Raw genomic sequence first — 56783 nt, forward strand, 5'->3', positions numbered from 1 at the left:
AGAACAGCAGGAATCCGGAGAACAGGCGGATCGCCACGTTGGCCCACACCGCCTCGGCCACCGCCGGGCCGACCTGCAGCAGGGTCCGCCACCGGGACGCGCGCCCCTCCTCGCCGTCCTCCTCCAGGTCGGGCGCGTCGACATGCCGGGGCAGCCGTACCGCGAACACCCCGACGAGCAGGAACACCACCATCGCGATGCGCAGCACCGGGGCGCTGCCGAGCCAGGCCGCCAGGCCCGCGCCCACCGGCACCACGACGCCCGCCGACACCAGCGAGAACAGCGCGACGCGGGCGTTGGCCGACACCAGCGTGATGTCGGCGGGCAGCACACTCGGCATGATCGCCGCGCGCGACACGTTGTACGCCTTCGACAGCACCAGCACGCCCAGCGCCCCGCCGAACAGCGTCACCAGGTCGCCCGGCCCCACGGCGGCCGCCATCGCGAAGCACAGCAGCCCGCGGCCGAACAGCGTGCCCGCCATCACGTAGCGGCGGCCCGACCTGAACCGGTCGAGGATCGGCCCGACGAACGGCGCCAGCAGCGCGAACGGCAGCATGGTGATGACCAGGTAGAGCGCCACCGGCCCGCGCGCCTCGCCGACGGGCACCCCGAAGAACACCGTGCTGGCGAGCGCCACCGTGACCAGCGTGTCGCCCACGCTGTGCCCGGCGGTCAGCTCGATCAGGCGGCCCAGCCCGGTGCGGCCGGCCCCGCCCGCGTGGGTGAGGCGACGGGTGGCCCGGCCCACGGAGCGGGCGCCCCTGGCCGTCGCCGCCCCGGCCCGCCGGGCGCCCCGCGCCGTGGCCAGGCCGGCGCGCCTGCCGCCGACGGCGGTGGCCCGGCCGGCCCGCGCGGTGGCGCGGGAGGCGTCGGCGACGCCTCGTCCGACCCGCCGCGAGACCTCGCGCGCCCTGTCCCAGCCACCGTCCACGCCTACCAGTCTTACCCGATCTCTCCTCGCGGATGGCGCGACCCCGGCGCCGCCGTGTCGGCGGGGGCCCGGGCCGGAGGGCCTTCACCCGGGGGCCGGCTCATGATCGTGTCGGGGTTCCATCCGATTTCAGATGGGGTGGATCCGCCGCTGTCGGCACCTTCGGGTCCGGTCATGGGTGAGAATGAAGTGTGAGCGAACAGCACCTTTCGCCGGAGGCGGGCCGATGAGCCGGACCAGGACCCGCGTCTCCGCCCCCGACCAGGCCTGTGTCGCCGCGGTCGATCTGGCGCGCGCCGCCGCAGAGGAGCTGGCCCGGCCCGGCGAGCCCGGCGAGCACCTCGGCCACGAGTCCGAGGGCGACCGGATCGTCACCCACTTCTTCGCCTGCCTCGACCGCGCCTATCGCGGCTGGCGGTGGGCGATCACCGTGACCCGCGCCTCCCGCGCGAAGAAGGTCACGGTCAGCGAGGCGGTCCTGCTGCCCGGCCCCGGGGCGCTGCTGGCGCCCGAGTGGCTGCCGTGGAGCGAGCGGCTGCGTCCGGGCGACCTCGGCGTCGGCGACCTGCTGCCGACCCCCGAGGACGACGACCGGCTCGTGCCCGGGTTCACCGACACCGGCGACGACGCGGACCACCAGATGGTTTTCGAGTACGGCCTGGGCCGGGCACGTGTGCTCTCGGCCATCGGCAGGGACCGAGCTGCCAGGCGCTGGCACTCGGGCGAGCACGGGCCGCACACTCCGATCGCACACGCCGCTCCCGCGCAGTGCTCCACCTGCGGCTTCTACTGGCCGCTGTCGGGTGAGCTGAAGCTGACCTTCGGGGTCTGCGCCAACGAGTACGCGCCCGACGACGGCAAGGTGGTCGCCGCCGACCACGGCTGCGGCGCGCACTCCGAGGCCGCGGTCATGCCGCCCCCGGTCGAGCAGGCCACGCCGATCCTCGACGACCTGGGGTTCGACCTGATGGAGGAGGAGGCGGGCTCGGTGGACGAGCGGGCCAGCGAGGAGCTCGGCCACTCCTGATCCGCCGACGGGTCGGGGAGTGTCGGCGCGGGCCGCTAACCTACGGTGGCCCCCCTACCCTCAACCAGGATCGTGATCGATGACCGACACCTTTGGCACCGACCGGATGCGGGCCGCCGTGCTCGCCGCATGGACGGCCTCGCCCGCCCGCTTCCGCGAGGACGCCAACGCCGAGGAGGACTTCGCCCTCGGCGGCTACCGCGACCGGCTGATCGTCGAGCTCGCCCAGAACGCCGCCGACGCGGCCCTGCGCGCCGGCGTCCCCGGAGTGCTGCGGCTGACGCTCCGCGGCGACGTCCTGACGGCCGCCAACACGGGCGCGCCGCTCGACGCCACCGGCGTGGAGAGCCTGGCGACGCTCCGCGTCTCCGGCAAACGCGGCGAGGCCGGCGCGGCCGGCCGGTTCGGGGTCGGCTTCGCCGCGGTCGTGTCGGTCTGCGACGCGCCGTCGATCGGCTCGCGCGGCGCGCCCGCGGTGCGCTGGTCGCGCGAGGAGACGGCCGCGGCGGTGGCCGGGGTCGCGGAGCTGGCCGGCGAGCTGGCCTCCCGGTCCGGTCACGTGCCGCTGCTGCGCCTGCCGTTCGCGGCCGAGCCGATGGACGTGCCCGACGGGTTCGACACGCTGGTGCGGCTCCCGCTGCGCGACGAGGCCGCGGTCGCGGCCGTGCGCGGGATGCTGGCGGAGACCGGTCCGGCGCTGCCGCTCGGCCTGCCCGCGCTGACGGCCATCGAGATCGACCTCGACGGCGAGGTCCGCACGGTGCTCGCCGACGGCTGGCACGTGGTGTCGGAGTCGGGCGAGTTCACGCCCGAGGAGGTGGCGGAGCTCTTCGCCGACCGGCCGACGGAGGAGCGCACCCGGCCCTACTGGTCGGTCCGCTGGGCCGTCCCGCACACCGGCACGGGCGAGCCGGGGCCGCTGCCCGCGACCGTGCCGCCGGTGGTGCACGCGCCCACGCCCAGCGACGAGCCGCTCGACCTGCCCGCCCTGCTCATCGCCTCCTTCCCGATGGCCACCGACCGCCGGCACGTGGCCAAGGGCCCGCTGACCGACTTCCTCGTCGACAAGGTCGCCGACGCCTACGTCAGGCTGCTGCGCGAGCTGCCGCGCACGCCCAGGCTGCTCGACCTGGTGCCCGCGCTCATGGGGAAGGGCGAGCTCGACGCGCGCATCCGCCGCGCCGTCCTGCTGCGGCTGCCCGACACGCCGCTGCTGCCCGCGCTGTCGGCGCCCGCGCCCGCCGTGCAGACGCCGTCGTTCGCCGACGCCGAGGTCTACGAGCCGGACGCCGAGTGGCGCGTCGAGCACCCGGCCAGGGAGCCGCAGGGCGACGGCTGGGTGGTCGCGGGCCGCGAGGCGGCCGTGGTCGCCGGGTCCGCCGACCTGCTGGCCGCCGTCGCCCATTTCGTGCCCGGCCTGCTGCCCGCCGGCTGGCCCGCCCGGCACCCGGCGATGGTCTCGCTGGGCGTGCGCCGGGTGGAGCTGGCCGAGGTGGTCGACCTGCTGTCGGGGGAGGCGGTCGAGGGCCGCGAGCCGTCGTGGTGGCGTTCGCTGTACGAGGTGCTGCCCGCCGACGACCCCGAGTCGCTCGGCGCGCTCCCGGTGCCGCTGGCCGACGGCCGGCTGGTCCGCGGCCCGCGCGGCACCCTCATCCTGCGGCTCGACGGTCACGGCGGGCTCGACCTCACCCCGCTCGGGCTGCGCATCGTGCACCCCGACGCCGCCCACCCGGCCCTGCTGCGGCTGGGCGCGGCCGAGGCGACCCCGCGCACCGTCCTCGACGACCCGCTCACCAGGGAGGCGGTCGCCCAGTCGCTCGACAGCCCCGACCCGGAGCCCGTCGCGCGGGCGGTGCTGTCGCTGGTCGAAGCCGCCGGCCTGGCCCCCGGCGAGGCGCCCGGGCTGGCGGCGCTGGCGCTGCGCGGCGCCGACGGCGAGCTCTACCCGGCGGGCGAGCTCATGCTGGCCGAGGGCGCGCTGGCCAGGCTGGTCGGGCCCGACAGCCACCTCGGCGTGGTGGCGGCCGACCTGGTGGAGACCTACGGCTCGCGGGTGCTGGCCGCGGCGGGCGTGCTCGACGGGTTCGCCGTGGCGCACGACTCCGACGTGCTGCTCGACCACGACGACTGCGACCACGACCTCGACGGCGAGGACGAGTGGCTCGACCACGTCGTCGACCTGCTGCCCGACCTCGACGTGCCGCCCGTCGCTGCCGACTTCGCGGCCGTGCGCGACCTGGAGCTGGTCGCCGACTGGCCGGCCGCGCTGGAGCTGCTGACCAGGCCGCCGTTGCGGGCGGCGCTGCATCCGCTGCGCGTCGGCGGCGTCGAGGTGCCGTCCTACACCGCGTGGTGGCTGGGCGAGCACCCCGTGCTGGACGGCCGCCGGCCGCGCGAGCTGCGGCTGCCCGGCGCCGACCCGCTGCTGCAGGGCCTCTACGCCGACGCGCCCGCCGGGCTCGACGAGGGCGCGCTGGCCACGCTCGGCGTCCGCACGACGCTGGCCGAGCTGCTGGCCTCGCACGGCGGTCCGGAGGAGCTGCTCGACCTGATGGCCGACGAGTCGGTCGAGGTCGACCGGGCGCAGCTCCGGGCCCTGTGGATGGCGCTGGCGGGCGTGGAGCCCGAGCGGGTGGCGCCGCCCTCCCGGGTGCGCGCGGTGCTGCACGGCGACATCGTGGTGGCCGCGGCCGACGACGCCGTGGTGGTGGAGGCGCCCGACCTGCTGCAGCTCGTCGCCGACCGGCCGCTGGTGCTCGCCCCCTACGACCTGGCCGAGGCGCTGTCGGAGCTGCTCGACCTGCCGCTCGCCGGCGAGCTGGCCAGCGGCGAGGTCACGTCCGAGGGCGTCGTCCGGCCGGTGCCGCCCGAGGTGCGCTCCCTGCTCCCGATGGCCCCCGAGACCTACGTCGAGCACGAGAAGCTGCTGGTGGACGGGGTGGCCTGCGCGTGGCGGTTCTTCGAGGGCGCCGTGCACTGCACCGGGGTGGAGGGGCTGGCGCGCGGGCTGGCCTGGGCGACCGGCCAGTGGAACGACCGGTTGGCCGTGGCGGCCCTGCTGCGCGACCCGGCCGCGGTCCCCCTCCTGCTCGCCGAGGCCGACCTGTCCTGACCGGCCGTGCGGTCCGCCGGTTCCGCGCTGCCCGACCGGCACCGCCGGGGCGGCGGCCGGACGGGTGAGCGCGCGGGCCCGGGTGGGGCGCGGCGGGGCGGGGCCCAATGCGGCGAGGCGGTGGGGTCAGGCGGCGGGGCAGGAGGTGTTCGCCGCCGGGACCTTGCCGCTCAGCACGTACGTGTCGACCAGGCGCATGACGCACGAGCTGCCGCTGAGGTAGGCGCCGTGGCCCTCACCCTCGTAGGTGACCAGGACACCGGTCTTGAGCTGCTTGTTCAGGCTGACGGCCCACTGGTACGGCGTGGCGGGGTCGCCCTTGCCGCCGATGACGACGATCGGGGCCGAGCCGGTGGCGTCGATCTTGCTGGCCGCGTCGTCGCCTCGCGCCGGCCAGTGGGAGCAGGTGATGACCGGGCTGTCGGTGGCCAGGATGGGGAACGCCTTCTCGACCTTGTCGTTGATCGCGGCGGCCTCGGCGCGGCTGGGACGCTCGGCGCTGTCCACGCAGGTGATCGCCTGCAGGCTGGTCATCATGGTGGAGTACGTGCCGTCGGGCTTGCGGCCGGTGTAGGAGTCGGCCAGCATCAGCAGCGTGGAGCCGTCGCCCTTGATCGCCGATGCGGCGGCCTGCTCCAGCGCCGGCCAGGAGGCCTTGGCGTACAGCGGGGTGATGACGGCGAGCTGGCCGAGGCCGTGGGTGAGGGTGCGGGAGCCCACCTTGAGCGGCTTGGTCTTCAGCCCCTCCACCAGCTCCTCGACGTTCTCCTTCACCTCGGCGGGGGTCTTGCCGAGGTCGCAGCCCTGCTTCACGCAGTCCGCGGCGAACGCCTCGAAGGACGTGGCGAACCCGGTCGCCTGGGTGACGGCCCGCTCCTCGAACGTCACGGTCGGGTCGTAGGCGCTGTCGAGGACGAACCTGCCGACGTTCGTCGGGAAGTGGGTGGCGTAGACGGCGCCGAGGTGCGTGCCGTACGAGAGGCCGAAGTAGTTGAGCTTGTCGTCGCCGAGCGCGACGCGCAGCCGTTCGAGGTCCTTGGCGGCGTTGACGGTGCCGACGTGCGGCAGGACCTTGCCGGAGTCCTTCGCGCAGGCGGCGGTGAACTGCTTGGTCAGCTTCTCGCCGTCGGCGGTGGAGGTGGCGTTGAGCAGCCGTTCGACCTGGCCGCCGCACTTGACGCCGGCGCTGCGGTCGACGCCGCGCGGGTCGAAGCTGACGAGGTCGTAGCGGGTGCCGAGGCCGGCGAACGCCTTGGCGGCGATGACGAGGGTGTCGACCCCGGAGCCGCCCGGGCCGCCGAAGTTGAACACGAGGGAGCCGAGCCTGTCGTCGGTGGTGGCCTTGATGCGGATCAGCGCCAGGTCGATCTGGTCGCCGTCGGGTTTGGCGTAGTCGAGCGGGACCTTGATCGTGCCGCACTGGACGGACGGGTCGGGGGCGGCGGGTTTGCCGTCGGGGCCGGTCAGGCCCTCGCAGGTGCTCCAGGCGACCGTGCCCGCGTCCTTGGCGGGCCGGTCGGCCGGCCGGTCGGCGCCTTTCGCCGAAGGCTCGGCGGCGGGCTTGGCGGGGTCTTCCGCGCTGCCGCATCCGGCGAGGGCGGTCGCGCACAGGACGAAGGTGAGCAGGGTCTTCTTCATGCCCACCAGCATGCCGGGACCGGATTTGTGCAGGTAGTGGCGTGTAACAGCTCTTGTCGCTGACTTCCGGGATGAGGAGGTGATGACGAATGTCACCTGTCGCCGGAAAGCTTCTGCTGGGACTCGCGCCTGCGCACGTACGCCAGGCCCATCAGGCCGAGGACCACGCCGGCGACGCACGTCCAGGTCCACCACGAGTGCTCCGGCGCGGGACGGACGACGAGGAGGACGACCAGCGCGACCGCCCACAGGCCGGTGCCCACGGCGACGGTGAGCGTGTCGTTGGTCTCGATCGGCTCCGGGTCGGGGTGCCACTCCTGCTTCACGGGTCCACCCTAGCTTCCAATCGGGTCTCGATACGGTCACCAGCACTTTTGGCGTACAGTGAGGTCCCGTCTACGCTTCGCGCGTGAGTGACTTGAAGAGCAGACTCGATCATTTCTTCGGCATCAGCGCACGTGAGTCCACGTTCTCCCGTGAGATCCGGGGCGGGCTGGCCACCTTCTTCACGATGGCCTACATCGTGGTGCTGAATCCGATCATCATCGCCACGGCCCAGGACGTTCAGAAGCAGTACATCGGTGACGGCACGGCGGCGCCGAACGTGGCGCTCGTGGCGGCGGGCACGGCGTTCGTGGCCGGCGTCATGACCATCCTCATGGGCACGATCGCCCGGGTGCCCTTCGCGATGGCGGCCGGGCTCGGCATCAACGCGTTCGTGGCCTTCAGCATCGCCCCGGTGATGACCTGGGAGGCCGCCATGGGGCTGGTGTTCCTCGAAGGCGTCATCATCGGCGTCCTGGTGCTGACCGGCTTCCGGGTGGCGGTCTTCCACGCGATCCCCACGGAGTTGAAGACCGCGATCAGCGTCGGCATCGGCCTGTTCATCGCGCTGATCGGCTTCGTCGACGCGGGTTTCGTCCGCCGTTCGGCCGGCGGCCCGGCCCTGGAGATGGGGATCGGCGGCAGCCTCACCTCCTGGCCGATCTTCGTTTTCCTGGTGGGCCTGCTCCTCACGGCCGGGCTGGTCGCGCGCCGGGTCAAGGGCGCCATCCTCATCGGCATCGTGAGCACGACCGTGCTGGCGGTGATCGTCGAACTCTTCGCGCGGGCCGGCACGTTCTCTCCCGACAACCCCGGCGGCTGGCAGCTCAACCAGCCCACCGTGCCCGCGCCCAACGAGATCATCGGCTTCCACAACCCCCTGACGCTGTTCCGGGAGTTCGACCCGTTCGGCGCGTTCAGCCAGGTGTCGGTGCTGCTCGCCGTGCTCTTCGTGTTCACTCTGCTGATCACCGACTTCTTCGACACCATGGGCACCATGGTCGGCGTCGGACGCCAGGCCGGACTGGTCCGGGAGGACGGGACGCTGCCGCGCACCAAGGAGATCCTGCTCGTCGACTCGCTCGGCGCGGCCGTCGGCGGCGCGGGCTCGGTGTCGTCCAACACCACCTACATCGAGTCGGCGGCCGGCGTCGGGGAGGGCGCGCGCACCGGCCTGGCCAGCGTGGTGACCGGCCTGCTGTTCCTGGTCGCCATCTTCTTCGCGCCGCTGGTCGTGATCGTGCCGCACGAGGCCGCGGCTCCGGCTCTGGTCGTGGTGGGCTTCCTCATGATGACCTCGGTTCGCGAGATCGACTTCACCGACTACGAGATCGCCATCCCGGCGTTCCTCACCATCGTGGTCATGCCGTTCACGTACTCGATCTCGAACGGCGTCGGCGCGGGCTTCATCAGTTACGTCTTCATCAAGCTCGTGCGGGGCAAGGCCCGGGAGATCCACCCCCTGCTGTGGGTGGTCACGCTGCTCTTCGTGCTCTACTTCGCGCTGGGCCCGATCAAGGCGCTGCTCGGGTTCTGACGCTGGTCGAGGCCGCCCTCTCGCGCGGGGGGCGGCCTCGGTGTATCACAAGGTGAGACGACGAGGATTTGGGGAAATATCTTGCTCTGCCGTATAGTTAGCAAAGGTAATGACCCATGCTAACCAACACCCCACAGACAAGTCTGCGCAGCGACGCAGGCCTGGCATCCGCCCTGCGCGTGTCGCTGGCGCGGCTGACCAGGCGCCTACGACGACAGGCGGCGGCGCATCCGCTGACCCCCACGCAGTTCGCGACGCTCGCCGCGGTGGAACGGCATTCCGGGATAACCCCCGGCGAGTTGGCCGAGCTCGAGAAGGTGCAGCCGCCCTCGATGACGCGCGTGATCGCCGCCCTAGAGGAGCGCGGCCTGGTGTCACGCACCCCGCACCCGACCGACCGGCGCCAGGTGAGCGTGACCGTGACCGAGGCCGCCCAGAAGCTGCTGAAGGAGGAGCGACGCCGCAAGGAGGCGTGGCTGACCCAGCGGCTGAAGGAGTTGACCCCCGAGGAGCGGGCGATCCTCAGGCAGGCGGCGCCCATCCTGGAGAAGCTCAGCCGGATCTAGAAGAACCCGAACAACCCAGGACCGGGATGTTCCGGTCGCTCAGGATTCGCAACTATCGCATGTTCGCCGCCGGTGGTGCCGTCTCCAACGTCGGCACCTGGCTTCAGCGCACCGCCCAGGACTGGCTGGTGCTGGAGCTGACCGGAGGCAGCGCGGCGGCGCTCGGCACGGCGACCGCGCTCCAGTTCCTCCCCATGCTGTTCTTCGGGATGTTCGGCGGCGTGCTCGCCGACCGCTACCCCAAGCGCCCCATCCTCATCGCCGCCCAGTCGCTGATGGCCGGGCTCGCGCTGACGATCGGCGTGCTGACGATGACGGGTGCCGCGCAGGTCTGGCACGTGTACGTGATGGCGTTCACGCTCGGCCTGATCTCCTGCGTCGAGGTGCCGACCCGGCAGGCGTTCGTGGTCGAGATGGTCGGCCGGCAGGACCTGTCGAACGCGATCGCGCTCAACAGCTCGATCTTCAACCTGGCCCGCGTGGTCGGCCCGGCCATCGCCGGTGTGCTGATCTACGTGCTCGGGGGCACCGGGCCGCTGTTCCTGATCAACGCGCTCACGTTCGCCGGCGTCATCTCCAGCCTGGTCTTCATGCGCAAGTCGGAGCTCCACCTGTCCGACCCGGTGCCGCGCGCCAAGGGGCAGCTCCGCGAGGGGCTGCGCTACGTGCTGGAGCGCGAGGAACTGCTCATGCCGGTGCTGCTGATCGCGTTCGTGTCGATGTTCGCGCAGTCGTTCTCGATGTCGATCGCGCTCATGGCCCGCGAGGTCTTCCACGCGGGGGCGTCCTCGTTCGGCCTGGCGTCCAGCATGTTCGCCGTCGGCGCGCTCGGCGGGGCGCTGCTCGCCGCCCGCCGCGCCCGGCCGTCACGCAGGCTGCTCATGACCGGCGCGATCGGGTTCGGGCTGTTCCAGGTGGCGACGGGGCTGGCCCCGTTCTACCCGGCCTACCTGCTGCTGCTGATCCCCACCGGGGTCGCGCTCATCACGGTCAACACGGCCGCGAACGCCGGCGTCCAGCTCGCCACCTCGCCCGAGATGCGGGGCCGGGTGATGGGCATCTACATGCTGGTGTTCACCGGTGGCGCCCCGATCGGCGCGCCGCTGGTCGGCTGGCTGTCCGAGCTGGGCGGGCCGCGGGCCGGGGTGATGCTGTCCGGCGTGCTCGTGCTGGCGGGCACCGGGCTGGCCGTGCTGCTGACCCGGCTGATCGGCGCGCGCGTCCACCGGCCCGTGCCGCTCGCCGCCTGACCCCGCCGCGCGGATCGGCCGCCCGGATCGGCTGCCCGGATCGGCTGCCCGGATCGGCTGCCCGGATCGGCTGCCCGGATCGGCTGTCCGGATCGGCTGTCCGGATCGGCTGTCCGAGCCGGTCGCGCGGCCGGGCGGCGCGGGTTGCAGAATCGGATGACATGAGGCTCTTCGCGGCCGTCGTGCCGCCCGCACGCGTGCTGGACGAGCTGGAGCACGCGATCGCGCCGCACGTCGGGCAGGTGCCGGGCCTGCGCTGGCCCGAACGCGCCACCTGGCACATCACGCTGGGCTTCTTCGGCGAGGTGCCCGAGAGCGTCCTGCCCGAGCTGGAGACGCGCCTGGCCCGGGCCGTACGTCGGCACGAGGCCCTGGACCTGGCGTTCACCGGGTTCGGGGCGTTCTCGTCGACGCGGCGGGCCCGCGTCTTCTGGGCGGGGTTGTCCGGCGACCCGATGGCCCGGCTGGCCGACTCCGTCCGGGCGGGCGCCCGCCGGGCCGGGGCCGCGCAGACCGACGGCAAGCGCTTCCACCCGCATCTCACCCTGGCCAGAGCCAGGGCGGAGACGGACCTCCGCCCGCTGGTCGAGTCGCTGGAGTGGTTCAGCGGCTCGCCGTGGCGGGCGGAGTCCGTCCGGCTCGTCCGCAGCCACCAGGGCGCCCACGTGAGGTACGAGTCACTGGCCGAATGGGCGCTCGCACCCTCCCGGCCCGATTAGGCTCCAGGGCGTGGACCGTCCTCGCTCCTGGCTGCTGCCCGTCGTGCTCGGCCTCCTCCTCCTCATCGTGGTCGTCGGCGCGCTGCTGACCTGACCCGGGCTCCTACCAGGCGTAGTCCTCGGGCGCCGTCCGGTGCCCCGGGAAGATCTCGTCGAGCCGGGCCAGCGCCTGCTCGTCCAGTGTGATCTCCAGGGTCCGCAGGGTGCCGTCGAGCTGCTCGATCGTGCGCGGGCCGATGATCGGCGCGGTGACGGCCGGCCGGGTGAGCAGCCACGCCAGCGCCACGTACGCCGGCTCCTCGCCCAGCTCGTCGCAGAACTTCTCGTACTGCTCGATCTTGTCGCGGTGCTTGTCGAGCTCCTTGACCATGTTCTCGCTGGCCGAGCGACCCTTGTCGGTCTTGCGCAGCACACCGCCGAGCAGCCCGCCGGCCAGCGGGCTCCACGGGATCACGCCGAGGCCGTAGTCGGCGCAGGCGGGCAGCACCTCCAGCTCGACGGCGCGGGTCAGCAGGTTGTAGTGCGACTGCTCACTGACCAGGCCGAACGTGCCGCGCCGGGCCGCCGTCTCCTGGGCCTTGGCGATGTGCCAGCCCGCGAAGTTGGACGAGCCGACGTAGAGGATCTTGCCCTGCTGGCGCAGCACCTCCATGGCCTCCCAGAACTCGTCGAACGGGGTGCCCCGGTCGACGTGGTGGGCCTGGTAGATGTCGATGTAGTCGGTCTGCATGCGCTTGAGCGAGGCGTCGCAGGCGCGGCGGATGTTCAGCGCGGACAGCAGGTTGTCGTTGGGCCAGTCGCCCATCGAGCCGTAGAGCTTCGTGGCGACGACGGTCTTCTCCCTGCGACCGCCGCCCTTGGCGAACCAGTTGCCGAGGATCTTCTCGGTGATCCCCTCGCCCTGCTTCCACCCGTACACGTTGGCCGTGTCGAAGAAGTTGATGCCCAGCTCGTGAGCCCGGTCCATGATCGCGAAGGAGTCTTCCTCGCTGGTCACGGGGCCGAAGTTCATGGTGCCGAGGCAGAGCGGGCTCACCTTGAGCCCGCTGCGTCCGAGGTTCACGTAATCCATGCTTTTCAGGCTAAGCGCCTGGAGTGCACTCCAGGCTAGTAGGGTGAACCGGGTGATCACCGGCATCCTGCGCGCGGCGGTGCCCCTGTTCCTCTCCATGGTCACCGGCATGATCGGGACCCTCGTGGTGACCGCGGTCCTCGGCCGGCACGACACCGTCACCCTGGCCGCCTTCGCCGTCATGGCCGCCGTGCTCACCCCCGCCTCGGCCGCGGTGGTGGGCGCCCTGCGCGGGCTCTCGCCGTTCGTGGCGCCGCACCGCGACGACCCGGCCGCCGCCGTGCCCGTGCTGCGTGACGCGCGCTGGCTGACCTTCACCGTCGGTACGGCCGGCGCCCTCGCGGTGCTCGCCGTGCCCGTGCTGGCGGGCGCGGCGGGCGTGCCCGGCGAGGTCGTGGCCGAACTGGGCCCGCTGCCCTGGCTGCTGGCCCTGTCCCTGCTCGTGCACGCGTCCGGGGGCGGCGCCACGACGGTGCTCGTCGCGTTCGGGCGCGGCCGGCCGGTGCTCTGGTCCAGCCTGGCGGGCACGGCGGTGATGATCGGCTGCGCGATCGCGCTGGTGCCGCCGCTGGGCCTGACCGGGGTGGGGATCGCCTGGCTGCTGTCGGGCCTCGCGGCCGTGACCGTGTCCAACCTGGCCCTGCGCCGCGTGCTCGGCGTCCCGGTGGGACACGGCCGGCCGCGGACGGCCGAGATCGTCCGGCTGGCCCGGGTGAGCCTCCCGCTGGCGGCCACGGTGCTGATCAAGTTCGGCGGGCTGGGCGTCGTCACGTTCGCCGCCGGCACGACGGGCGCCCGCGACGCCGCCGCCCACGCCGTCCTCGGCACGCTCACCGGCCTCATGCTCGTGGCCTCCGTCGCCGTGGCGCAGGCGGCGCTGCCCGAGGTGGCGCGCGCCGCCACGCCGGCCGCGGCGCGGCGGACGAACCTGGCCGCCGCGCTGCTCGCCCTGGCCGGCACCGGTGTCGCCGCGGCGGTGCTGCTGATCTCCGGCGACGCCGTGCCGTCGCTGTTCACCGACGACTCCGGGGTGCGGGAGCGGGTCGTCGCGCTGCTGCCGCTGATGCTGCTCGCCTCGGCCGCCGACGGGGCGCAGGCCGTCCAGGGCATCGGGCTGACCGGTCTGAAACGGTCGGCGGCGAGCCTGCGCTACTTCGTCGCAGGCTACGGGCTGCTCGTGCTCGCCGCGGTGCCCGTGGCCGCCACGTGGGGGATCACGGGGCTGTGGACGGCCGTGGCCGTGGCGAACGCGTGCCTGGTCGTGCTCCAGGGCACGGGCTTCCACCGGCACAGCGCGAGGGTCGGCCGGGCGCCGGTTGGGGCATGATGGCGGCGTGGGGGATCTTCTGCTGCGAACGCTCGCCGTGGCCTGCGTGACGTGCGCCGTCACGGCCGTCACGGCCGTCCCGGCCGCCCGGGCCCTTGCGGCCGCCGCCGACGATGACACGGGGGAGAAGCTCTTCACCTTCCGCGACCGGGGGATCACCGAGTCCAGCGGCCTCGCGGTGTCGCCCGGCCACCCGGGCGTCTACTACACCCACAACGACTCCGCGGCCGAGCCGGTGTTCTACGCGGTCGGCCAGGACGGCCGGACCAGGGCCACCTTCCGCGTGCGAGGCGCCGAGGCCCGCGACTGGGAGGGCATGGCGGCCGGCAAGGACCCGGCGACCGGACGCGGCGTGCTCTGGTTCGCCGACATCGGCGACAACCTCGACGGGGCCTGGCCCGACATCTCGATCTACAAGGTGCCGGAGCCGTCCACGCTGCGCGACGCCACGGTCACGGCGGTGCGCTACCGGTTCCGCTACGAGGACGGCGGGCGCAACGCCGAGGGCGTCATGGTGCACCCCCGGACCGGCCGGCTCTACGTGGTCTCCAAGGAGTTCGCGGGCTCGGTGTACGCCGCCCCGAAGACGCTGCGGACCGACCGGGTCAACGTGCTGCGCAAGGTCGCCCACGCGCCGCTCATGGCCACCGACGCCGCCTACGCCCCCGACGGCTCGTCGTACGTCATCCGCACCTACTTCTCCGCCACCCTCTACAAGTCCTCCGGCGAGATCATCACCCGGGTGTCGATGCCCGAGTTGAAGCAGGCCGAGTCGATCGCGTTCACCCCGGACGGCCGGGCGCTGCTGGCGGGCAGCGAGGGACCGGCCAGCCCGGTCTACCGCGTGCCCCTGCCCGACCGGGCGCTCCAGGGCGACCGGCCCACCGACCGAATCACCGGCCGGCCCACCGACCGGGCCACCGACCGGCCCACCGACCGGCCCACCGACCGGCCCACCGACCGGGCCACCGACCGGCCGGTCGCGCGGGAGAGCCCGCGCGGGCGGGCCGACGACGCGAAGAAGGCCGCCGACCAGCGGGACATGGGGGAGAAGGGTGGTCTGTCCGCCCGTGACGTCGTCATCCTGGTGCTGGCCGGCCTGCTGGCCACCGCCGTGATCGGGCTGGTCGCCAGGCGCACCCGCTGAGGCGTCACGGGCGGCGCATGGTCGCGGTGAACAGGTCGCCGCGCAGGGCGCGCTCCACCACCTCGATCGAACGTGACAGGCGCACCAGGCGTGGCCCCTCCTGCCGGTAGGTGTCGAGCACGGCCTCGACGGCGTGCGGCGGCAGGTGCCCCTTGAGCTCGACGGCCGCGCCCCGGTAGCCGGCGCGGGCGGCCTCGACGGCCGACTGGACGTGGTGGCGGGCCATCCGGGCCAGCGCGATCGGATGCCGCCTGAGCACCTCGTACGCGCGGTAGTCGGGCGGCACGGCGTCGAGCAGCCAGGCCACGGCCGAGGTCTCCCAGTCGGGAACGCTGGGCGGCCGTACCTCGGCGGGCCACTCCGGCGGGACGTACATGAGTCCATCGTACTCACGTTCGATTCGGTGGTGCCCGGCCAGGTCCGGGAGCTGTCCGACCCGCTCGGTCAAGGACACGGTTTCGGATACATTGCGGCGGCTCCGCTCCGAAAACCGTCGTGAAGTGGGCAGACTGGCGCCGTGACGGAGAAGATCGGAGTCGTCGGGGCGGGGATCGTCGGTCTCGCCGTGGCCCGCGAGCTGGCCATGGCCAGGGGCGCCGAGGTGACCGTGCTCGACAAGGAGCAGCAGGTCGCCGCGCACCAGACCGGGCACAACAGCGGCGTCGTGCACGCGGGCCTGTACTACCCGCCGGGCTCGTTGAAGGCCCGGCTGTGCCGCGAGGGCGTGGCGCTGCTCAAGGACTACTGCGCGCGACACGCCCTGCCGTACGACGAGGTCGGCAAGCTCGTCGTGGCGAGCACCCGCGCCGAGTGGCCGCTGCTGCGCGCGCTGGCCGAGCGGGCCCGCGCCAACGGCGTGCCCGGCGTCGCCGAGCTGGACGCGCTCGGGCTCCGCGAGGTCGAGCCGCACGCCGTCGGCGTCGCGGCCGTCCACTCGCCGCACACCGCGATCACCGACTTCGCCGCGGTCGCCCGCCGGCTCGCGCTCGACGTGACCGAGCTGGGCGGGTCGGTACGGCTGGCGCACCCGGTGCGCGCCGTCCGGGAGACCGCGAGCGGCGTGGAGGTGCTGGCGGCCGGGCGGCGCCTCGCCTTCGACCGGCTGGTGGTGTGCGCCGGGCTCGGCACGGACGCGGTCGCCGCCATGGCCGGGCGGCGGGGAGACGTCCGGATCGTGCCGTTCCGGGGGGAGTACTACGCGCTGACTGGAGCCGCCCGCGAGCTGGTGCGCGGCCTGATCTACCCGGTGCCCGACCCGCGCTACCCGTTCCTCGGCGTCCACCTGACCCGGCACATCGACGGCGAGGTCCTCGTCGGGCCGAACGCCGTGCTGGCGCTCGCCTACGAGGGCTACGGCCGGCGCGACGTCGCGAACGCCCGGCAGATCCTCGGCTGGCCCGGCACGCTGCGGATGGCCCGCCGGCACTGGCGCACCGGCCTGCGTGAGGTGCACGGGTCGCTGTCCAAGGGCGCCTTCCTGCGCGCCGCCCGGCGCTACGTCCCCGAGCTGACCGCCGCCGACCTGCGCCGGACCGGGGGCGGGGTGCGCGCGCAGGCGGTCGGCAGGGACGGCCGGCTGCTCGACGACTTCGCCGTGGACGTGCACGGCAGGGTCGTGCTCGTGCGCAACGCCCCCTCTCCGGCCGCCACCTCCAGCCTGGCCATCGCGCGGCATATCGCCGGTCTTGTTCCGGCATTCGTCCGATGAGGGCATCCTTGAGGGAATGGAAGCGCGCCTGTTGATCGTCGAGGACGACCCGAACATCCTCGAACTCCTCGCCGCGAGCCTCAGGTTCGCGGGGTTCGACGTGACCACGGCCAAGAGCGGCCTGGACGCCGTGGCGGCCGTGCAGCGGCACCGGCCCGACCTCATCGTGCTCGACGTGATGCTGCCCGACCTCGACGGCTTCGAGATCGTCCGGCGGCTGCGCGGCGGCGGGACGCACACGCCCGTGGTCTTCCTGACCGCCCGCGACGAGACCGAGGACAAGATCCGCGGGCTCACGATCGGCGGCGACGACTACGTGACCAAGCCGTTCAGTCTCGAGGAGGTGGTGGCCCGCATCCACGCGGTGCTCCGCCGCACCAGCGGGGAGGCGGCCGCCCCGCCGCCCCGGCTGACCTTCGCCGACATCGAGCTGGACGAGGAGAGCCACGAGGTGTGGCGCGGCGGCCGGGCGGTGTCACTGTCGCCGACCGAGTTCAAGCTGCTGCGCTACTTCATGACCAACGCGGGCCGGGTGCTGTCCAAGCCGCAGATCCTCCACCACGTCTGGGACTACGACTTCCGCGGCGAGGTCGGCATCGTCGAGTCGTACGTGTCGGTGCTCCGCCGCAAGATCGACAACCGCAGCCCGCGCCTCATCCACACCCTGCGCGGGGTGGGATACGTGCTCCGCCTGCCGCCGGGTGCCTGATGCCCCGGTTGCCGCTCAGGATCAAGCTGATCGCCGCCATGCTGGCGCTGCTCGCGCTGGGGCTGACCTTCATCGGCCTGGTCAGCGTCTCGGTCCTGCACGGCTACCTCATGGACCGGGTGGACACCCAGGTCAAGCTGGTCGCCGTACGGATGCACAAGAAGCTGGAGTACGACTTCCAGCGCCGCCAGAAGGGCCGCAGGATCAGCGACAAGCAGATCCTCATCGAGTCCGACACGATCGTGCTGGTCCAGGACCGGCCGGGCGGGCGGCTCACCCCGCTGCAGGTGGACCGCGACGTCGACCTCAAGTCCAAGCCGGTGCTGGACAGCACGCCGGGCCCCGACATCTACACCGCGCCGGCGTCCGACGGCACCGGCGAGTGGCGGGTGCTGCACGCCGCCAGCCCGCACGCCACGTACGTCGTCGCCGCCGACCTCACCGAGGTCAACGAGATCACCCGCCGGCTCGCCCTCATCGAGATGCTCGGCGGCAGCGGCATCCTGCTCATCCTGGCCGTGGTGGGCGTCACCAGCGTCCGGCGCAGCCTGCGCCCCCTCGCCCAGATCGAGCGGACCGCCGAGGCCATCGCCCGCGGCGAGCTGAGCCGCCGGGTGCCCGACGGCGACCCCCGCACCGAGGTGGGGCGGCTGGCCAGGTCCCTCAACGGGATGCTGGCGCAGATCGAGGCCGCGTTCGTGGCCCGCTCGGCGTCCGAGGCGGCGGCCCGCCGGTCGGAGGACCGGATGCGGCAGTTCGTCGGCGACGCCTCCCACGAGCTGCGCACGCCGCTGACCTCCATCCGCGGCTTCGCCGAGTACGCCAGGCAGAATCCCGGCGCCGACCCGGCCGAGCTGATGCAGCGCGTGGAGAAGGCGGCCGGCCGGATGAGCCTGCTCGTGGACGACCTGCTGCTGCTCGCCCGGGTCGACCAGCAACGCCCGCTGAAGATGCGGCCGGTGGACATGCTCGCGCTGGCCGCGGAGGCCGTGCACGACGCGCGCATCCTCGACCCCGCACGGGAGGTCACCCTCGACGTCGTCGGCGGCGCCGCGCTGATCGTCTCCGGTGACGAGGTGCGGCTGCGCCAGGTCATCGCCAACCTGATGAGCAACGCGCTCATCCACACCGACCAGGGCACCCCGGTCACGGTCCGGGTCGGCGCCGGCCCCGGCACGGTGTTCCTGGAGGTGGCCGACAAGGGTCCCGGGCTCACGCCCGAGCAGGCCGAGAAGGTCTTCGAGCGGTTCTACCGGGCCGACTCGGCGCGCTCGCGCCGCCGCTCCGGCGACGACCGGGGCAGCGGCCTCGGCCTGGCGATCGTGGACGCGCTGGTGCGGGCCCACGACGGCAGCGTGGGGCTGGAGACCGCGCCGGGAGCGGGCTGCACGTTCCGGGTCGAACTCCCACTCGCTTTGGAGTGACCCTTCAGCTGGTACTCAGGTGGCTGCGTCACGCTATGTAGGTGACTAAACCCGAGGCGTTGATCATGGTGGTGGACGACGAGCCCAGCATCCGTGATCTGCTCTCCGCCAGCCTCCGCTTCTCCGGGTTCGAGGTGCTCACCGCCGCCGACGGGTACGAGGCCGTCGAGGTTGCCGAGCGGGTCTCGCCCGACCTGGTGGTGCTCGACGTGATGCTGCCCGACCTCGACGGGTTCGAGGTGGCCAGGCGGATCACCGCTCCCGTGCTGTTCCTGACCGCCCGCGACGCCACCGAGGACAAGATCCACGGGCTGGGCGTGGGTGACGACTACGTGACCAAGCCGTTCAGCCTCGAAGAGGTGCAGGCCAGGATCCGCGCGGTGCTGCGTCGCACCCGCGGGGAGGCCGCGCCCACCAGCCGCCTGCGGGTGGCCGACCTGGAGCTCGACGAGGACACGAGCGAGGTGTGGCGGGCCGGCACGCCGGTACGGCTGTCGCCCACCGAGTACAAGCTGCTGCACTACTTCATGGCCAACGCCGGGCGGGTGCTGTCCAAGGCGCAGATCCTCGACCACGTGTGGAACTACGACTTCGGCGGCGACGCCGGCGTGGTCGAGTCGTACGTCTCCTACCTGCGGCGCAAGGTCGACGCGAGCGAGCCCCGGCTGATCCACACGCTACGGAGTGTCGGATACGTGCTTAGGGAGCCGCCTGCGGGCTAACTACAGGGCATGGACCTGTTGGGAGCGTTGGAGGGGTTGCGCCGCCGGCTCGATGGCGAGCTGTTCCCGCTCGCCATCGGGGCGGTGGAGGACGACCGCCGCCTGCACCGCGAGATCACCGGACAGCTCGACGACTACCTGCTGCCGCGGCTGCGGGCGATCGACGCGCCGCTGCTGGCCGTGGTGGGCGGCTCCACCGGCGCGGGCAAGTCCACGCTGGTCAACTCGCTGGTCGGCGCCGACGTGACCGAGCCGGGGGTGCTGCGCCCCACCACGCTGGTGCCCACGCTGGTCGCCAGCCCGGCCGACCTCGACTGGTTCATGGGGCCCAACGTGCTGCCCGGCCTGTCCCGGACGAGCGGCGGCTCGGCCGGCGCCCTGCGCGTCGTGACGTCCGACGCGCTCGGTCCGGGCCTGGCGCTGCTCGACGCGCCCGACATCGACTCCGTCGTCACCGCCAACCGGGAGCTGGCCGCGCAGCTCCTCGCCGCCGCCGACCTGTGGTTGTTCGTCACCACCGCCTCCCGGTACGCCGACGAGGTGCCGTGGAGCTTCCTGCGCTCGGCCCGGGAGCGCAGCACCGCGCTGGCCGTGGTGCTCGACCGGGTGCCGGCCGAGGCCCTCGAACCGGTCACCCGCGACCTCGAACGCCTGCTCGTCGCCAACCGGCTCGACGGCACCCGGCTGTTCACCGTGCCGGAAGCCGTGCTGCCGTCCGAGCAGGCCCGCCTGCCCGCCACCCTGGTCGAACCCATCACCCGGTGGCTGACCGGGCTCGCCGCCGACGCGGCCGAGCGGGCCCGCGTGGTGCGCCAGACGCTGTCCGGGGCCCTTGACAGCCTGGCGGGCCGGGTTCCCGAGCTGGCGGCGGCGGTGGAGCGGCAGCGGGCCGGGTTCGACGGGCTGCGCTCCATCGTCGAGCGCGGCTACGCCGGGGCGCTGGCCGACTTCGACGAGGGCATGCGCGACGGGTCGCTGCTGCGCGGCGAGGTGCTGGCCCGCTGGCAGGACTTCATCGGCACCGGCGACCTGATGCGGTCGCTGGAGAGCCGGGTGGGGTGGCTGCGCGACCGGGTCGTCGGGTTCTTCACCGGACGGCAGCCCGCGGCCGACTTGCGCGACGCGCTGGAGAGCGGGGTCGAGAGCCTGATCAGGGGGACGGCCGACGCCGCCGCCGAACGCTGTCTCGACGGCTGGTCGGCCGCGCCCGGCGGGCCGGGACTGCTCGACCGCATCGGCGCCGTGGACGCCGCCCGGCTCGGCCGCGCCTCGCCCGACCTGGCCGGGCGGGCCGAGTCGGCGGTGCGGGGCTGGCAGGAGTTCGTGCTCGACCTCGTCCGTCAGGAGGGCGGGGAACGCCGCACCGCGGCGCGGGCGGCGTCCTTCGGGGTGAACGGGGCCGGGCTGCTGCTCATGCTGGCCGTGTTCGCCTCGACCGGCGGGCTGACCGGGATCGAGGTGGGCATCGCCGGGGGGACGAGCGTGCTGTCGCAGAAGCTGCTGGAGGCGATCTTCGGTGACCAGGCGGTGCGGACGCTGACGGCACGGGCACGGGAGGACCTGAGGGAGCGGGTGCGCGGGTTGATGGACGAGGAGGCGGCGCGGTACACGGCGCTGCTGGAGGCGGCCGAGCCGCGGGCGGGCACGGCCGACGAGTTGCTGGCCGCGGCCCACGCGGTCCGCGAGCACCACGGCGAGCTGCCGGCCGGCGCGGGTACGGAGGGATCGTGAAGCTGCTGCGCCGCACGGACGGGCCGTCGCTGGACGCGCGGCTGGAGGCGCTGCTGGAGGCCGCCACTCTGGCGGAGGGGCGGCTGCCGGGCGAGGCGGTGACCGGCGCGCGGGCGGTGGCCGAACGGGCCGGGGCGCGCCGCAGCCTCTCCGTCGAGCACACGGTGGCGGCGCTGGCTGGGGCCACGGGGAGCGGCAAGTCGTCGCTGTTCAACGCGCTGGCGGGCAAGGACGTGGCCGCGGTGGGCGTCACGCGGCCCACGACGTCGGCGGCCCAGGCCCTGGTCTGGGACGGGGCGGGCATGGGCGGCGCGTCGGGCGGCGCGTCGGGCGCGGGCGGTGCGGCGGGGGCTGGCGGTGCGGGGGCGCACGGCGCGGGGCCGCTGCTCGACTGGCTGGACGTCTTCGGGCGTCATCCGGCGGCTGCGGCAGATCTCGATTTTTCCGGACTTGTCCTGCTAGATCTTCCCGACCACGACTCGATCCAGCTCGCGCACCGCCTGGAAGTGGACCGGCTCGTGGAGCTGGTGGACCTGCTGGTGTGGGTCGTGGACCCGCAGAAGTACGCCGACGCGGCCCTGCACGAGCGTTACCTGCGCCCACTGGCCGCCCACCGCGACGTCATGGTCGTGGTGCTCAACCAGGTCGACCGCCTGCCGCCCGCCGCGGTGGACCGCTGCCTGGGCGACCTGCGCCGGCTCCTCGACGAGGACGGCCTGCGCGGCGTGCCCGTCCTGGCCGCGTCCGCCCGCACCGGGGCCGGTCTGGACGACCTGCGGTCCCTGCTGGTGGGCCGTGTCGCGGACCGCCGGTCGTGGAGCGCCCGCCTCTCGGCCGACGTCACCACGGCCGCCGACCTCCTCGCCGCCGCCTCCACCCGCCCGGCGAGCCTCGCGAGCCCGGAGGCCGGGCACGGCCGCCCCGATCCCGCCGTGGTGCTGGCGGCGGGGCGGGAGGCCGTGCGGTCGGCCGAGCTGTCCGAGTCCACCGCCGGTGACGTCTCGGCGCGGCTGGGGCGGCGGCTCACGGTGGCGCTGGAGCAGGCGGCCGGGGTGTCCCTCGTGCTTGAGGCCGTCGCCAAGGGCCACCGGCACCGGGCCGTGGTCGCCACCGGCTGGCCGGTCACCCGGTGGGTGCGCCGCCTGAGGCCCGACCCGCTGCGCAGGCTGCGCATCGGCGCCGCGCCCCTTCCGCAGGGCGGCCGAGGCGGACCCGTGCCCCTCCCGCCGGGCGGCGCGGGCGGACCCGCGACCTCCGGCGACGACGGGCAGGTCGTCGGCCGCACGTCCGTACCGGCCGCCTCCGCCGTCCAGCGGACACAGGTGGACACGGCGATCAGGGACGTCGGCGACGCGGCGGCGAGCGGGCTGCCCGGCCCGTGGGCGACGGCGGTGCGGCAGGCGGCCCGCGCCCGCTCGCGGGAGCTGGCCGACGCGGTGGACCGGGCCGTCGGCGTCACCTCGTCGCGGGCGACCGGACGGCCCCGCTGGTGGAGGGCCGTCGGCGGGCTCCAGTGGCTGATCTTCGCGGCCATGGTGGCCGGGATGGGGTGGCTGGGGGCGTTGTTCGGGCTGGACTATCTGCGACTGCCGGAGCCGCCGGTGCCCACCCTGGGCGAGGTGCCGTGGCCGACCGTGCTCCTCGTCGGCGGGGCGCTGGCCGGGGTGCTGGTCGCCCTGCTCGCCCGGCTGGTGGCATGGGCGGGCGGCCGCCGCCGGGCCCGCCGGACGGCCAGGGCCCTGCGTGCCGCCATCGGCGAGGTCGGTGCCGCGTACGTGCTCCAGCCCGTGGCGGCCGAGATCGACAGGTACGCCCGCTTCCGCGCCGCCGTGGAGACGGCTCGCGCCTGACGGTCAGCGATAGGAGGCGATGAGGCGGGCCAGGTGCCTGCCGGCGATCTCCAGGGGGGCCTCGCTCTGGCTCACCTGGGCCGACATCTCGGCGCCCTCCAGCGTGGCGACGATCGTGTGGGCCAGCTCGTCGGCGACGTCGTCGGCCAGGCCGGCCCGGATGAGCCTGTCGCGGACCAGCGCGCGCCAGCTCGCGAACGCCTCGGCGGCGGCCCGCTGGATGTCGGGGGCGACCCCGGCGCTCTCCAGAGCCGTGGTGGTGATCGGGCAACCGTCGAGCCAGCCGGACTCGCGCAGGCCGGTGGCCAGCTCCCGGGCGCACGCGACGATCGCCGCGCCGGGGTCGTCCTCCCGGTCGAGCGTCTCGCGCAGCAGCTCGGCGAACTCCAGCTCGCCGTGGCGGATCGCCGCGACGGCGAGCTCCTGCTTGCCGCCCGGGAAGAAGTGGTAGACCGACCCGAGTGTGGCTCGGGCCTCCCGGGAGATCTCCTTGAGTCCGGTCGCGCCGTATCCCCGGCGCTGCATCAGGCGGGACGTCGCGCGGACGATCCGTTCGCGGGTGCCGATCTCGTGCTGGGCCGTCATGCGCTCAGCTTACTGGATAGAGCGTTCGTTCTAGCGGTGTGCTAGCGTCTGCGTCCTGGATAGAGCGTTCGTTCTAGTACGAGGAGACGGCGATGAACCCGAAGTCCGTGACCCTGATCGGCCTCGGCCCCATGGGGCAGGCGATGGCCGGCGCCTACCTGGACAGCGGCTACGACCTGACCGTGTGGAACCGCACGCCGAGCCGGGCCGACCAGGTGGTGGCCCGCGGCGCCACGCTCGCGGCGAGCGTCGAGGCGGCGCTGACCGCGAGCGACCTGGTCGTGATGAGCCTGACCGACTACGACGCCGTGTTCGCCATCCTGGAGCGGGCCCCCGCCGCCGCCCTGGCCGGCCGGACGGTGGCGAACCTGACCTCCGACACGCCCGGCCGGGCCCGCGAGGCGGCCGCGTGGCTGGCCGAGCGCGGGGCCGTACAGCTCACCGGCGGCGTGCAGGTGCCGCCGCCGGGCATCGGTACGCCGGAGGCGATGACGTACTACAGCGGCCCCGCGGCGGCGATCGAGGCCCACCGGCCGGCGCTTGAGGTGCTGACCGGCATCGACCACCTCGGCGAGGACCCCGGCCTGGCCGCGCTGTACTACCAGATCGGGATGGACATGTTCTGGACCGGCCTGCTGGCCTACCTGCACGCCCAGGCGGTCGCCCGAGCCCACGGCATCTCGGCGGAACGGTTCCTGCCGCACGCCGTCAAGACCATGGACTTCCGCTACTTCCTGGAGTTCTACGCCCCGCGGATCGACGCGGGCGCCCACCGGGGTGACGTGGACACCCTCGCCATGGGCGCGGCGAGCCTGGAGCACGTCGTGCACACCGCGGAGGCGTCCGGAGTGGACGCCTCCCTCCCGGCGGCCGCCCTGGCCGTCTTCCGGCGCGGCATCGCGGCGGGACACGGCCAGGACAGCCTCACCAGCCTGGTCGAGGTGCTCGGCCGGCGGTGAGGCCAGTGGTGAGGCCAGTGGTGAGGCCAGTGGTGAGGCCCGCCGACGGCCGGTTCAGGAGCCCTGGGGAGCGGCGCAGTTGCGCAGGCCGCCGGCGTCGGACTCCTCAGGCTGCTCGCTCACGTTCAGGTTCGCCTTGCCGGGCGCGCGCAGGTAGCCGCCGTTGACGTACCAGGAGTCCGGCACCGATGTCCGCGACGCGGCCTCCTCGTCGATGTAGGGGTTCGTGTCCCTGAACTCGTGGACGGCGAGCCCGCGCTGCGCCAGCAGCTCCCGCACCTCGGCCACGGTCCTGCCGCGGAACGCCACGCAGTGCATGGGCTCACCGAGGGCGTCGAACGAGGTGACGTTCGCGTACTCCTCCCCGGGCGCGGCCTCGCGCCCGAGGGTGATCTCGGCCGGTCCCTGGAAGCCCACGGGGACCTTCACGCCGATCGGGCAGCCGCCCATCTTCTCGCAGGCGCCCGGCTGGTCGATGGTCTTGATCTCGTCGAGGTACCGGTGGTCGGTGGGCGAGGTGGGGAAGATGGAGCCCACCATCGACGGGGTCGAGGGGGTGAGCCTGAGCGTCACGTCCAGCCCCACGCCCCGGAGTTGCTCCTGGTAGCGGTCGGGGCCGGCGTACAGGTCCTTGACCTCGACGACGTAGTAACCGTTCTCCTCCCTGATGTCGAGCGCCGCGGCGGGGCCGGGGCCGAAACCGGGTCCGGTCGGCAGCAGCCAGCTCAGCGCGACGAACGCGGCGGTGGCCAGGGCGACGCCCGGCAGCGCCAGCCGCAGGACCGGCCTCCTTCTCCGCGCGGGCCGGGGAGCGGGGGCGGGCTCGGCCGTGATGATCTCGCGCATCAGCGCGTGGGCCCCCTCGGTCATGCCGGGGCCGGGGCCTGGGTCGAGATGGGCGACGACGCGGTCGACGTCGGTGTTCATGAGTTTCCCTCCGCGAGAGCCACGGCGCGCATGCCGTACGTGGTGAGGTCGAGGTGACTGGCGGCCAGTTCCCGGGCGAGCCGCTTGCGGGCCCGGTGCAGGCGCAGGCGCACCGCGCCGCGCGAGCAGCCGAGCACCCGGGCGATCTCGGGGGTGGAGAGCCCTTCCCAGCCGACCAGCGACAGCAGTTCCCTGTCCTGGGGTGACAGCCGTCTGAACGCCCGGTGGGCGGCGTCCCGGTCGGGGTCGGCGACCGGGACGGCCGAGGTGGCCAGCTCTTCGCGCAGCCGTACGGCCAGCGCGGAGCGGCGCTCCTCGGAACGGTAGTGGTTGGCGAGGGTGCGCCGGGCCACGCCGTAGAGCCACAGCCGGGCCTCGTCGCCGGCGGGGACGTCGTCCAGGCGGCGCCAGGCCGTCGTGAACGTCTCGGCGATCACGTCGGCGATGTCGTCCGGGGCGTCGGTCCGCCGCCTGACGTAGGCGGCGACGGCCGGATAGTGCGCCAGGTAGATCGTCTCGAAACGCTGCTCCGGTCCCGGTGGCCCCATGTCATCTTCTTTCGGATAAGTGGACACATCCGAGCAGATGTCCGGCTATGACGGTGTGTTTCAGGGGTGACCGCGAATGAAGGCCGGAAACAGCACATGCACCATCCCTGCCCGGCGCCCCCGTCCGGGCAGGGATGGTGCATGTGGGGGAGGGGCCGGCCGTCACGCCGGCAAGTGGCTCGTGCGGAGGAACGGGGGCGGACCGAGCGGGGTCAGCCGATGTGGAAGGCGGGGTTGCGGGCCTTGAACGTGCATTCGCCCACGAACTTCACCGTCTTGCCGGGCTTGACGCTCTTCCAGCCGGTGCTGTGCTGCTTGGACCCGTTACCGATCATGTTCTTGCACCAGTACACGAGGCGCGCCTTGCCGGCCTTGTTGCCGTTGTTCCAGCACTTGCCCCAGACCGTGGTGTCGCCGGTCCCGGGGGCGTTGCAGACGACCCTCGCCGCGGCCTGGGTGGACGCCGTCGAAACGGCGGCCTGTGCCATGCCGCCGCCGACCGTCATCAGCACGGAAACCGCGCCGGCCGCGATCGCCAGTGAGCGGGTCACCTTGGTCACAGTGCGTTCCCTTTCGTTGGAGAGTCGGCGCACGCCGTGGCAGGAAACGGCGTGCGCCGGGACTTCGCCATCGTGGCAGCGCGCCCGGCACGGGGACAGGGATGTCCGTCCACAGGACGTCCAACGCCCTCCTGGACAACGTGTTGGACAAATGGAACGGCAGGTCAGGAGCCGACGACCCGGACGTCCAGGAACACCGGGCGCTTGAGCGGAAACAACACCCTGCCCTGCGCGTCGGTCATCTTGTAGTAGATCCGGCACTTCCCCGGCTTGCCGGGAGCCCGTACCCGGACCGAGAGATCCACGGTGTGGCCGGGCGCGGTCGGCGGGATGGCGACCGTCTCGGGCGACTTGCACGGCGCGGAATTCACGCGCGCCAGCAGCCGGCCCTCCCAGGGGATGGTTCCGGTGTTGCGCACCCGCCAGGTCTTGGTGAACGTGGACTTCGTCCGGACCTTCGAGCCGTCCGGATAGGTGACGTCGCCGACGAACTCCGAATCGTCCCGCGGGATGACGCTCGCCGCGGTCGAGGGCGTGGGCACGGGGGCGGGCGGGGCCTGGCTCCGGTCCTCCCGCATGGCGAGATAGAGCACGGTGAGGCTGGCCGTGACGACCGCCGCCGAGGCCATGACGTAGACGAGGACCTGGCCGCGCCGGACGGTCCTCGGCGCGGCCCCGGCCTCGGCCGCCCTCCCCACCGGCTCGCCCACCGGCCCGTCCACCCGCCCGTCGCCCAGCCCGTCCACCCGCCTGTCCACCGGCTCGGTCCTGGCGCGCTCCCACAGCTCCCGCCACTCCCGCTCGGCCTCCCCGGGGTCGCGCCCCAGCCGATCGACCGCGAGCACCCGGACGAACTCCCACGTCGTCTCCCAGGTCGGCAACCGCTGCCCGCGCGCCGCGCTGGCCAGGGACGACTTCGAGGCCGCCGCGCCGAGCCGGGAGGCCATCTCCGCGTACGACGGGTCGCCCGCCTCCTGCTTCAGCCGGAGGAGCCGTGCGGCGAACGCGCCCACCGCGCCCGCGTCCGGATCGGGCCCGATCGGCTGCCGCCCCCGCCGCTTCCCCCTGTTGTCGGCCTCCACGTCCCGTTCACCTTCCGTCGCCCGGCCACCGGCAGCGCCGCCCCCCGCCGCGACGCTTCTGCGATTATCCGATGCGGCGCCGCGGGGGCGCCCGGCTCCCCGGCCCGAAATGTCCAATGTCCAGGCCGCGGCTCCGGACGAAGCATGGACGAAGATCCCGGGACGGCGGCCGGGTCTGACCCGCCGCCGAGAGAAGCGGTAACAAACCGCCGGAGCCGGACATCTCCTCGTGCACTGGAGATCTTCTCCCGTGCACGAGGAGGCACATATGCGCTTAGGCAGCGGTCTGGCGGCCGTGATCCTGGCCGGATCGGCAGGGTTCGCGGCCGTCCCGGCGCCCGCGGAGGCGGGTCCCGGTCAACCGACCGGACAGGAGGCGGAGCCCGTGCGGGCGGCGGGTGACGGGCGGTCCGGCGCGGTGACGTTGATCACCGGTGACCGGGTCGTCGTCACCCCCGCCGGCCATCGGGTGGAGCCCGGGCCCGGCAGGCAGGGGAGCTTCACCACCCGGCGCCGGGACGGCCACCTGTACGTCTACCCGTCCGACGCCCTGCCGCTGGTGGCCCGGGGCGTGCTCGACGAGCGGCTGTTCGACGTCACCCAGCTCCTGGAATGGGGGTACGGCGACGCGCAGCGGCCCGACATCCCGCTGATCGCGCAGTCGGAACAGGGGGACGTGCCCGCGCTCCGCAGCACCAGGCGGCTGTCGCACCTCGGCATGTCAGCCGTGCAGGTGCCCAAGGCAGGCGCGGCCCGCGCGTGGCAGGACCTGACCGGCGGGGCCCGGGCACTGACCACGGCGCGGACCAAGCTGTGGCTGGACGGCCGCCGCTCCTTCACCCTCGACCGGAGCGTCGGGCAGATCGGCGCGCCGCAGGCGTGGCAGCAGGGCCTGACCGGCAAGGGCGTCACCGTGGCGGTGCTCGACTCCGGCTACGACCCCGGCCATCCCGACCTCAAGGGCGTCGTCACCCACGCGCGCGACTTCACCGGTGGCGACGACGTCCGCGACCGCAACGGCCACGGCACGCACGTCGCGTCGATCGTCGCCGGCGCGGGGGAGAAGCACCGCGGTGTGGCGCCCGAGGCGAAGCTCGCCGTCGGCAAGATCGGTGACCGCTCGATCAAGGAGTCCGACATCCTCGCCGGGATGGAGTGGGCCGCGGTCGAGGTCAAGGCCAAGGTCGTCAACATGAGCATCGGCGGGCCCGACTCGATGGAGACGGACCCGGTGGAGCAGGCGGTCGGCACGCTGTCCGAGCGGACCGGCACGCTGTTCGTCGTGGCCGCCGGCAACGACGGCGGCAAGAACACGATCGGCAGCCCGGGCAGCGCCGAGGCGGCGCTCACGGTCGGCGCCGTCGACCGGGACGACAAGGTGGCCGGCTTCTCCAGCAGAGGCCCACGCGTCGGCGACCACGCGATCAAGCCGGACGTCACCGCACCCGGCGTCCAGATCACGGCCGCGGCGGCCGGCGGCACCGCCGAGGGCTCCCACGTCGCCCTGAGCGGCACCTCGATGGCCACGCCGCACGTCGCGGGGGCCGCCGCGATCCTCGCCCAGCGCCACCCCGACTGGAGCGGCCGGCGGCTCAAGGCGGCGCTCATCGGCAGCGCCGCCCCCAACGGCGACGCCACCCCGTACGAGCAGGGAGCCGGGCGCGTGGACCTGGTACGCGCCCTCGCCCAGCCGGTCGCGGCGGTGACCGGCAACGTCTGGGCCGCCTTCCCCTGGAACAGCACCGGCGACAAGTCGGCGACCAGGACCCTCACGTACGCCAACTCCGGCGACACCCCGGTCACCCTGGACCTCACCGCGGACGGCGAGGTGCTGGAGCTCGCGTCCAAGCGGCTGGAGGTGCCCGCCCGGGGGGAGGTGTCGGTCGAGCTGACGATCCGGGCGGAGGGCAAGGCCCCCGGGGACCATCCCGGCACCGTCACCGCCAGGTCCGGCGACACCGTCGTGCGTGTCCTGGCCGGCGCGTTCGTGGAACCGGAGTCCTACGACCTGACCGTCAACGCCGTCGACAGGAACGGCGCCCCCACCCTCACCTCGGGCGAGGTCTACAACCTCCGGACCGGCGACCTGCGCCTGCTGTCCTTCGACGACCGGGGGGTGGCCAGGGTCCGCCTGCCGGAGGGCGAGTGGAACCTCTACGTCGGCATGTTCGGCCGGGCGGGAAGCGCGACCGCGCACCTGCCCCTGACGATCGACGGCGCGGATCGCGAGGTGACGTTGGACACGAGGCAGGCCAGGCAGATCAGGTTCGCGGTGGACGAGCCGACCGCCGCGCGGGAGCGCGTGATGAGCGTCATGCTCGCCAACGGCTCCTGGAGCGCGGGGTCGATCAGCTTCAACGTCCCCGACGAGCAGCACTACGTCTTCCCGGTACGCCAGCCCGGCCTGCGGTACATGGCCAAGACCACCTGGCACAAGAAGGACGCCAAGCCCAGCCCGTACCGCTACGACCTGGTCGACCACCGCACCGACGGCATCCCCGAAGACCCCTCCCACACGGCTCGCACCAGCGAGCTGGTGAAGGTCGAGGCGACCTACCGCGCGCCGGGCGCCCCCGGCGAGGCCACGGCCTGGGCGGGGCCGCGGTTCCCCGGCACGTCGTGGATGGACGCGTGGACGTTCCCGAGCCCCGAGCTGGACCTGCCCGCGACCATGACGCACTACCGCACCCCCGGCTTCGCCTGGACGACGGAGGTCCAGGCCGGCGGCCACACGGTGCTCGGCAGCAGCGAGGTGCTCAGGCGGCGACCCGTCAAGGAGGTGTGGAACGCCGCCGTGACCGGCCCCGCGTTCGGTACGCCCGCCGGCGGCCGCGACGGCGACACCCTGCGCTTCACCGCCGACCGGCTCTTCACCGACGGCAGGGCCGCGCTGGCCGGCACGGACACCACCGCCACCGGGACGGTCTCCCTCGCCCGCGGCGACGAGGTCCTGGCCACGAAGGACCTCACCGCGTGCGGCTTCGGGGAGCCGGAGAAGTGCCTGCTGCGGACCCGGCTGCCGGCCGAGGCGGCGACGTACACGCTGACCGCCTCGGCGCAGCGGCAGGCGACGCTGTCCACCAAGGTCGAATCGGTCTGGACGTTCCGGTCACAGCGGGCGGCCGAACCCCGGCCGCTGCCTCTGACGGCCGTCCGCTACGCCCCCGAAGGCCTGGACGACCACAACCGCGCCAAGCCCGGCGCCACCACGCGCATCCCGATCCGGGTGCAGCGCAATCCCGGAGCCGCGGAGGCGAAGGTGAGGTCCCTCACCCTGGAGGCGTCGTTCGACGACGGGGCGAGCTGGAACCGGGTACGGCTGACCCGCTCACACCACGGTTGGACGGCACAGCTCACCAACCCCGCCGCCGGGTTCGTCTCGCTGCGCGCCACCGCCGTCGACGGCGCGGGCGACCGCGTGACGCAGACCGTCACCCGGGCGTACGCCATCGGATGACGGTTACGGGTGACGGCCTATCGCGGGGGCGGGGCCGTCACCCCTCACCGCACCCTTCACCGAGGTCCGCCGCGACGCCGCCCAGGGTGTCGAGCAGCGGGACGAGCAGAGGATGCGCGTCGGCGCCGCGGCGGACGGCCGCGAAGACCCGCCGTTCCGGGCCGGGCGCGGGCCGGACGACGACGCCGGACAGCGCCATGTCACGCAGCGCCAGCCGTGGCACCAGCGCCACCCCCGCGCCCGCCGCCACCAGCGCGGCCACCGCCCGGAAGTCGTCCGAGCAGTGCGCGAAGCGCGGGGAGAAGCCCGCCTGCTCGCAGGCGAAGGCGATCACGTCGTGCACCGGGTTGCCCGGGTAGGGGCCGATCCACGTCTCACCGCCCAGGTCCGCGAGCGTGACCGCCCGGCCGTCTCCCGCCGCGGCGAGCGGGTGGTCGTGCGGGAGGACCAGGTCGAACGGCTCGGCGTAGAGGGGAAGCAGGGACAGGCGCCGGTCGGTGACGTCGGGGGCGCCGCGGTACTCGACCGCGACCGTCAGGTCCGCCTCGCCGTCCAGCAGCATGAGCAGGCCCTGGTCGCCCTCCGCGTCGCGGACCCGCACCTGCAGGCCGGGCGCCTTCGCGCGGAGCACGGTCATCGCGGGGGACAGCACGGCGCTGATCGCCGTCGCGAAGCAGGCGACGGTCACCTCGCCCGCCGAGCCGGTCGCGTACGCGGCCACCTCGGCCTCGGCGCGTTCGAGCTGGGCGAGCACCTCGTTGGCGTGGCCGAGCATGATCTTGCCCACGGCGGTGAGGCGGACGCCGCGCCCGTCGCGGGTGAACAGCTTGTGGCCCACCTCGTGTTCGAGCGCGACGAGCTGCTGCGACACGGCGGACGGCGTCAGGTGCAGGGCGGCGGCCGCGGCGGTGACCGTGCCGTGGTCGGCCACCGCCCGCAGCGTGCGCAGGCGCCGCGTGTCTATCACCTGGCGAGGATATCGGCGGCCGGCGGGTCAGCCGCGCGCCTGGACGAAGGCCGCCACCGCGCGGTCCACGTCCTCGGCGGAGTGGGCCGCCGAGAGCTGCACCCGGATCCGGGCCTGCCCGTGCGGCACCACCGGGTAGGAGAAGCCGATCACGTAGATGCCGAGGTCGAGCAGCCGGTCGGCCATGGCCGCCGCCTGCGCCGCGTCGCCGATCATGACGGGCACGATCGGGTGGTCACCCGGCAGGATGTCGAAACCGGCGCGCGCCATCTCGCCGCGGAAGCGGGCCGTGTTGGACCGGAGCTGTTCGCGTGCCTCGCCGGAGGTCTCCAGCAGGTCGAGGATGCGCAGCGAAGCGGCGGCGATCACGGGGGCCAGGGAGTTGGAGAACAGGTAGGGCCGCGAGCGCTGGCGCAGCAGCTCGCAGATCTCCTTGCGGCCGGAGACGTAGCCGCCGCTGGCGCCGCCGAGCGCCTTGCCGAGCGTGCCGGTGATGATGTCGATCCGGTCGGTCACGCCGTGCAGCTCGGGCGTGCCCCGGCCGGTCGGGCCGACGAAGCCGACCGCGTGGGAGTCGTCCACCATGACCATCGCGTCGTAGCGGTCGGCCAGGTCGCAGATCTCCGGCAGCGGCGCGAGGTAGCCGTCCATGGAGAACACGCCGTCGGTGACGATCAGCCTGCGCCGCGCGTCGCCGGCCTCCTTGAGCCGGGCCTCCAGCTCGGCCATGTCGCGGTTGGCGTAGCGCAGCCGCCGCGCCTTGGACAGGCGGATGCCGTCGATGATGCTGGCGTGGTTGAGCGCGTCGGAGATCACCGCGTCCTGGGCGTCGAGCAGCGTCTCGAACACGCCGCCGTTCGCGTCGAAGCACGAGCTGTACAGGACGGTGTCCTCCATGCCGAGGAACTCCGACAGGCGGGCCTCCAGCTCCTTGTGCACCTGCTGGGTGCCGCAGATGAAGCGGACCGAGGCCATGCCGAAGCCCCACCGGTCGAGCGCCTCCTTGGCGGCTTCGACGACGGCCGGATGGTCGGCCAGGCCGAGGTAGTTGTTGGCGCAGAAGTTCAGCACCTCGTGCCCGGCCACGCTCACGCTGGAGCTCTGCGGAGTGGTGATCACCCGCTCGGGCTTGAGCAGCCCCGCCTCGGTGATCTCGTCGAGCGTCGTACGCAGCTGCTCGCGCACGTTCGTGAACATCAAGCGCTCCTGTCCATGGTCGCGGCCGCTTCGGCCGGCGTCGGCTCGTGCGTCGCTCTGTCCGGCCGAGCTCCGCTCCAGTCCAATATGACCTTGCCCGTGCGGCCGCTCGCCGCCGTGTCGAAGGCGGCGTCGAAGTCGTGGTAGGCGAACCGGTCGGTGATCACCGGGGACAGGTCGAGCCCCTTCTCCAGCAGGACCGACATGTTGTACCAGGTCTCGAACATCTCGCGGCCGTAGACGCCCTTGATGGTGATCATCGAGGTGACGACCGTGGACCAGTCGACCGCGAACTCCTCGGCGGGCAGGCCGAGCATGGCGATCTTCCCGCCGTGGGTCATGTTGGCGATCATGTCGCGCATGGCCTGCGGGCTGCCCGACATCTCCAGGCCGACGTCGAAGCCCTCGCGCATGCCGAGCCGTCGCATGCCGTCGGCGACCGAGCCGCGCCGCACGTTGAGCGCGAGGGTGACGCCCAGCTTGGCGGCGAGGTCGAGCCGTTCGTCGCTCACGTCGGTGATCACGACGTTGCGGGCGCCCACGTGGGTGGCCACGGCCGCGGCCATCAGGCCGATCGGGCCGGCCCCGGTGATCAGCACGTCCTCGCCGACGAGGGGGAACGACAGGGCGGTGTGCACGGCGTTGCCGAACGGGTCGAAGACGGCCGCCACGTCGGGATCGACGGGGGTGCGGTGCACCCAGACGTTGGCGGCGGGCAGCGTGACGTACTCGGCGAACGCCCCGTCACGGTGCACGCCGAGGCCGACGGTGTTGCGGCACAGGTGGCGGCGGCCGGCCATGCAGTTGCGGCAGGTGCCGCAGACGATGTGGCCCTCGCCGCTCACCAGGTCACCGACGGCGACGTTCGCCACTCCGGGGGCGACCTCGACGACCTCGCCGCTGAACTCGTGGCCGACGATGAGGGGAAGTTTCAGCGTGTGCCGCGCCCAGTCGTCGAACTTGCGGATGTGCAGGTCGGTGCCGCAGATCCCGGTGCGCAGAACCCTGATCAGCACCTCGCCCGGCCCCGGCGTGGGCTCCGGGACGTCGACCAACCAGAGGCCCGCCTCGGGCCTCTCCTTGACCAGCGCTTTCATGGCCTCACTCCCCCTCGTCGAACCTTACGCACTGTGCCCGGTCCCGTTGAGGCATGTCCATCGAGGGATTCTTAAGTGCCCCCACAGCTCGGCTTCACGCCGGATGCCGGCGTGGCGTCGTCCCCAGATTAAGCAACAGGGTTTCGTTAAGTAGGATGACAGGACCTGATCGTCTCCCTGGAGGTTTCGGTGCGACAGCAGAGCGGCGACGCCTCCCTTCTGCGCAGGCTCAACTCCGCCGCGATCCTGCGCATCCTGCGGGAGGCCGAGGTGGCCACGTTGAGCGAGCTGGCCCGGGCCGCCCGGGTCTCCAGGCCGACGGCCGAGGTGATCGTCGAGGACCTGCTCGCGGAGGGCTGGGCCGAGGAGTGCGGCGAGGAGCCCGGCGACCGGCAGCGCGGCAGGCCCGCCAAGCGGTTCAGGTTCCGGGCGTCGGCCGGGCACGTCGTGGGCGTGGGCATCGGGGGGTCGAACCTGCGGGCCATGGTGGCCGACCTCAACGGCACGGTGGTGGCCGCCCACCGGGTGCCCGCTCCCGTGGACCTGCCCGTCGGCGACCGGCTCGACGCGGTCGCCGGCCTGGTCGCGACGGTCGCGGAGCGGGCGGGCGTGGACGTGGCCGGCCTGGCCGCCGTCGGGGTGGGCACGACCGGCGTGGTGGACGGCGCGGGCCGGGTGGTCAAGAGCGTCATCCTGCCCGGCTGGACCGGTCTCGACCTGCAGGGTGAGCTGGGCCGGCGGCTCGCGCCGCCCGTGCTGGTGGAGAACGACATGCGCCTGGCCCTGCTCGCCGAGCACTGGCGCGGTGAGGCGCGGGGCCACGACGACGTGGTCTATCTCTTCACCGGGCGCCGGCTCGGCCTGGCCCTGCTGGTCGGCGGCCGGCTGCACCGGGGCGCCCACGCCGCCGCCGGTGAGATCGGGCAGCAGGCGCGCGACCACTGGCAGGCCTTCAAGCACGTCACCGACTACGCGATGGCGGCCGAGCCGGGCGAGCTGCGCTCGCACCAGCAGGCCGCCAGGTTCGCCGTCGAACGGGCGCGCGGCGGTGACGGGCGGGCGCTGGCGGCGGTCACGGCGTTCGCCCGCCACCTGGGCGAGGGGCTGCTGACCCTGGTGAACCCGCTGGACCCCGAGGTGGTGGTGCTCGGGGGCAGCATGGCGGGGGCCGGCGAGCTGCTGGTCGCCCCGATCCAGGCGTACTTCGACGAGGTGTGCCTCTATCCGCCGAAGGTGGTCCCGTCCGCCCTGGGCAGCGACTGCGTCGCGCTCGGCGCTGTCCGGTGGGCCCTGGACCGGGCCGACAGCCTGCTCTTTTCGTAGCTCACTTCGATTAATTTGTCACGGAGACATCACGGTCATGTCGCGTGCGTGCATCTTCTGCATGATCGTGCTCGATTATCTCTAGTTGTTTTCATAAATGAGCGCTACCTTCCAGTCACTCGCACAAACCCGACAGATGGGGACGACATGACAGGCAAGGTGTGGGCGCTGGTGTGCGCCGGTGCGCTCGTGGCGGGACTCGCGGGATGCTCCTCGTCTGACGGGGCCGACTCCGGCGGCAAGGTCACGCTGACGTACGCGTACTGGGACGAGGAGAACCAGGGCGCGGCCATGCGCAAGATCACCGAGGAGTTCACCAAGGCGCACCCGGACATCGAGGTCAAGCTCCAGTTCACCCCGAACAAGGAGTACTGGACCAAGCTGCAGACCGCCGCCGCCGGAGGCACCGCCCCCGACGTCTTCTGGATGAACGGCCCGCGCATCGGCCTCTACGCCTCCCAGGGCGCGCTGCTGCCGCTCTCCGACCGGATCGCCGAGGACAAGCTGGACCTCGGCAAGTACCCGAAGTCGCTGGTCGACCTCTACACCCTCGACGGCAAGCAGTACGGCATCCCCAAGGACTTCGACACCATCGGCCTCTGGTACAACAAGGACCTCTTCGACGCCGCCGGAGTGAAGTACCCCGACGCCTCCTGGACCTGGGACGACGTGCGCGACGCGGCCAAGCGGTTGACCGACCCCGCCAAGGGCGTCCACGGCATCGGCGCGATGGCCTGGTCGCAGGAGCTGTACTACAACACGATCTTCCAGGCCGGCGGGCACGTCATCTCCGACGACAAGAAGAAGTCCGGCTTCGACGACCCGGCCACCATCGAAGGCCTGAAGTTCTGGAAGGACCTCCTCGACCGCAAGCTGTCGCCCACGGTCCAGCAGATGACCGACAACGACCCCATCGAGATGTTCAAGAGCGGCAAGCTCGCCATGTGGTACGACGGCTCCTACGACGCCGCCCAGTACAACAAGACCGAAGGCCTGAACGCCGACGTCGCCCCGCTGCCCGCCGGCCCCAAGGGCAAGGCCACCGTCATCCACGGCCTGGCCAACGTCATCTACGCCAAGACCAAGCACCCCGAGCAGGCGTGGGAGTTCCTCAAGTTCCTCGGCTCCGAGCAGGCCAACCGCATCCAGGCCGAGTCCGGAGCCGTCATCCCGGCCTACGAGGGCCTGCAGGACTCCTGGGTCAAGTCGATGCCCAAGCTGAACCTCCAGGCGTTCATCGACCAGCTTCCCGACGCCCGGCCGTACCCCGTCTCGAAGAACACCGCCGCCTGGGCGCGGCCCGAGACCGACGCGATCACCAAGGCGTTCTCCGACGGGCAGGACGTGGAGGCGATCGCCCGCGAGTTCGCGGCCACCATGAACGCGGCCCTGTCGCAGGAGAAGTGAGCACCCTCGGAAGGGCGGTCGCCGGCGAGGCGGCCGCCCGCCCCGTCACCCGCCGCAGGTTGCGCGACCGCGACTGGGTCTGGGGCTACGCGATGATCGCGCCGCTCGTGCTCGGCCTCGGCCTGTTCTACCTGTGGCCGGTCGCCCAGTCGATCTACTACAGCTTCACCGAATGGACGCTGTTCGGCGACGCCACCTGGGTCGGCCTGCGCAACTACGCGGAGGTCCTCACCGACCCCGCCAACGCCAGGGCGCTGCGCAACACCTTCGTCTACGGCGGGCTGAGCCTGCTCGGCATCCCGCTGTCCATCGCCGTGGCCGCGCTGCTCGGCACCCGGGGGCTGAAGCTGGTCTCGCTCTACCGGACCCTGTACTTCCTGCCCGTCGTCACCATGCCGGCCGCCGTCGCGATGATCTGGACCTGGCTCTACAACGGCGACTACGGACTGGTCAACTACCTGCTCTCCCTCGTCGGCATCCAGGGCACCTCGTGGATCGCGAACCCGTCCACCGCCCTGTACGCGCTCGTCGCCGTCGGCGTGTGGACACAGATCGGCTACAACGCCGTGATCTTCATGGCCGGGCTGCAGGCCATCCCACGCCACCTGTACGAGGCGGCCTCGATCGACGGGGCCGGACGGGTCAGGCAGTTCTTCCGGGTCACACTGCCCCTGCTGTCGCCCAGCGTGTTCTTCGTGTCCGTGCTCAGCGTGATCAACGGCCTGCAGATGTTCGACCTGGTCTACCTGATGCTGCGCCGCGGCAACCCGGCCCGGGAGGAGACGCAGACCATCGTCTCGCTGTTCTTCTCCCGCGCCTTCGAGGAGGGCGCCAAGGGGTACGCGGCGGCGATGGCCGTCGTGCTCATGGCCATCACCCTGCTGCTGACCGTCGTCCAGTTCCGGGTCCAGAAGAGGTGGGTGCACTATGCGTAGCGGCCGGCTGTGGCCCGTCCACCTCGTGCTCGCGGTCGGCGCGGCCGCCATGGTGATGCCGTTCTTCTGGCAGGTGCTCACCTCGCTGAAGACCTTCACCGAGGCGACCAGGACGCCGCCCGTGTGGATCCCGTCGTTCGAGTGGTCCAACTTCACCAAGGTCCTCGACGAGACGCCGTTCCTGCAGCAGTTCGGCAACACCGTCGTGATGACCGCCGGGCGGACGCTGGCCCAGCTCCTGTTCTGCTCCCTGGCGGCCTACGCCTTCGCGCGGCTGCGCTTCCCCGGCCGGGACGTGCTCTTCGTCGCGCTGCTGTCGGTGCTCATGGTGCCGGGCCAGCTCTTCCTCATCCCGCAGTACCAGATCGTGCAGAGCCTCGGCTGGCTCAACACCCTGCCCGGGCTGATCGCGCCCGGCATGTTCAGCGCGTTCGGCACGTTCATGATGCGGCAGTTCTTCATGACGCTGCCCGCCGAGGTCGAGGAGGCCGCCCGGCTGGACGGCGCCAACCCGCTGCGCGTCTTCTGGAGCGTGATGCTGCCGCTGGCCAGGCCCGGGCTGATGGCGCTCGGCGTGCTGACCGTCCTGTGGTCGTGGAACGACCTCATGTGGCCGCTCATCGTCAACACCGACCCCGAAAGCATGCCGCTGTCGGCCGGCCTGTCCGCCCTGCAGGGCGAGCACATGACGGACTACCCGGTGCTGATGGCCGGCTCGCTGATGGCCAGCGCGCCCATCGTCGTGCTCTTCATCGTCATGCAGCGCCAACTCATCGAAGGCATCGCCTTCACCGGCTCGAAGTAGGGTCCGTATCCGGACCCCCCGAGAAAGGACGCACGTGGAAGACCTGCGGATCGGAGTCGTCGGCCTCGGCCTGCGCGCCAGCCTCGCCCTGGCCGCGCACCGGCCCGGCCGGGGCGCCGTGGTGGCCGCGCTGTGCGACAGCGACCCGGCGGCGCTCAAGGCGCAGGCCGGCCGGTTCGAGGCGGAGTTCGTCACCGACGACCACCGCCGCCTGCTGGAACGCGACGACCTCGACGCCGTCATCGTGCTGACGCCCGACGACACGCACGAGCGCCTCGCCGTCGACTTCCTCGACGCCGGCAAGGCCGTCTACCTGGAAAAGCCCCTCGCCATCACGGTCGAGGGGTGCGACCGGGTGCTGCGCGCCGCCCGCCGTACCGGGACCAGGCTGTACGTCGGGCACAACATGCGGCACATGGGCGTCGTCCGGCTGATGCGCGACATCGTCCAGCGGGGCGACATCGGCGAGCCCAAGACCGTCTGGGTCCGCCACTTCGTCTCCTACGGCGGCGACTACTACTTCAAGGACTGGCACGCCGACCGCACCCGCACCACCGGCCTGCTGCTGCAGAAGGCCGCGCACGACCTCGACGTGATCCACTGGCTGGCCGGCGGCTACACCAGCCGCGTCAACGCCTTCGGCGACCTGATGCTCTACGGCGACCTGCCGCGCCGCGAGCCCGGCACGCAGCGGCCCGAAGGGTGGCTGCGCGAGTTCGACTGGCCGCCCGCCAGCCGCACCGGCCTGCACCACGTCGTGGACGTCGAGGACGTGTCGGTGATGAACATGCGCCTCGACAACGGCGTCATCGCCGCCTACCAGCAGTGCCACTTCACGCCCGACTACGTGCGCAACTACACGGTGATCGGCACCGAGGGGCGGCTGGAGAACTTCGGCGACCGCCCCGGCGACACCGTCAGGGTGTGGAACACCGGCCCCACCGACTACCGCCCCGACGCCGACGTCACCTACCGGGTGCCCGACGCCCAGGGCGGCCATGGCGGCGCGGACACGGCCATCATCACCGAATGGCTCCGGTTCGTCCGGGAGGGCGGGACGACCGACACCTCGCCGGTCGCCGCCCGGATGAGCGTCGCCGCCGGCTACATGGCCACGATGTCGCTGCGCGACGGCGGCATGCCGTACGACGTCCCGCCCCTCGCCCCCGACCTGGCCGCCTACTTCGACCGCGGCCAGGTGGGTTGAGGGCCGGTCAGCGGATCCTGGACAGATCGATGACCACGTACTGGTCGCCGCGCTCGTAGGCGACCAACCGGCCGTCGCCGAGGCCCGGCTGGACACTGATCGACCGCCCCTCGCCGTCCCTCCGCAACCCCAGGTCGGCCGACCTGCCGGTGGCCAGGTCGAGCAGGGTCTGGCCGCCGGAGGGCGGGGGGAGGGGGGCGGTCATGAATCGGTCGGCGGCCAGCCCCAGCGGGGAGTCGGGCAGGTCCCGCTCGCCGGAGCCGTCCCGCAGCCGGTAGAAGGGCCGCCCCTCGGGGCCACGGCCGACACAGGTCGTCACCCCGCACCGGACGTCCCGCTCGCCCGGCCGCACCACCGCCCGGCTCGTCTCCCCGGTCTCGGCGTTGAGCAGCTCCTCGAAGCTCGTCTCGCCGTCCGGCGTGTAGTCGCCGGGCGTTCCCACCCACGGCCAGCGCAGGATGTGGTGCCGGTCGGCGCCCGCGACGGGCGTCACGCTCCCGCCCCCGAGGGGAAGCGTGAAGACACCGCCCTCCAACAGCGAGAAGGCGATCCGGTCACCCGCCACGGCCAGCGCGTCGCCGCGCCCCCTGACCGCCCGGTCCGTGGCCACGGCGGCGGGCTCGCCGCCCTCGACGGGCACCGACCAGAAGCGAGTGCGCCCCTCCTCGATCGTCTGCCAGAAGATCCGCCCAGCGCCGACCGCGAAGCCGGACGCGAAGACTCCCTTCGGGGTGCGGATGGCGGTGATCCTGCGCACCTTGCCGGTCTCCAGGTCGTAGGCGTACAGGGCGTCGGCCTTCTCGTGGCTCTCCCACGTCTCCAGCAGCAGGGTCCGATCGTCGAGGAAGATCTTCGGCCGGCCCTTGCGCCCGCCGGGCAGCTTGACCGGGACCTTCCAGACCGCCTCCGGCCAGACCCGCTCCACGAGATCGGGGCGCTCGACGGAGGCGGTCGCCGTTGTCGCGGGCGTCGCGGGCGTCGCGGGCGGGTGCGCGGCGGTGTCGGGCCCCTCCCCGGCGCGTACCGTCACCCCGGTCCCGCCGACGACGAGCACCACGGCGGCTGCCGCGAGCAGGCCACGCCCACGCGCGCGCCGCCGCCGCGACCGGGTCACGATGCGCGCCGGAAACCCGCTCGGCGCACGCGGCGCGCGTTCGGCGGCCCGGCTGAGGAGCTGGTGCAGGTCGTCTTCCAGTTCCCTGGTCATCACACGCTCCCCTGGGTGTAGGTCCGGTCGGCGATCGCGGAGCGCAGCCTGCTCAGCCCGAGCGAGGCGTGACTGCGCACGGTCCCGTGGGAGATCTTGAGCACACCCGCGATCTCGGAGTCGGTGAGCTGCTCGTAGTAGCGCAGCACGAGCACCGTCCGCTGGCGGCGCGGCAGCTCGGCGAGCGCCTGCCACAGGCCCTGCTCGCCGTCGGACGGCCGCGTGTCCAGGTGCGAGGTCTCCGGCAGGTCCCAGACCAGCCGCTCGCGACGGCGCCGCCGCCAGACGCTGATGTGCAGCCGCGCCATGATCATCCTGGTGTAGCTTTCCGGATCGTCCTTCCGTCGCACCCGTGCCCAGGCCCGGTGCAGCCTGATCAGCGCCTCCTGGGTCAGATCGGCCGCGTCGTGGGCGTTGCCGCTGAGCACATAGCCGTAGCGCAGCAGCGCATCGGCCCGCTCGGCGACGAACTCCGCGAAGCGGGAGTCATCATCCACGTGACTTCGCCTTTCCTCGTCTCATCACCACCCAGACGCGAGAGGCGCCCCGTTTGTTGAACCGAAGGTTGATCCGTTGAAGTTGGTACTCCAGTACTGGAAATGGCGTTGTAGGTGTGCAACACTGTTGCAGGATTAGAACATGGTAGGTCGAGGAAGACACCAGTACAACGAGATCAACGCGGCCTTCAGGAGGGTGCGCGAGATCCCGACGTTGACAGTGGTCGAAAGCCGCAACGGACATCGGTGGGGCTGGGTGCGATGCATATGCGGTGCCACCCCCTTCAAGGTGTGGTCCACGCCCCGCAACGCGGGCAACCATGCCAAAGCCGTCGTGACGTGGGCGATCGGTCACGCTCGATGCGGCAAGAGCGAGGAGGAGTCATGAGCACGTGGGATTTCCGCGTCACCCTGAATCGGGCGCCCACGGACGAGGAGGCTGATCTGCTCTACGAGGCGGGGCTGGATGACTGTGCGGTGGCGGGCGGACCGGACGGCAGCACCTTCCTCATGTGCGACCGTGAAGCGGGCAGCCTGCTGGAGGCGATCATGTCCGTGCTCGCCCAGGTCCGGAGCGTGGAGGGGCTGTGGGCGGTCGGGGTGGATCACGACGACGCGGTGACGCTGGGCGACGCGGCGCGGCGGCACGGGAAGCGGACGCAGGCCAGCCTGCGTCAGCTCGCGGCAGGCCAGCGGGGCCCTGGCGGGTTTCCGCCGCCGCTCGTCGCGGCCGACAACATCACCGTCTACTCGTGGGGCGAGATCTCCACCTGGCTGCGGACCGCGATGGGCGACGACATCCCCGAGGTCAACCGCGACATCGCGCTGGCCGACGCGGCCGTCAAACTGGCCTGCCGGGCCAGGGCGACGCACCGCGAGACCCAGGTGCGCCGCCTGATCGAGGTCGCCTGATCCCAGTCGCCTGGTGCCCGTCCCCTGACGCAGGGCGCCTGGTTCAGGTCGACTGGCGTGGGCGTCCGGCCGGCCCGGGGCGGGTCAGCGTTCCTGGTGTGACCTGTCCCGGTCCTCGGCCAGGGTGGGGAACGGGTCCGGGGCCGACTGCGTGAGCTGGCGCGGACCGTTGGGGCTCTCCGCCTCCTGGGCGTCCGCCACCGCCTCGGCCGCGGCCTCCGCGGCCTTGGCGATCTCCTCGTCCATCTCCGCGCTCTGCGGGATCTCCTCGCGGGTGGCCGGCGACTGCGGCAGGGCCTCGGTGAACGCCTTGGAGACGCCCTGCAACGCCGAGGTCACCTCGCTCGGGATCACCCAGAACGTGTTGCCGGAGCCCTGGGCGAGCTGCGGCAGCACCTGGAGATACTGGTAGGCCAGCAGCTTCGGGTCGGGGTCGTTGCGGTGGACGGCCTGGAAGACCTGATCGATGGCCCGCGACTGGCCCTCGGCCTCCAGGATGGCGGCGGAGCGCTGGCCCTCGGCCCGCAGGATGCGGCTCTGCTTGTCACCCTCGGCGGTGAGGATCTGCGACTGGCGCTGACCTTCGGCGTTGAGGATGGCGGCCCGCTTGTCGCGCTCGGCCCGCATCTGCTTCTCCATCGCGTCCTTGATGGTCTTGGGCGGGTCGATGGCCTTGACCTCGACCCGGTTGACGCGGATGCCCCACTTGCCGGTCGCCTCGTCGAGCACCCCGCGCAACTGGCTGTTGATGGTGTCGCGAGAGGTCAGCGTCTTCTCCAGATCCATCGAACCGATCACGTTGCGCATGGTGGTGACGGTGAGCTGCTCGATGGCCTGGATGTAGTTGGCGATCTCGTAGGCCGCGGCGCGCGGGTCGGTCACCTGGAAGTAGAGCACGGTGTCGATCTCGACGACCAGATTGTCCTCGGTGATGACCGGCTGCGGGCGGAAGGACACGACCTGCTCCCGCAGGTCGATCATCGGGTAGACCCGGTCGATGTAGGGGATGACGAAGTTCAGGCCCGGCTTGAGCGTCCGGTGGTAGCGGCCCAGCCGCTCGACGTTGCGCGCCCGGGCCTGCGGCACGATCCGTACGGCCTTGAGCACGGTGAACACGGCGAAGAGGATGACGAACAGCCCGACCAGCAACAGCGGATCCATGTTCACTCCCTGGGATAGACGAGGGCTGTGGCCCCTTCGATCTCGATGACGTCGACGGTCGCCCCTGTGGGGATCACCAGGGTTTCGTCGTAGGCGCGCGCCGACCACTCCTCGCCGCCGATGCGGATCCTGCCGTCGCGCCCGGTCACCTCCGACACCACGTAGGCGGGCTTGCCCAGCAGGGCCTCCACGCCGAAGCGGCGGAGCTGCGGCTGACGGATGTGCCGCACGGCCAGCGGCCGGACCACGAACAGGCCCGCGGTCGACGACAGCGCGAAGACGAGCAACTGCAGGGGGACGGGCAGCCCGATCGCGGCGGCCGCCGCCGTGAGAAGCGCGGCGACGCCGAGCATCCCGAGAGATGCGGTGAGGGTGAAGATCTCCGCCACGCCGAGGACGAGCGCGAGGATCACCCAGATGACCCATTCATCCATGCTCCGGCCCTCCTCTTTGTACAACGGGCCTGGGACGTGATTAGTTCCCCTTTTACCTCACCGTAGCCGCGGATTCAGCGCTGCGGCAGGGGCTGCGCGGGCGTGCCGACCGCGGGGGCCGGCGGGCGCAGCGCGCTGCCCTCCAGCCACTCCTCCCACGGAAGCTGCCAGTAGCCCCAGCCGTTGTCCCATTCGAGCTCGCGGTCGGTGCCGGTGATCGTCACCGGGTCGCCGCGCAGCGATCCGGCGTAGAACCAGGCCGCCTGGTCGGGCCGGGCGTTGACGCAGCCGTGGCTGACGTTGACGCGGCCCTGGGCCCACACGTTGTCCTTGGCGTGGACGTACTCGCCGCTGTCGGAGATGCGGACCGCGTGGTCGATCAGCAGGTCGTAGTAGCCGGGGTCGCCCTTGCTGCGGCCTGGGGAGATCATGCGGACCGGGTTGCCCTTGTCCATCGTCAGGTGGACGCCGCTCGTCGTGGTGTATTCGCGGGTGGTGGCCATGCCGGCGCTGATGGCCATGCGCTGCACGACCCGGCTGTCGCGCCGGACCGTCATCTGGTGGGTGCGGGTGTCGACGGTGCTGGTCTGGGCGCGGCCGACGGTGAAGCTGAGCGAGTGGTCGGCGGTGCCGTACACGCCGGGCGCGGAGCGGACGCCGGCCAGGTGGGCGACGACCGTGACCCGCTGCCTGGCGGGCCAGAACTCCTTGGTGCGGTAGATCGCCCGTGTGTCGCCGACCCAGCGCCAGGCGCCCTCGACCGGCCGCTCGGCCCGGACCTCCAGGGCCCGTTCGACCGCCGCCTTGTCGCGCACCGGCGAGTCGAAGGTGAGGATCACCGGCATGCCCACCCCCACGGTCTCACCGGGCAACGGCACGGCCGAGACCACCCGGAACGTGCGCTGCGGTGTGCGGGTGCGAAAGCGGCCCATGGCCACCGTGGAGGGGGCGCCGGGCCGGGTGGCGGTGGCCGTCACGGTGTGCTCCGTGCCCGGCCGCAGCGCCCAGTCGGAGCGCCAGGTGGTGCGGGCCGTGTCGAGCCGGCCGGGCACCGGCCGCCCCTCGGCGTAGGCGAGGACGGTGCCGAGCGTGCCGCCGCGCGCCCGGACCACCAGGCCGCGGTCGGTGCGGGCGTTCCTGCCGTCGAACGCCGGCGACACGTGCACGGTCGGCGCAGGGGGCGCCGGCGCCCGCGCGGTGACCGATCCACAGCCGGCCGTGAGGAACACGCTCAGAACGGTGACTACAAGGGCACAGTGAACACTCACCGTGGCGCGCCGCATCTCACTCCTGCTCTCCGGGAAGGGGGAGACCAGGGTATCGGGGAGTCGCGGAGCAAGCACGCTCGGTGATCTACACGATGGTTCCGGACACCTCGCCCAAAGTGATGTCGCCGGCCGTGGCACGCAGGGTCACGGTGTCGCCGTCCTCCAGGAACGTCCTGGTCTCGCCGCTCGACAACTTGATCGGTTCGGTGCCGTTCCAGGTGATCTCGATGAGGGAGCCGCGTTCCTCGCGCCGCGGGCCGGAGATCGTGCCGCTGGCGAACAGGTCGCCGACGCGCAGCGACGCGCCGTTCACGGTCAGGTGGGCGAGCATCTGGTCCGGCGTCCAGTACATGGTCGAGTACGGCGGGCGCGAGACGACCTCGTCGTTGATCCGCACCTCCACCTCGATGTCCAGCCCCCAGTCGGCCCGCCTGCGCAGGTAGTCGAGGGGCTCGGGCTGCTGCGTCGGACCGGGGACGCGGGGCAGCGCGGCCAGCGGCGTGACCCACGGCGAGACGGACGTGGCGAACGACTTGCCGAGGAACGGCCCGAGCGGCACGTACTCCCACGCCTGGATGTCGCGGGCGCTCCAGTCGTTGAGCAGCGTCACCCCGAACACGTGGTCCTCGAACGCGCCGGCGCAGGTGCCCAGCTCGGTCGGCGTGCCCACCACGAACCCCAGCTCGGCCTCGATGTCGAGCTTGCCGGACGGCCCGAACGTGCCCGCCCGCACCTGGCCGCGCGGCCGCCTGATCGGCGTGCCGGACACCACGACCGTGCCGGCCCGGCCGTGGTAGCCGACCGGAAGATGCCGCCAGTTGGGCAGCAGCGGCTCGGAGTCGGGCCGGAAAATCCTGCCGATGTTGGAGGCGTGGTCGAGCGAGCAGTAGAAGTCGACGTAGTCGGCCACCTCGAACGGCAGGTGCATCGTCACCTGGTCGAGGGGGACCAGGTGGGACTCGACGACCGACAGGTCGGTGGTCAGCTTCTCCTGCAGCAGCGCCCTGGTGTCGTGCCAGGCCGTGCGCCCGCGGGCCATGAACGGGTTGAGCGAGGGCGCCGCGAACACCTCGTCGTGCAGCGCGGCGGCCAGGTCGAGCACCCGGTCGCCGTAGCGCACCCCCACCCGGGGCGCCTGTCCCTGCCGGGAGAAAACCCCGTAGGGCAGGTTGTCGACTCCCCAGCTCACGCGTCCTCCTCGATCAGTCCCAGTTCCTTGAGGTCGGCCACCGGCGTGGTGGTGCTGCACGAGCCGTAGCTCACCAGCAGCTCGCGGGCGCGCCTGGCCGTGTCGGCGGGCACGGACCGTGCCTGCTGCACCAGCCGGGCGGCGTCGGAGGTGCGCAGCACGGGGGCCGGGTCGCGCTGCTCGACGGCGTCGCAGACGGCGAGGACGAGGTTGAGGAACCCGTGCCGCTCGACGCCCAGCGACGGGTCGAAGTGGCGTACGGCGTGGTGCAGCCCGGCCGTGGCCTTGAACGGGATCCGCCTGTCGGCGCACGACCGGATGAACGCCGCCAGGTGCTCGACCGCCGGGAACGCGTCGCCGGTCGGGCCGCCGCAGCGCACCTTGAGTCCGACGCCGTCCGGCACGTCGCCGGGGGCCGGGCCCGCCGGCACCTCCACGAACAGCCGGACGCCGGCCGGGAGCCCGCGGGCCACGCGCCCGGCGACGACCGCCACCGGGGTGTCGTCGGCAGGTCTGATCTCGACCAGGTCCACCGGCAGGTCGTCGAAGGGCGGCAGCTCGGGCGTGTCCACGATGAGGCCGACGCGCCGGGGCACGAAGTCCTCCCGGCGCAGCCCGTCGAGGCGGCCGGTGGGGCACAGGAAGCGGTGGGTCAGCACCGCGCAGCCCCGCTCCTGGTCGCGCCGGTGGCGGGCCAGCGCGTCGTCCATGTGCAGGGACGTCGGCGGGAACAGGCCCGCGTCGTCCACCAGGGCGGTGAACAGGACGGCGCTCATCGTGACCAGGTCCAGGCGTAGCCGGGGTCCTCGCAGGCCAGCGCGGCCGGCCCGAGGTCGAGAGGGCGGAACGTGTCGACCATCACGGCCATCTCGCTCGTGGTGGTGACGCCGCGGCCGACCGCGTCGATGACCGCCTCGACCGCGCCGGGCTGCGGCCCGTGGGTGAAACCGGCCGGGTGCAGCGAGACGGATCCGACGTCGATGCCGGAGCCCTTGCGCGCGGAGTAGTCGCCGCCGACGTAGAACATGAACTCGTCGGAGTCGACGTTGTGGTGGTTGTAGGGGATCGGCACCGAGTCGGGATGGAAGTCCAGGGGGCGCGGGCAGAACGAGCAGACGACGAAGCCGGGCCCCTCGAACGTCTGGTGCACGGGCGGCGGCGCGTGCGTCTTCTTCACGATCGGCTCGAAGTCCTCGATGTTGAAGGCGTACGGGTAGAGGCAGCCGTCCCAGCCGACCACGTCGAAGGGGTGGTTGCGGTAGACGAGCCTGGTCAGGCCGCCCCGGGTGCGCACCAGCACCGGCACCTCCTCGCCTTCGGCGGTGAACGGCTCGGCGGGGGCGCGCAGGTCGCGCTCGCAGTAGGGGGCGTGCTCCAGGAACTGGCCGTATCGGGACAGGTAGCGCTTGGGCGGCCGGATGTGCCCGGCGGCCTCGATGACGAGCGCGTTGACGGGTCCGTCGGGCACCCAGCGGTGGATGGTGCCGGTGGGGACGACGATGTAGTCGCCGGGGCCCGCCTCGATCACGCCGTAGGTGGACTCGAACCGGGCCCGCCCGCTCTGGACGTACACGCACTCGTCGCCCATCGAGTTGCGGTAGAGCTCGCTGGGCCGGTCGCTGGTGGCGTACGACAACCGGACGTCGCCGTTGCCGGCCAGCGGCATGCGGCCGGACACGAGGTCGCCGGCGCTGCGCAGGTCCTGGGTGCGGAAGTGCCGGGGGGAGAGCGGCACGTTGGGCTCCAGCCGCGTCTCGGTGGCCGGGGTGACGGCCTCGGCCTTGACGATCGCGGTGGGGAGGTGGCGGTGGTACAGCAGGGACGAGTCGGACGAGAAGCCCTCCTCGCCCATCAGCTCCTCGGCGTACAGCCCGCCGTCGGGCCGCCTGAACTGGACGTGGCGCTTGCGGGGCACCTCACCCACGACACGGTAGTACGGCATCGGCCCTCCCAGTACTGTCCGTTTATCGGACGCTCACGTCCTCTATACGTAAATACCGTCGTCCATCGGGTGTTCCCTGTCAACCCAGCGCGGTCAACCCAGCGCCGCGGACAGCTCAGCGGCCGCCTCGACCACGCGCGGGCCCGCGGCCTCGTCCAACGGCCCGAACGTCACCACCCCCACCGACGCCTCCAGCCACGGCAACCCGGCCACCGGGGCGGCGATGCCCCGGGCTCCCTCCTGCAACTGCCCCTCCGTGACGAGATAGTCCGTCCGGCCGTCACGCAGCGCCAGGATCGCCCGCCCCGCCGCGCCTTTGGCCAGCGGATGCCGCGCGCCCTCCCGGTAGGCGACGTGCAGGTGAGTCCACGACGGCTCGACCACCGCCACCGCGAGCCCGTCGTCGCCCTCCGCCACGGTCAGGTGCGCGGTCGCCCCCACCTGCTCGGCCAGCCGCCGCAGCACGGGCACCGCCGCCGCGCGCAGCAGCGGCTGCACGGCCTGCGCCAGCACCAGCACCCCGAACCCGAGATGCACCCGCCCCTCGGCGTCGCGCCGGGCGAACCCCTCGCTCGTCAGCGTGGTGAGCAGCCGGTAGACCACGGGCCGGCTCAGCGACAGCTCACTGCTCAGCTCGGTCGGGGTGCGCCCGCCCTTGCCGTCGGCGAGCAGTCTCAGCAGGCGGAGCCCGCGCTCCAGCGTCTGGGCGGATTCGGCGGTCATGCACTGATTATCTATGGGTGAGCCTGAGGTGACCCTGCGCGGTGATGCGGGTACGTAGCTGGGAGGTTCGACCGAGGGGTAGGGATGCGGACACTCCTGATCGCCGCGCTGGCCGTGTGCGCCCTGCTTCCGCGCGAGCCGGGAGAGGCCGCGGCCGACGACCCGGAGCCGCCGCCCGCGTACGTGGTGGTCGACACCTTCTACGTCACCGTGGGCATCGAGGTGAAGGACCGGCTCCTGCCGTACGAGGACGACGTCGCCATCCGGCCCACCCGCCTGGCGCCCGGCGTCGACCTCGACGCGCAGGGCAACCTGCGCGGCCGGCCTCGGGCGGCGGGCTCCTTCACCGAGCCGGTCCGGCTGTGCGACGGCGCCAAGTGCGTCGAGCAGCCCGTGACGCTGCTGGTCTACGACTACGTGAGCTGGCGGCCCCGCCAGCTCACCTTCCCCGGCCGGGTGGGGGTGCCGCTCGACGGCCACATCGGCGTCGAGGGCGGCCCGGCGGGCGTGCCGCCCACGTTCACCGTGACGAGCGCCCGCACGCTGCCCCGCGGCGTCTCCATCGGCCCCGACGGCCAGGTGGGCGGCACCCCGACCACCACGGGCGTGTCCCGGGTGCCGGTGCGCATCTGCGTGGCGGGCAACTGCTCGGGCGTGGTCGTGACCCTGTTCATCGCCTGACCCTTGCGGGCGGGGGCGCGTTACGGTCACCGTGGTCCCATGAAATCGGTCATTGTGGTCGGAGCGGGCATCTGGGGCACGTCGCTGGCACTGCGGCTAACCGAAACCGGCTGGCAGGTCACGCTGGTCGAGCAGCACCAGCCCGGACACGTACGGCAGGCCAGCGCGGGGGAGACCCGGCTGCTGCGCTGCTCCCACGGCGGCGACGACTTCTACGCGCGGATGGCCTGGCGGGCGCGCGAGGGCTGGCGGCGGCTGGCGGAACGGGCCGGTGAGGAGCTGTACCACGAGGCGGGCATGCTGTGGTTCGCCGGCACGCCGGACGGCTGGGAGAGCGACAGCGCCCGGGTGCTGAAGAACCTGGACATCCCGTGCGAGGTGCTGGACCCGGCCGACGGCGCCCGGTTCTTCCCCGAGTTCCGGGGCGACGACCTCAGCTTCCTGCTCTGGGAGCCGCACGCCGGTGTGCTGCGCGCCCGGCGGGCCACCCAGGTGACCGCCCGGCTCGCGCTCGCCGCCGGGGTCCGGCTGGTGCGGGGCCGGGCCGTACCCGTGCCCGGGGCGGACGCGCCGTACGGGTGCGCGGTGGCTGTCGGCGGCGAGGTGCTGCGGGCCGACCGGGTGGTGTGGGCGTGCGGCGCGTGGCTGCCCGAGCTGTTCGACGTGCCGGTGACCGTGACCAAGCAGGACACGTTGCACTTCGCCGTGCCGGCGGCCTGGACCACTCCGGGCGTGCCCGCCTGGGTCGACTACGGGGCCTCCGCCTACGGGCACGGCGATGTGGACGGCGTCGGCGCCAAGGCCACCTCCGACGCCGAGGGCCGGCCGTACGAGCCGGAGCGCGGCGAGCGGGTCGTGGACGGCGAGAGCGTGGAGCGGATCAGGGGCTACCTGCGGCGCAGGTTCCCGTCGCTGGCGGCGGCCCCGGTGCTGTTCAGCCAGGTCTGCCAGTATCCGCTCACCCCGGACGCCGAATGGATCATCGCGGAGGCGGCTCCGGGGGTGTGGCTGCTCGGCGGCGACTCCGGGCACGGCTTCAAGCACGCCCCCGCGCTGGCCGCGTACGTGGCGGGCGTGCTCGACGGCGACCGCGAGCCGGAGGCGCGGTTCGGGCTGCATCCGCGGCTGCCCTCGCGGGGGCTGCGGACGAGCGGAGAGATCGGGTAGGGCCTGCCTTACCGGGCATTCGGGGGACGGCGGGCATGAACCGGCGGGCTGATCGGCGCAGACTTATGCCAGAGCCGATCGACCTACCGGGAGCCCGCCATGATCACCCAAGCACCCTCCACCACCCCCGCCCAGGCGTACCCGCCGCCCGTCGTACGCACCGCCGCCATGCTGTGGCTGTTCGCCGTGGCGGCCGGCGCGTTCGAGGCCACCCTGATGGTGGCGGGGGCGCTGGCGGACGGCGCCGCCTTCGCCGAACTGCTGCCCGGCATCGCGTTCCGGCTGGCCGTCTTCACAACGGCCGTCCTGCTCGCGCTGCGGCTGCGGGCGGGCGCGAACTGGGCGCGCTGGACGCTCGCCGCCACCCTGGGCGTGCTGGGCACCCTGTCGCTGGTGGTCGAGCCCGCCCGGTGGCTGCTCGACGGCGGGTCGATCGCGGCGGCGCTGGCCGAGGCCGGGGTCGTGGACCTGATGTTCATGGGCAGCCGGTCACTGCACCTGCTGGCCGTGCTCGGCGCGGTGACGCTGATGTTCCAGCCGCGGGCCAACGCCTACTTCCGCGTCCGGGCCGCGCGCGGAACGTCAGCCTGACGCGGGCGCGGACGCGGGCGCGGGGGAGGGAGGGGAGGGAGCCGTGGGGGCGCGCAGGTTGCGCACTCCCGGCGACAGCAGCGCCACCAGGGTGGACACCACGACGAGGACGCCGCAGCCGAGCAGGGCCGTCCGGGTGCCCGCCCAGTGCGCCACCGGCCCGGCCAGCATGAGTCCGATCGGCCCGAACATCAGCGATCCCAGCGCGTCGTACGAGCTGACCCGCGACAGCGACTCCGCCGGCACCTCCCGCTGCATCGTCGTCTGCCACAGCACGCCGAAGACGTCGAAGCAGACCCCCAGCACGAACGCCGCCGCCACGATCGCCCACAGCGGCGCCGCCAGGCCCAGCAGCAGGTACGGCAGCGCGGAGGGCAGGCAGAGCAGGACAGCCACGAAGATCGGGCGACTGGGCCGCACGCGCAGCGACACGGCCACCCCGGCGATCGTGCCGACGGCCTCGCCCGCCAGGAACGCCGACCACGCCGGCGCGCCGCCGAGGCTCTCCTTGGCGATGAGCGGCCCGAGCACCCCGTGACCGGCCTGGATGGCCATCACCATGACGGAGAACTGGGCGACCACCACCCAGATCCACTGTCGCGAGGAGAACTCCCGCCAGCCCTCGCGCAGGTCGCCCAGCACCGAGTGACGCTCCCCGGCGGGACGGTCCGCCCGCGTCAGCCGCAGCGCCGCGATCAGCACCCCGGCGATCGCGAACATCGCGGCGCTCGCGATCAGCGCCCATCCGCCGCCCACCAGGATCACCGTGGCGCCCCCGAGCACGGCTCCGGCCACCCGCGAGCTGTTGGCGCCGAGGCCGAGCAGCGCGTTGCCGGTCTGCAGCCGGTCGGCCGGCACCACCTCGGGGATGATGCCGGTCAGCGCGGGATACATCACCGCCATGCCGAGGCCGCTGACCGCCGCGGCCGCGGCCAGGGCCGGCAGCGGGGCCCACCCGGTGAGCAGCATCGTGCCGAGCGCGGCGAAGGCGAGCGCGTTGACCAGCTCGCTCACCATCATCACCCGGTGCCGCGGGAACCGGTCGGCGATCACCCCTCCGACCAGCATGAACAGCACCATCGGCAGCGCCTCGGCGGTGAGCACGACCGACAGCGTGGTGGCGTCGGCGCCCGGCAGCTCGTCGAGGATGCCGAACGCCAGCGCCACCGGCGCGAACGCGGTGCCCAGGACCGAGATCGTCCGCGCCGCGAGCAGCAGCGCGAACCGCCGGTCCCGCAGCAGCCCGACGTCGCGAAGAAAACCGCGCACCTGCCTGCCCCCTTTTTCGCCGAGCGGGCCCATTCTGCCGGTACGGGTGCGCGATTGTCGCCTGAATAACCGGCCGTGACAGCCCCGGCCACTCCCGGTCAGAACGGACTGACCAAAGGCGTCGATTTCATTGAACGCCATAGATCATCCGGATATTGTGCTAATTGCCCGACGATCACCCCTCGAAGTAAGGCGCCCGATGCGACTGCGGCAGATCTTCGTCCTAGGCGTGACCCTCTCCCTGCTCGGCATCGCCGCCCCCGCCTCGGCCCAGGACGATCCGCGTAGCTGCAACGACGAGCTTCCCGCCGGCACCCCGTCGTACGTGACCTGCCGCTGGCTGAACACGCCCGAGGAGGCGTTGAACGCCGTGCAGTTCTGGATGCGGAACGACGGCGAGAACATGGAGGCGGCCGCCCCGATCCCGCCGATCCTCATCAACTGCGCCGAGGACGGCAACGAGTGCACCCCCGCCGCCCCCGGCCCCGGCGACGGTGACGGCCAGTTGCACGACGTCGGCGAGCCCGACATCGAGGGCGCCGAGGACGGCGGCACGCCCGAGTGCGCCGCGGGCGAGGACTGCTACGTCAACCCGCACGGCCTCACCGCGGCCCAGGTCTCGCAGGCGGAGAAGACGGCCGCCGGCCAGACCGTCAAGACCGCGGCCGCCGCCGGCATGCGCGTCTGGGTGGACACCGAGCTGTCCGACGACTGGAAGGCCGGCAAGCTGCCCGAGGCGGCACGGAAGGTCGCCGCGGTCGCCGCGCAGGAGGGCGTCGTGGGCGTCCGGTTCGCCCGGCAGCTCGGCGTCGGCCAGACGTTCCAGAACGCCGACGAGATGGACAAGTTCGTCACCGAGGCGACGGCCGAGCTGCGCAAACTCCTGCCGGGCCGCAAGCTCGCCGCGCACACGGTCGTGCCGGTGTTCGGCTGCGGAGCCGACGAGAGCTGCAAGACCGAGGTGACCGCCAAGCACCCGCTGCTCGACCCCGACCGCATCGGCGCCTGGCTGGCCAAGGGCCTCATCGACCAGCTCGCCCTCGACAGCGGCCACCTGGCCACCACGTACACCCCATGGAAGATCGACGCCGCCACGGCGCAGCGCAACCAGTGGCTCCAGGTGCGGGCCCGCGCCTGGGACGCCTACGGCCACCTCGCCGCCGAGGACGCCGGCTTCGCCGCCGCGGGCACCTCGCAGCTCACCGCCGAGCAGGCCACCAAGGCCATCACGGAGCGCGTCGCCACGCCGCTGCAGAGCGACGCCGCCGAGACCGTCACCCTGTGGAGCCGCTGGCAGGACGCCCAGGGCCGGGTCAGCCGGATGTACGGCGAGAAGTGGGCGGCCGGCGCCACCTGGGACCAGTTCAAGAAGCTCACCGAGATCCGCCCCCGCCTGGCCACCGTCTACGACCCGGCTCACCCGGAGACCGACGCCGCCACCGACCTGAAGGCGCTGTCGGAGGTCTTCGGCCAGGTGTACGTCCACACCTCCTGACCTCGCCCTCCCACCCGGCGGCCACCCGGGAGGCCCGCCCGCTCCGCAGGGACCCGCACGTCCGGGTCTCCTCCTGGGGCGGGCCCGGCTCGGCCGGTCAGGCCGGTTCCTCCGCCGTCTGTCCCCGGGCCAGGGCGCCGTGCGTGTAGCCGAAGACGGCCGACAGCACGGCCGCGATCGCCGAGGCGGCGAAGCTCCAGCCCGCTCCGGCGCCGGACAGCACGGCCGCGCTGACCGCTCCCGCAAGGCTGCTGCCGATGACGCGGACCAGCGCGTTCACGCCGCCGGCCGCCGCCGTCTCGGCGGGCGCGACGTGTTCGACCGCCATCGTGCCGAGTGCCGCGTAGGCGAGGCCGATGCCCAGCCCCAGGACGGTCGCGGCCCCGTACAGGTCGGCGGAGCCTCCATGCGAGACGCTCAGCCACAACGTGGCCACGGCCACCAGCGACGACCCGGCGCCGACCAGTGACGACGCGGAGAACCTGCGCATCAGGCGGCCGGCCGACAGCGATACCGCCAGCATGAGCAGCGCGGTCGGCAGCAGGTACAGGCCGACCTGGAGCACCGAGGCGCCCAGCGTGCCCTGAGCCACGGACGACAACGTGGTGATGGTGCCGAACAGCGCGAACCCGATCAGCAGCGACGCCACCGTCGCGCCCACCGTCGCGCGGTGCAGCAGCATGGAGATCTCGATCAGCGGCGAGGGGGTGCGGCGGGCCGTCGTCACCCAGGCGGCCACCAGCGCGGCGCAGGCCGCCAGCAGCCCCAGGGTGGGCGCGGAGGTCCACCCCCAGGACGCGCCCTTGCTGATGGCGAGGAGCAGGCACACCAGCCATCCCGTCACCAGCGCCGCGCCGGCGAGGTCGGGACGGCCGCCGGGCGCGGGCCGGACGGGCTCGGGGACGAGCAGGGCCACCAGGGCGAGCGCGACGGCGCCGAGGGCGGCGAGAATCCAGAACAACGCCTGGTAGGTGCCGCCGACCAGACCCGCCAGGATCATGCCGGCTCCGCTGCCGACTCCCATCATGGCGCTCAGCACGCCGATGGCCGTGGGCAGCAGCGCGCGGGACACGCGCTGCCTGACGATGCCCATGGCGAGCGGCAGCAGGGGCGCGGCCATGCCCTGCAGCACCCGTCCGGCGATGACGAGGGGGAGCGTGGTGGCCATGGCGCTGAGCAGCGAGCCGGTCACGAGCAGGCCGAGGGCCGCCAGGGCGACGGGACGCCTGCCGTACAGGTCGCCGAGGCGGGCCAGCAGCGGGATGGCGACCGCGCCGGACAGCAGTGCGGCGGTGAGCGTCCAGGAGGCGGAGGTGAGGGGGACGGCGAGCTGTCGTTGCAGCACGGGGAGCATCGGCACGACGGCGGTCATCTGCAGGGTGCCCACGGCCACGGCGAACGCGAGAACCCCGACGGCCGTCCACGGGGACTTTTCGTACATGTATAGAAAGTAACATGGCAGGATGGCGGCGCGGACGGGACGACCCCCGAAGATCCACAGAGCGGACATCGTGTCCGCTGCCCACCGCATCATCGAGGCGGAGGGCCTGCCGGGCCTGACCATGCGCAGGCTCGCCCGCGAGGTGGGCGCCACGCCGATGGCCCTCTACCATCACGTCCACGACAAGGACGAACTGCTCCGGCTGCTCCTCGACGACTACGCGGCCGGCGTGCCGAGGCCAGAGCCGCCGGGCGGCTCCGCCGATCCGGCCGAGCACGTCGTGGCCGCCGCCGTCGCCATGCGCGACGCGCTGGCCGGCGTGCCGTGGATCGTCGAGGTGCTCAGGGCCGACGACCTGATGTCCGTCCACGCGCTGTGGTACCCCGAGACGATCATCGACGCCGCCGTGCGGGCCGGGCTGACCCCGGAGGCCGCCGTGGACCTGTACCGGATCATCTGGCACTACACGGCGGGCGAGATCGCCGCGCGGGCGGCCGCCGCGCGGCAGCGGGCGGACGGCCGGGCGACCTACCGCAGCCGGGTCTTCGCCGACCTCGACGCGGCCGAACTCCCGCACCTCGCCGCGCTGGGCGAACGCTGGGAGGAGCTGACCGCCCGCGACACCTACGACAAGGGCGTCCGGGCCATCGTGCGCGGCCTGCTCGCGGGTCCGCCTGCCGCCCCCAGGCCGTAGTGGCGTCCCGGCCCACGGTCAGCCGGGCCTGCGGTCAGCCGGGCGGACAGCCGCCGGGCAGACGGGCGGACGGACGGACGGGGCGCCGGGTGGACTCGGCCGGTCAGCCGAGGAACGTCGCGGTCGCCGTCACGAACGCGCCGGCGTCGTCGAGCCACGGGAAGTGGCCCGCCCCGGGCTGGACGACGAGCGTGGCCGCCGGGAACAGCGCGGCGAACTCGGCCACGGCACCGGGCGGCGTGTTGAGGTCGAGCTCTCC

General features: G+C 72.8%; 52 protein-coding genes (2 of these 52 only partly in view). 27 read left to right on the top strand and 25 right to left on the bottom strand.

Features of this window, described 5'->3' with window-relative positions; translation table 11 throughout:
- Window positions 1-934, bottom strand: the 5' portion of a protein-coding gene (locus tag ACGF0J_RS31990) for an MFS transporter (protein WP_393151851.1). Its footprint begins 617 nt before the window's first position; 934 of the gene's 1551 nt are visible here — the first part of the coding sequence; its start codon is at window positions 932-934; the stop codon falls past the left edge of the window.
- A 226-nt stretch (window positions 935-1160) separates the two neighbouring features.
- Between ACGF0J_RS31990 and ACGF0J_RS31995 the strand changes: the two genes are divergently transcribed.
- Window positions 1161-1961, top strand: coding sequence for a DUF3027 domain-containing protein (locus ACGF0J_RS31995; RefSeq protein ID WP_393151853.1), 801 nt, complete (start codon window positions 1161-1163; stop codon window positions 1959-1961).
- 79 nt (window positions 1962-2040) lie between these two features.
- Window positions 2041-5073 carry a sacsin N-terminal ATP-binding-like domain-containing protein gene (locus ACGF0J_RS32000; RefSeq protein WP_393151855.1) on the top strand — a complete coding sequence of 1011 codons (3033 nt, stop codon included), beginning with the start codon at window positions 2041-2043 and terminating at the stop codon, window positions 5071-5073.
- Window positions 5074-5199: 126 nt separating this feature from the next.
- On the opposite strand, the gene ACGF0J_RS32005 is transcribed toward ACGF0J_RS32000, so the two are convergent.
- Both ACGF0J_RS32005 and ACGF0J_RS32010 read right to left on the bottom strand, forming a co-directional pair.
- Window positions 5200-6711: an alpha/beta fold hydrolase gene (locus ACGF0J_RS32005; protein ID WP_393151857.1), complete on the bottom strand. Its 1512-nt coding sequence runs from the start codon at window positions 6709-6711 to the stop codon at window positions 5200-5202.
- A gap of 92 nt (window positions 6712-6803) precedes the next feature.
- The gene (locus ACGF0J_RS32010) at window positions 6804-7037 is read right to left on the bottom strand and encodes a DUF2530 domain-containing protein (RefSeq protein ID WP_393151859.1); all 234 of its coding nucleotides are present in this window, start codon (window positions 7035-7037) and stop codon (window positions 6804-6806) included.
- 83 nt (window positions 7038-7120) lie between these two features.
- On the opposite strand from ACGF0J_RS32010, the gene ACGF0J_RS32015 reads away from it, so the two are divergent.
- From ACGF0J_RS32015 to thpR, 4 genes are all read left to right on the top strand, one after another.
- Window positions 7121-8572: an NCS2 family permease gene (locus tag ACGF0J_RS32015; protein ID WP_393151861.1), complete on the top strand. Its 1452-nt coding sequence runs from the start codon at window positions 7121-7123 to the stop codon at window positions 8570-8572.
- 116 nt (window positions 8573-8688) lie between these two features.
- A complete protein-coding gene (locus ACGF0J_RS32020; protein ID WP_393151863.1) occupies window positions 8689-9138 on the top strand; it encodes a MarR family winged helix-turn-helix transcriptional regulator in 450 nt (149 codons plus the stop codon).
- Between the two features lie 26 nt (window positions 9139-9164).
- Window positions 9165-10388 carry an MFS transporter gene (locus ACGF0J_RS32025; RefSeq protein WP_393151865.1) on the top strand — a complete coding sequence of 408 codons (1224 nt, stop codon included), beginning with the start codon at window positions 9165-9167 and terminating at the stop codon, window positions 10386-10388.
- Between the two features lie 161 nt (window positions 10389-10549).
- Window positions 10550-11107, top strand: coding sequence for an RNA 2',3'-cyclic phosphodiesterase (gene thpR, locus ACGF0J_RS32030; protein ID WP_393151867.1), 558 nt, complete (start codon window positions 10550-10552; stop codon window positions 11105-11107).
- Between the two features lie 103 nt (window positions 11108-11210).
- Here thpR and ACGF0J_RS32035 read toward each other — a convergent pair whose 3' ends face one another.
- Window positions 11211-12179: an aldo/keto reductase gene (locus ACGF0J_RS32035; RefSeq protein ID WP_393151869.1), complete on the bottom strand. Its 969-nt coding sequence runs from the start codon at window positions 12177-12179 to the stop codon at window positions 11211-11213.
- A gap of 52 nt (window positions 12180-12231) precedes the next feature.
- Between ACGF0J_RS32035 and ACGF0J_RS32040 the strand changes: the two genes are divergently transcribed.
- Together ACGF0J_RS32040 and ACGF0J_RS32045 are read left to right on the top strand one after the other, a co-directional pair.
- Window positions 12232-13506, top strand: coding sequence for a polysaccharide biosynthesis C-terminal domain-containing protein (locus tag ACGF0J_RS32040; RefSeq protein ID WP_393151871.1), 1275 nt, complete (start codon window positions 12232-12234; stop codon window positions 13504-13506).
- A gap of 7 nt (window positions 13507-13513) precedes the next feature.
- Window positions 13514-14653, top strand: coding sequence for a PT domain-containing protein (locus ACGF0J_RS32045; RefSeq protein WP_393151873.1), 1140 nt, complete (start codon window positions 13514-13516; stop codon window positions 14651-14653).
- A 4-nt stretch (window positions 14654-14657) separates the two neighbouring features.
- On the opposite strand, the gene ACGF0J_RS32050 is transcribed toward ACGF0J_RS32045, so the two are convergent.
- The gene (locus tag ACGF0J_RS32050; RefSeq protein ID WP_393151875.1) at window positions 14658-15029 is read right to left on the bottom strand and encodes a hypothetical protein; all 372 of its coding nucleotides are present in this window, start codon (window positions 15027-15029) and stop codon (window positions 14658-14660) included.
- Between the two features lie 141 nt (window positions 15030-15170).
- Here ACGF0J_RS32050 and lhgO point away from each other — a divergent pair, with 141 nt between their 5' ends.
- The 6 genes from lhgO to ACGF0J_RS32080 all read left to right on the top strand — a co-directional run bounded on the left by lhgO (window position 15171) and on the right by ACGF0J_RS32080 (window position 22797).
- Window positions 15171-16361 (top strand): L-2-hydroxyglutarate oxidase, encoded by a 1191-nt coding sequence (gene lhgO / locus ACGF0J_RS32055; RefSeq protein WP_393151877.1) that lies wholly within the window; start codon window positions 15171-15173, stop codon window positions 16359-16361.
- Between the two features lie 16 nt (window positions 16362-16377).
- The gene (locus ACGF0J_RS32060) at window positions 16378-17070 is read left to right on the top strand and encodes a response regulator transcription factor (protein WP_393151879.1); all 693 of its coding nucleotides are present in this window, start codon (window positions 16378-16380) and stop codon (window positions 17068-17070) included.
- Entirely contained in the window at window positions 17070-18494 is a 1425-nt protein-coding gene (locus ACGF0J_RS32065) for a sensor histidine kinase (protein ID WP_393151881.1), read from the top strand. Before ACGF0J_RS32060 ends, ACGF0J_RS32065 begins: the two co-directional genes overlap by 1 nt.
- Before the next feature lie 65 nt (window positions 18495-18559).
- Window positions 18560-19216 (top strand): response regulator transcription factor, encoded by a 657-nt coding sequence (locus ACGF0J_RS32070; protein WP_393152028.1) that lies wholly within the window; start codon window positions 18560-18562, stop codon window positions 19214-19216.
- Between the two features lie 9 nt (window positions 19217-19225).
- Window positions 19226-20947, top strand: coding sequence for an ABC transporter (locus ACGF0J_RS32075; RefSeq protein WP_393151883.1), 1722 nt, complete (start codon window positions 19226-19228; stop codon window positions 20945-20947).
- Complete coding sequence (locus ACGF0J_RS32080) at window positions 20944-22797, top strand: GTPase (RefSeq protein WP_393151885.1); 1854 nt, start codon at window positions 20944-20946, stop codon at window positions 22795-22797. The genes ACGF0J_RS32075 and ACGF0J_RS32080 overlap by 4 nt, the downstream gene beginning before the upstream one ends.
- Before the next feature lie 3 nt (window positions 22798-22800).
- Here the strand turns inward: ACGF0J_RS32080 and ACGF0J_RS32085 are convergent, their stop codons facing one another.
- Window positions 22801-23382: a TetR/AcrR family transcriptional regulator gene (locus ACGF0J_RS32085; protein WP_393151887.1), complete on the bottom strand. Its 582-nt coding sequence runs from the start codon at window positions 23380-23382 to the stop codon at window positions 22801-22803.
- A gap of 92 nt (window positions 23383-23474) precedes the next feature.
- Here ACGF0J_RS32085 and ACGF0J_RS32090 point away from each other — a divergent pair, with 92 nt between their 5' ends.
- Window positions 23475-24341, top strand: coding sequence for an NAD(P)-dependent oxidoreductase (locus ACGF0J_RS32090; RefSeq protein WP_393151889.1), 867 nt, complete (start codon window positions 23475-23477; stop codon window positions 24339-24341).
- 54 nt (window positions 24342-24395) lie between these two features.
- Here the strand turns inward: ACGF0J_RS32090 and ACGF0J_RS32095 are convergent, their stop codons facing one another.
- The 4 genes from ACGF0J_RS32095 to ACGF0J_RS32110 all read right to left on the bottom strand — a co-directional run bounded on the left by ACGF0J_RS32095 (window position 24396) and on the right by ACGF0J_RS32110 (window position 27458).
- Window positions 24396-25268, bottom strand: coding sequence for a hypothetical protein (locus ACGF0J_RS32095; protein ID WP_393151891.1), 873 nt, complete (start codon window positions 25266-25268; stop codon window positions 24396-24398).
- Window positions 25265-25816: an RNA polymerase sigma factor gene (locus ACGF0J_RS32100; protein ID WP_393151893.1), complete on the bottom strand. Its 552-nt coding sequence runs from the start codon at window positions 25814-25816 to the stop codon at window positions 25265-25267. Before ACGF0J_RS32100 ends, ACGF0J_RS32095 begins: the two co-directional genes overlap by 4 nt.
- Window positions 25817-26028: 212 nt before the next feature.
- Entirely contained in the window at window positions 26029-26376 is a 348-nt protein-coding gene (locus ACGF0J_RS32105; protein ID WP_393151895.1) for a hypothetical protein, read from the bottom strand.
- Between the two features lie 164 nt (window positions 26377-26540).
- Entirely contained in the window at window positions 26541-27458 is a 918-nt protein-coding gene (locus ACGF0J_RS32110; protein ID WP_393151897.1) for an NBR1-Ig-like domain-containing protein, read from the bottom strand.
- 268 nt (window positions 27459-27726) lie between these two features.
- On the opposite strand from ACGF0J_RS32110, the gene ACGF0J_RS32115 reads away from it, so the two are divergent.
- A complete protein-coding gene (locus ACGF0J_RS32115; protein WP_393151899.1) occupies window positions 27727-30915 on the top strand; it encodes a S8 family serine peptidase in 3189 nt (1062 codons plus the stop codon).
- Window positions 30916-30952: 37 nt separating this feature from the next.
- Here ACGF0J_RS32115 and ACGF0J_RS32120 read toward each other — a convergent pair whose 3' ends face one another.
- Genes ACGF0J_RS32120 through tdh form a run of 3 tightly spaced genes read right to left on the bottom strand, consistent with a single transcriptional unit; the run spans window position 30953 to window position 34176 of the window.
- On the bottom strand, window positions 30953-31882 hold the full coding sequence (locus tag ACGF0J_RS32120; RefSeq protein WP_393151901.1) for a LysR family transcriptional regulator: 930 nt from the start codon (window positions 31880-31882) through the stop codon (window positions 30953-30955).
- A 27-nt stretch (window positions 31883-31909) separates the two neighbouring features.
- On the bottom strand, window positions 31910-33079 hold the full coding sequence (locus ACGF0J_RS32125; protein ID WP_393151903.1) for a glycine C-acetyltransferase: 1170 nt from the start codon (window positions 33077-33079) through the stop codon (window positions 31910-31912).
- A complete protein-coding gene (tdh, locus tag ACGF0J_RS32130; protein ID WP_393151905.1) occupies window positions 33079-34176 on the bottom strand; it encodes an L-threonine 3-dehydrogenase in 1098 nt (365 codons plus the stop codon). The genes ACGF0J_RS32125 and tdh overlap by 1 nt, the downstream gene beginning before the upstream one ends.
- Window positions 34177-34365: 189 nt before the next feature.
- On the opposite strand from tdh, the gene ACGF0J_RS32135 reads away from it, so the two are divergent.
- From ACGF0J_RS32135 to ACGF0J_RS32155, 5 genes are all read left to right on the top strand, one after another.
- Entirely contained in the window at window positions 34366-35499 is a 1134-nt protein-coding gene (locus tag ACGF0J_RS32135; RefSeq protein WP_393151907.1) for an ROK family protein, read from the top strand.
- Window positions 35500-35646: 147 nt separating this feature from the next.
- Window positions 35647-36906: an ABC transporter substrate-binding protein gene (locus tag ACGF0J_RS32140; protein ID WP_393151909.1), complete on the top strand. Its 1260-nt coding sequence runs from the start codon at window positions 35647-35649 to the stop codon at window positions 36904-36906.
- The gene (locus tag ACGF0J_RS32145; protein ID WP_393151911.1) at window positions 36903-37841 is read left to right on the top strand and encodes a carbohydrate ABC transporter permease; all 939 of its coding nucleotides are present in this window, start codon (window positions 36903-36905) and stop codon (window positions 37839-37841) included. The genes ACGF0J_RS32140 and ACGF0J_RS32145 overlap by 4 nt, the downstream gene beginning before the upstream one ends.
- Window positions 37834-38646 carry a carbohydrate ABC transporter permease gene (locus tag ACGF0J_RS32150; RefSeq protein ID WP_393151913.1) on the top strand — a complete coding sequence of 271 codons (813 nt, stop codon included), beginning with the start codon at window positions 37834-37836 and terminating at the stop codon, window positions 38644-38646. Before ACGF0J_RS32145 ends, ACGF0J_RS32150 begins: the two co-directional genes overlap by 8 nt.
- Window positions 38647-38680: 34 nt before the next feature.
- Window positions 38681-39853 (top strand): Gfo/Idh/MocA family protein, encoded by a 1173-nt coding sequence (locus ACGF0J_RS32155; RefSeq protein WP_393151915.1) that lies wholly within the window; start codon window positions 38681-38683, stop codon window positions 39851-39853.
- A 7-nt stretch (window positions 39854-39860) separates the two neighbouring features.
- Here the strand turns inward: ACGF0J_RS32155 and ACGF0J_RS32160 are convergent, their stop codons facing one another.
- Both ACGF0J_RS32160 and ACGF0J_RS32165 read right to left on the bottom strand, forming a co-directional pair.
- A complete protein-coding gene (locus tag ACGF0J_RS32160; RefSeq protein ID WP_393151917.1) occupies window positions 39861-41060 on the bottom strand; it encodes a hypothetical protein in 1200 nt (399 codons plus the stop codon).
- On the bottom strand, window positions 41060-41557 hold the full coding sequence (locus tag ACGF0J_RS32165; RefSeq protein ID WP_393151919.1) for a SigE family RNA polymerase sigma factor: 498 nt from the start codon (window positions 41555-41557) through the stop codon (window positions 41060-41062). Before ACGF0J_RS32165 ends, ACGF0J_RS32160 begins: the two co-directional genes overlap by 1 nt.
- A 384-nt stretch (window positions 41558-41941) precedes the next feature.
- Here ACGF0J_RS32165 and ACGF0J_RS32170 point away from each other — a divergent pair, with 384 nt between their 5' ends.
- Window positions 41942-42469, top strand: a complete 528-nt coding sequence (locus ACGF0J_RS32170) for a hypothetical protein (RefSeq protein WP_393151921.1) — start codon at window positions 41942-41944, stop codon at window positions 42467-42469.
- Between the two features lie 84 nt (window positions 42470-42553).
- Here the strand turns inward: ACGF0J_RS32170 and ACGF0J_RS32175 are convergent, their stop codons facing one another.
- From ACGF0J_RS32175 to ACGF0J_RS32205, 7 genes are all read right to left on the bottom strand, one after another.
- A complete protein-coding gene (locus tag ACGF0J_RS32175) occupies window positions 42554-43630 on the bottom strand; it encodes an SPFH domain-containing protein (RefSeq protein WP_393151923.1) in 1077 nt (358 codons plus the stop codon).
- 2 nt (window positions 43631-43632) lie between these two features.
- Window positions 43633-44064: an NfeD family protein gene (locus tag ACGF0J_RS32180; RefSeq protein WP_393151925.1), complete on the bottom strand. Its 432-nt coding sequence runs from the start codon at window positions 44062-44064 to the stop codon at window positions 43633-43635.
- A 74-nt stretch (window positions 44065-44138) separates the two neighbouring features.
- Window positions 44139-45293 (bottom strand): Ig-like domain-containing protein, encoded by a 1155-nt coding sequence (locus ACGF0J_RS32185; RefSeq protein WP_393151927.1) that lies wholly within the window; start codon window positions 45291-45293, stop codon window positions 44139-44141.
- Window positions 45294-45417: 124 nt separating this feature from the next.
- A complete protein-coding gene (fahA, locus tag ACGF0J_RS32190) occupies window positions 45418-46521 on the bottom strand; it encodes a fumarylacetoacetase (protein ID WP_393151929.1) in 1104 nt (367 codons plus the stop codon).
- The gene (locus tag ACGF0J_RS32195) at window positions 46518-47297 is read right to left on the bottom strand and encodes a hypothetical protein (RefSeq protein ID WP_393151931.1); all 780 of its coding nucleotides are present in this window, start codon (window positions 47295-47297) and stop codon (window positions 46518-46520) included. The genes fahA and ACGF0J_RS32195 overlap by 4 nt, the downstream gene beginning before the upstream one ends.
- On the bottom strand, window positions 47294-48463 hold the full coding sequence (locus ACGF0J_RS32200) for a homogentisate 1,2-dioxygenase (RefSeq protein WP_393151933.1): 1170 nt from the start codon (window positions 48461-48463) through the stop codon (window positions 47294-47296). The genes ACGF0J_RS32195 and ACGF0J_RS32200 overlap by 4 nt, the downstream gene beginning before the upstream one ends.
- 93 nt (window positions 48464-48556) lie before the next feature.
- On the bottom strand, window positions 48557-49186 hold the full coding sequence (locus ACGF0J_RS32205; RefSeq protein ID WP_393151935.1) for a helix-turn-helix domain-containing protein: 630 nt from the start codon (window positions 49184-49186) through the stop codon (window positions 48557-48559).
- An 84-nt stretch (window positions 49187-49270) separates the two neighbouring features.
- Here ACGF0J_RS32205 and ACGF0J_RS32210 point away from each other — a divergent pair, with 84 nt between their 5' ends.
- The 3 genes from ACGF0J_RS32210 (at window position 49271) to ACGF0J_RS32220 (ending at window position 51625) form a co-directional block, all read left to right on the top strand.
- A complete protein-coding gene (locus ACGF0J_RS32210; RefSeq protein ID WP_393151937.1) occupies window positions 49271-49867 on the top strand; it encodes a hypothetical protein in 597 nt (198 codons plus the stop codon).
- Window positions 49868-49906: 39 nt separating this feature from the next.
- Complete coding sequence (locus ACGF0J_RS32215) at window positions 49907-51034, top strand: NAD(P)/FAD-dependent oxidoreductase (protein WP_393151939.1); 1128 nt, start codon at window positions 49907-49909, stop codon at window positions 51032-51034.
- Window positions 51035-51133: 99 nt separating this feature from the next.
- Entirely contained in the window at window positions 51134-51625 is a 492-nt protein-coding gene (locus tag ACGF0J_RS32220; protein ID WP_393151941.1) for a hypothetical protein, read from the top strand.
- On the opposite strand, the gene ACGF0J_RS32225 is transcribed toward ACGF0J_RS32220, so the two are convergent.
- Window positions 51617-52894, bottom strand: a complete 1278-nt coding sequence (locus ACGF0J_RS32225; RefSeq protein WP_393151943.1) for an MFS transporter — start codon at window positions 52892-52894, stop codon at window positions 51617-51619. The genes ACGF0J_RS32220 and ACGF0J_RS32225 overlap by 9 nt on opposite strands.
- A gap of 199 nt (window positions 52895-53093) precedes the next feature.
- On the opposite strand from ACGF0J_RS32225, the gene ACGF0J_RS32230 reads away from it, so the two are divergent.
- Window positions 53094-54389 (top strand): hypothetical protein, encoded by a 1296-nt coding sequence (locus tag ACGF0J_RS32230; RefSeq protein ID WP_393151945.1) that lies wholly within the window; start codon window positions 53094-53096, stop codon window positions 54387-54389.
- 97 nt (window positions 54390-54486) lie between these two features.
- Here ACGF0J_RS32230 and ACGF0J_RS32235 read toward each other — a convergent pair whose 3' ends face one another.
- The gene (locus tag ACGF0J_RS32235) at window positions 54487-55830 is read right to left on the bottom strand and encodes an MFS transporter (RefSeq protein WP_393151947.1); all 1344 of its coding nucleotides are present in this window, start codon (window positions 55828-55830) and stop codon (window positions 54487-54489) included.
- Between the two features lie 70 nt (window positions 55831-55900).
- On the opposite strand from ACGF0J_RS32235, the gene ACGF0J_RS32240 reads away from it, so the two are divergent.
- Window positions 55901-56524, top strand: a complete 624-nt coding sequence (locus tag ACGF0J_RS32240; RefSeq protein ID WP_393151949.1) for a TetR/AcrR family transcriptional regulator C-terminal domain-containing protein — start codon at window positions 55901-55903, stop codon at window positions 56522-56524.
- Window positions 56525-56627: 103 nt separating this feature from the next.
- Here ACGF0J_RS32240 and ACGF0J_RS32245 read toward each other — a convergent pair whose 3' ends face one another.
- Window positions 56628-56783 carry the end of an alpha/beta fold hydrolase gene (locus ACGF0J_RS32245; protein ID WP_393151951.1) on the bottom strand. Its footprint extends 684 nt past the window's final position, so the window shows 156 of its 840 coding nt (coding positions 685-840); its start codon lies off the right edge, out of view; its stop codon occupies window positions 56628-56630.

The organism is Nonomuraea sp. NPDC047897 (genome assembly GCF_043204415.1).
Lineage (GTDB): Bacteria > Actinomycetota > Actinomycetes > Streptosporangiales > Streptosporangiaceae > Nonomuraea.

Coding starts and splice junctions, on each gene's coding strand:
- ACGF0J_RS32005 (WP_393151857.1), bottom strand. CDS start 6,711: ATGAAGAAGACCCTGCTCACCTTCGTCCTGTGCGCGACCGCCCTCGCC.
- ACGF0J_RS32160 (WP_393151917.1), bottom strand. CDS start 41,060: ATGACCAGGGAACTGGAAGACGACCTGCACCAGCTCCTCAGCCGGGCC.
- ACGF0J_RS32060 (WP_393151879.1), top strand. CDS start 16,378: ATGGAAGCGCGCCTGTTGATCGTCGAGGACGACCCGAACATCCTCGAA.
- ACGF0J_RS32195 (WP_393151931.1), bottom strand. CDS start 47,297: ATGAGCGCCGTCCTGTTCACCGCCCTGGTGGACGACGCGGGCCTGTTC.
- ACGF0J_RS32210 (WP_393151937.1), top strand. CDS start 49,271: ATGCGGACACTCCTGATCGCCGCGCTGGCCGTGTGCGCCCTGCTTCCG.
- ACGF0J_RS32170 (WP_393151921.1), top strand. CDS start 41,942: ATGAGCACGTGGGATTTCCGCGTCACCCTGAATCGGGCGCCCACGGAC.
- ACGF0J_RS32100 (WP_393151893.1), bottom strand. CDS start 25,816: ATGGGGCCACCGGGACCGGAGCAGCGTTTCGAGACGATCTACCTGGCG.
- ACGF0J_RS32070 (WP_393152028.1), top strand. CDS start 18,560: ATGGTGGTGGACGACGAGCCCAGCATCCGTGATCTGCTCTCCGCCAGC.
- thpR (WP_393151867.1), top strand. CDS start 10,550: ATGAGGCTCTTCGCGGCCGTCGTGCCGCCCGCACGCGTGCTGGACGAG.
- ACGF0J_RS32065 (WP_393151881.1), top strand. CDS start 17,070: ATGCCCCGGTTGCCGCTCAGGATCAAGCTGATCGCCGCCATGCTGGCG.
- ACGF0J_RS32025 (WP_393151865.1), top strand. CDS start 9,165: ATGTTCCGGTCGCTCAGGATTCGCAACTATCGCATGTTCGCCGCCGGT.
- ACGF0J_RS31995 (WP_393151853.1), top strand. CDS start 1,161: ATGAGCCGGACCAGGACCCGCGTCTCCGCCCCCGACCAGGCCTGTGTC.
- ACGF0J_RS32095 (WP_393151891.1), bottom strand. CDS start 25,268: ATGAACACCGACGTCGACCGCGTCGTCGCCCATCTCGACCCAGGCCCC.
- ACGF0J_RS32075 (WP_393151883.1), top strand. CDS start 19,226: ATGGACCTGTTGGGAGCGTTGGAGGGGTTGCGCCGCCGGCTCGATGGC.
- ACGF0J_RS32090 (WP_393151889.1), top strand. CDS start 23,475: ATGAACCCGAAGTCCGTGACCCTGATCGGCCTCGGCCCCATGGGGCAG.
- ACGF0J_RS32150 (WP_393151913.1), top strand. CDS start 37,834: ATGCGTAGCGGCCGGCTGTGGCCCGTCCACCTCGTGCTCGCGGTCGGC.
- ACGF0J_RS32215 (WP_393151939.1), top strand. CDS start 49,907: ATGAAATCGGTCATTGTGGTCGGAGCGGGCATCTGGGGCACGTCGCTG.
- ACGF0J_RS32125 (WP_393151903.1), bottom strand. CDS start 33,079: ATGTTCACGAACGTGCGCGAGCAGCTGCGTACGACGCTCGACGAGATC.
- ACGF0J_RS32000 (WP_393151855.1), top strand. CDS start 2,041: ATGACCGACACCTTTGGCACCGACCGGATGCGGGCCGCCGTGCTCGCC.
- tdh (WP_393151905.1), bottom strand. CDS start 34,176: ATGAAAGCGCTGGTCAAGGAGAGGCCCGAGGCGGGCCTCTGGTTGGTC.
- ACGF0J_RS32175 (WP_393151923.1), bottom strand. CDS start 43,630: ATGGATCCGCTGTTGCTGGTCGGGCTGTTCGTCATCCTCTTCGCCGTG.
- ACGF0J_RS32085 (WP_393151887.1), bottom strand. CDS start 23,382: ATGACGGCCCAGCACGAGATCGGCACCCGCGAACGGATCGTCCGCGCG.
- ACGF0J_RS32205 (WP_393151935.1), bottom strand. CDS start 49,186: ATGACCGCCGAATCCGCCCAGACGCTGGAGCGCGGGCTCCGCCTGCTG.
- ACGF0J_RS32115 (WP_393151899.1), top strand. CDS start 27,727: ATGCGCTTAGGCAGCGGTCTGGCGGCCGTGATCCTGGCCGGATCGGCA.
- ACGF0J_RS32230 (WP_393151945.1), top strand. CDS start 53,094: ATGCGACTGCGGCAGATCTTCGTCCTAGGCGTGACCCTCTCCCTGCTC.
- ACGF0J_RS32235 (WP_393151947.1), bottom strand. CDS start 55,830: ATGTACGAAAAGTCCCCGTGGACGGCCGTCGGGGTTCTCGCGTTCGCC.
- ACGF0J_RS32050 (WP_393151875.1), bottom strand. CDS start 15,029: ATGTACGTCCCGCCGGAGTGGCCCGCCGAGGTACGGCCGCCCAGCGTT.
- ACGF0J_RS32020 (WP_393151863.1), top strand. CDS start 8,689: ATGCTAACCAACACCCCACAGACAAGTCTGCGCAGCGACGCAGGCCTG.
- ACGF0J_RS32140 (WP_393151909.1), top strand. CDS start 35,647: ATGACAGGCAAGGTGTGGGCGCTGGTGTGCGCCGGTGCGCTCGTGGCG.
- ACGF0J_RS32220 (WP_393151941.1), top strand. CDS start 51,134: ATGATCACCCAAGCACCCTCCACCACCCCCGCCCAGGCGTACCCGCCG.
- ACGF0J_RS32200 (WP_393151933.1), bottom strand. CDS start 48,463: ATGCCGTACTACCGTGTCGTGGGTGAGGTGCCCCGCAAGCGCCACGTC.
- ACGF0J_RS32180 (WP_393151925.1), bottom strand. CDS start 44,064: ATGGATGAATGGGTCATCTGGGTGATCCTCGCGCTCGTCCTCGGCGTG.
- ACGF0J_RS32035 (WP_393151869.1), bottom strand. CDS start 12,179: ATGGATTACGTGAACCTCGGACGCAGCGGGCTCAAGGTGAGCCCGCTC.